Annotated in this window: 33 protein-coding genes and 4 pseudogenes; 21 read left to right on the top strand and 16 right to left on the bottom strand. The window is 67.5% G+C overall.

Annotation, left to right across the window (positions count from 1 at the left end; translation table 11 throughout):
* Nucleotides 1-699: 699 nt before the first annotated feature.
* Nucleotides 700-3087 (top strand): Helicase associated domain protein, encoded by a 2388-nt coding sequence (locus ACWEJX_RS22100; RefSeq protein WP_451609130.1) that lies wholly within the window; start codon nucleotides 700-702, stop codon nucleotides 3085-3087.
* Between the two features lie 51 nt (nucleotides 3088-3138).
* Here the strand turns inward: ACWEJX_RS22100 and ACWEJX_RS22095 are convergent, their stop codons facing one another.
* The 8 genes from ACWEJX_RS22095 to ACWEJX_RS22060 all read right to left on the bottom strand — a co-directional run bounded on the left by ACWEJX_RS22095 (nucleotide 3139) and on the right by ACWEJX_RS22060 (nucleotide 12649).
* On the bottom strand, nucleotides 3139-3726 hold the full coding sequence (locus tag ACWEJX_RS22095; RefSeq protein ID WP_451609129.1) for a DUF6262 family protein: 588 nt from the start codon (nucleotides 3724-3726) through the stop codon (nucleotides 3139-3141).
* The gene (locus ACWEJX_RS22090) at nucleotides 3723-5693 is read right to left on the bottom strand and encodes a tyrosine-type recombinase/integrase (RefSeq protein WP_451609128.1); all 1971 of its coding nucleotides are present in this window, start codon (nucleotides 5691-5693) and stop codon (nucleotides 3723-3725) included. The genes ACWEJX_RS22095 and ACWEJX_RS22090 overlap by 4 nt, the downstream gene beginning before the upstream one ends.
* Nucleotides 5694-6319: 626 nt before the next feature.
* Entirely contained in the window at nucleotides 6320-7531 is a 1212-nt protein-coding gene (locus ACWEJX_RS22085; protein ID WP_451609127.1) for a tyrosine-type recombinase/integrase, read from the bottom strand.
* Nucleotides 7532-7678: 147 nt separating this feature from the next.
* A complete protein-coding gene (locus ACWEJX_RS22080; protein ID WP_451609126.1) occupies nucleotides 7679-8380 on the bottom strand; it encodes a DUF6308 family protein in 702 nt (233 codons plus the stop codon).
* A 112-nt stretch (nucleotides 8381-8492) separates the two neighbouring features.
* On the bottom strand, nucleotides 8493-10391 hold the full coding sequence (locus ACWEJX_RS22075) for a hypothetical protein (protein WP_451609125.1): 1899 nt from the start codon (nucleotides 10389-10391) through the stop codon (nucleotides 8493-8495).
* A 136-nt stretch (nucleotides 10392-10527) separates the two neighbouring features.
* Nucleotides 10528-12021, bottom strand: a complete 1494-nt coding sequence (locus ACWEJX_RS22070) for a ThiF family adenylyltransferase (protein ID WP_451609124.1) — start codon at nucleotides 12019-12021, stop codon at nucleotides 10528-10530.
* Entirely contained in the window at nucleotides 12018-12389 is a 372-nt protein-coding gene (locus ACWEJX_RS22065; protein WP_451609123.1) for a hypothetical protein, read from the bottom strand. Before ACWEJX_RS22065 ends, ACWEJX_RS22070 begins: the two co-directional genes overlap by 4 nt.
* Complete coding sequence (locus ACWEJX_RS22060; protein WP_451609122.1) at nucleotides 12386-12649, bottom strand: hypothetical protein; 264 nt, start codon at nucleotides 12647-12649, stop codon at nucleotides 12386-12388. Before ACWEJX_RS22060 ends, ACWEJX_RS22065 begins: the two co-directional genes overlap by 4 nt.
* 325 nt (nucleotides 12650-12974) lie before the next feature.
* Between ACWEJX_RS22060 and ACWEJX_RS22055 the strand changes: the two genes are divergently transcribed.
* The 5 genes from ACWEJX_RS22055 to ACWEJX_RS22035 all read left to right on the top strand — a co-directional run bounded on the left by ACWEJX_RS22055 (nucleotide 12975) and on the right by ACWEJX_RS22035 (nucleotide 18768).
* The gene (locus ACWEJX_RS22055) at nucleotides 12975-13352 is read left to right on the top strand and encodes a hypothetical protein (protein ID WP_451609121.1); all 378 of its coding nucleotides are present in this window, start codon (nucleotides 12975-12977) and stop codon (nucleotides 13350-13352) included.
* A 58-nt stretch (nucleotides 13353-13410) separates the two neighbouring features.
* Nucleotides 13411-14547 carry an ImmA/IrrE family metallo-endopeptidase gene (locus ACWEJX_RS22050; protein WP_451609120.1) on the top strand — a complete coding sequence of 379 codons (1137 nt, stop codon included), beginning with the start codon at nucleotides 13411-13413 and terminating at the stop codon, nucleotides 14545-14547.
* A gap of 346 nt (nucleotides 14548-14893) precedes the next feature.
* On the top strand, nucleotides 14894-16864 hold the full coding sequence (locus ACWEJX_RS22045) for a Helicase associated domain protein (protein WP_451609119.1): 1971 nt from the start codon (nucleotides 14894-14896) through the stop codon (nucleotides 16862-16864).
* A 91-nt stretch (nucleotides 16865-16955) separates the two neighbouring features.
* Nucleotides 16956-17252 carry a hypothetical protein gene (locus ACWEJX_RS22040; protein ID WP_451609118.1) on the top strand — a complete coding sequence of 99 codons (297 nt, stop codon included), beginning with the start codon at nucleotides 16956-16958 and terminating at the stop codon, nucleotides 17250-17252.
* Between the two features lie 184 nt (nucleotides 17253-17436).
* On the top strand, nucleotides 17437-18768 hold the full coding sequence (locus ACWEJX_RS22035) for a hypothetical protein (RefSeq protein ID WP_451609117.1): 1332 nt from the start codon (nucleotides 17437-17439) through the stop codon (nucleotides 18766-18768).
* A gap of 71 nt (nucleotides 18769-18839) precedes the next feature.
* On the opposite strand, the gene ACWEJX_RS22030 is transcribed toward ACWEJX_RS22035, so the two are convergent.
* Nucleotides 18840-19082, bottom strand: coding sequence for a hypothetical protein (locus ACWEJX_RS22030; protein ID WP_451609116.1), 243 nt, complete (start codon nucleotides 19080-19082; stop codon nucleotides 18840-18842).
* Nucleotides 19083-20134: 1052 nt separating this feature from the next.
* Here ACWEJX_RS22030 and ACWEJX_RS22025 point away from each other — a divergent pair.
* The 3 genes from ACWEJX_RS22025 to ACWEJX_RS22015 all read left to right on the top strand — a co-directional run bounded on the left by ACWEJX_RS22025 (nucleotide 20135) and on the right by ACWEJX_RS22015 (nucleotide 31290).
* Entirely contained in the window at nucleotides 20135-23824 is a 3690-nt protein-coding gene (locus ACWEJX_RS22025) for a LamG domain-containing protein (protein WP_451609115.1), read from the top strand.
* A 263-nt stretch (nucleotides 23825-24087) separates the two neighbouring features.
* Entirely contained in the window at nucleotides 24088-30876 is a 6789-nt protein-coding gene (locus tag ACWEJX_RS22020; RefSeq protein ID WP_451609114.1) for a polymorphic toxin-type HINT domain-containing protein, read from the top strand.
* A gap of 6 nt (nucleotides 30877-30882) precedes the next feature.
* Nucleotides 30883-31290 (top strand): barstar family protein, encoded by a 408-nt coding sequence (locus ACWEJX_RS22015; protein ID WP_451609113.1) that lies wholly within the window; start codon nucleotides 30883-30885, stop codon nucleotides 31288-31290.
* A gap of 147 nt (nucleotides 31291-31437) precedes the next feature.
* Here ACWEJX_RS22015 and ACWEJX_RS22010 read toward each other — a convergent pair.
* Nucleotides 31438-31509, bottom strand: a pseudogene (locus ACWEJX_RS22010) (DNA-binding response regulator); the annotation flags it as partial.
* 812 nt (nucleotides 31510-32321) lie between these two features.
* Here ACWEJX_RS22010 and ACWEJX_RS22005 point away from each other — a divergent pair.
* Nucleotides 32322-32759, top strand: a pseudogene (locus ACWEJX_RS22005) (DUF4241 domain-containing protein); the annotation flags it as partial.
* A 263-nt stretch (nucleotides 32760-33022) separates the two neighbouring features.
* Here ACWEJX_RS22005 and ACWEJX_RS22000 read toward each other — a convergent pair.
* Both ACWEJX_RS22000 and ACWEJX_RS21995 read right to left on the bottom strand, forming a co-directional pair.
* Nucleotides 33023-34486 (bottom strand): UvrD-helicase domain-containing protein, encoded by a 1464-nt coding sequence (locus ACWEJX_RS22000; RefSeq protein ID WP_451609112.1) that lies wholly within the window; start codon nucleotides 34484-34486, stop codon nucleotides 33023-33025.
* Nucleotides 34487-34541: 55 nt separating this feature from the next.
* Entirely contained in the window at nucleotides 34542-34790 is a 249-nt protein-coding gene (locus ACWEJX_RS21995) for a hypothetical protein (RefSeq protein ID WP_451609111.1), read from the bottom strand.
* Nucleotides 34791-34866: 76 nt separating this feature from the next.
* On the opposite strand from ACWEJX_RS21995, the gene ACWEJX_RS21990 reads away from it, so the two are divergent.
* Nucleotides 34867-35493, top strand: coding sequence for a hypothetical protein (locus tag ACWEJX_RS21990; RefSeq protein ID WP_451609110.1), 627 nt, complete (start codon nucleotides 34867-34869; stop codon nucleotides 35491-35493).
* A gap of 473 nt (nucleotides 35494-35966) precedes the next feature.
* Here ACWEJX_RS21990 and ACWEJX_RS21985 read toward each other — a convergent pair whose 3' ends face one another.
* On the bottom strand, nucleotides 35967-36491 hold the full coding sequence (locus tag ACWEJX_RS21985; RefSeq protein ID WP_451609109.1) for a transcriptional regulator: 525 nt from the start codon (nucleotides 36489-36491) through the stop codon (nucleotides 35967-35969).
* 1048 nt (nucleotides 36492-37539) lie between these two features.
* On the opposite strand from ACWEJX_RS21985, the gene ACWEJX_RS21980 reads away from it, so the two are divergent.
* The 10 genes and pseudogenes from ACWEJX_RS21980 (at nucleotide 37540) to ACWEJX_RS21935 (ending at nucleotide 53037) form a co-directional block, all read left to right on the top strand.
* Nucleotides 37540-39693: an outer membrane protein assembly factor BamB family protein gene (locus tag ACWEJX_RS21980; RefSeq protein WP_451609108.1), complete on the top strand. Its 2154-nt coding sequence runs from the start codon at nucleotides 37540-37542 to the stop codon at nucleotides 39691-39693.
* 192 nt (nucleotides 39694-39885) lie between these two features.
* Nucleotides 39886-40980, top strand: a complete 1095-nt coding sequence (locus tag ACWEJX_RS21975; protein ID WP_451609107.1) for a hypothetical protein — start codon at nucleotides 39886-39888, stop codon at nucleotides 40978-40980.
* Nucleotides 40973-41770 (top strand): hypothetical protein, encoded by a 798-nt coding sequence (locus ACWEJX_RS21970; protein WP_451609106.1) that lies wholly within the window; start codon nucleotides 40973-40975, stop codon nucleotides 41768-41770. Before ACWEJX_RS21975 ends, ACWEJX_RS21970 begins: the two co-directional genes overlap by 8 nt.
* A 250-nt stretch (nucleotides 41771-42020) precedes the next feature.
* Entirely contained in the window at nucleotides 42021-42605 is a 585-nt protein-coding gene (locus ACWEJX_RS21965; protein ID WP_451609105.1) for a hypothetical protein, read from the top strand.
* Nucleotides 42606-42636: 31 nt separating this feature from the next.
* On the top strand, nucleotides 42637-43125 hold the full coding sequence (locus ACWEJX_RS21960) for a DUF4265 domain-containing protein (protein WP_451609104.1): 489 nt from the start codon (nucleotides 42637-42639) through the stop codon (nucleotides 43123-43125).
* 54 nt (nucleotides 43126-43179) lie between these two features.
* Nucleotides 43180-43386 (top strand): annotated as a pseudogene (locus ACWEJX_RS21955) (YwqG family protein); the annotation flags it as partial.
* A 56-nt stretch (nucleotides 43387-43442) separates the two neighbouring features.
* Nucleotides 43443-44057 carry a DUF1963 domain-containing protein gene (locus tag ACWEJX_RS21950; protein WP_451609103.1) on the top strand — a complete coding sequence of 205 codons (615 nt, stop codon included), beginning with the start codon at nucleotides 43443-43445 and terminating at the stop codon, nucleotides 44055-44057.
* 1069 nt (nucleotides 44058-45126) lie between these two features.
* The gene (locus ACWEJX_RS21945; protein ID WP_451609102.1) at nucleotides 45127-50373 is read left to right on the top strand and encodes an AAA family ATPase; all 5247 of its coding nucleotides are present in this window, start codon (nucleotides 45127-45129) and stop codon (nucleotides 50371-50373) included.
* A complete protein-coding gene (locus ACWEJX_RS21940; protein ID WP_451609101.1) occupies nucleotides 50370-51557 on the top strand; it encodes a hypothetical protein in 1188 nt (395 codons plus the stop codon). The genes ACWEJX_RS21945 and ACWEJX_RS21940 overlap by 4 nt, the downstream gene beginning before the upstream one ends.
* 268 nt (nucleotides 51558-51825) lie before the next feature.
* Complete coding sequence (locus ACWEJX_RS21935; protein ID WP_451609100.1) at nucleotides 51826-53037, top strand: helicase associated domain-containing protein; 1212 nt, start codon at nucleotides 51826-51828, stop codon at nucleotides 53035-53037.
* Between the two features lie 15 nt (nucleotides 53038-53052).
* On the opposite strand, the gene ACWEJX_RS21930 is transcribed toward ACWEJX_RS21935, so the two are convergent.
* The 3 genes and pseudogenes from ACWEJX_RS21930 to ACWEJX_RS21920 form a co-directional block, all read right to left on the bottom strand.
* Nucleotides 53053-53523 carry a hypothetical protein gene (locus ACWEJX_RS21930; RefSeq protein WP_451609099.1) on the bottom strand — a complete coding sequence of 157 codons (471 nt, stop codon included), beginning with the start codon at nucleotides 53521-53523 and terminating at the stop codon, nucleotides 53053-53055.
* A 136-nt stretch (nucleotides 53524-53659) separates the two neighbouring features.
* The gene (locus tag ACWEJX_RS21925) at nucleotides 53660-55030 is read right to left on the bottom strand and encodes a hypothetical protein (protein ID WP_451609098.1); all 1371 of its coding nucleotides are present in this window, start codon (nucleotides 55028-55030) and stop codon (nucleotides 53660-53662) included.
* 480 nt (nucleotides 55031-55510) lie between these two features.
* Nucleotides 55511-55614 (bottom strand): annotated as a pseudogene (locus tag ACWEJX_RS21920) (enoyl-CoA hydratase/isomerase family protein); the annotation flags it as partial.

The following is a 55614-nucleotide window of genomic DNA, read 5'->3' as shown; positions in this document are numbered from 1 at the left end:
GCTTGATCCAGGACGGTCCTGGTGTCTCCTGCATGGCTAGAACTCCCGGAGCATTCGTAGGGGGTTTTCCACCCGGTCGGCGACGTATTAAGTGGAATTCGCTTCGCGAATTCATGAAATCCGCAAGCGGATTTCTGATAATAAAGCGCTGCGCGCTTTATAGAATTCCCGCGTTGCGGGAATTGCAGATTTCCGCTTCGCTTCAATCTGGTGGAGGGTCAGTTTCCCCGCAAGCGGGGAAACTGAGGGGCGTCCGCTGCGCTTCCGCCCTTCCGGCTTCGCCGGGCAGCGGTGAGGATGCATCACGTCGCGGGCCTGTGTAGCGTTTGGGGTTCTGGCCCACTACCCCTCAGGGATGGTGATGGGCCGGTGGCCTGACGGTGTGCCGGCCCCGTCGTGGTGACGGGTTCCGCTGCGCTCCACCCGACTCCTCTCCCCCGGCGCCGCCTGCCCCCGTCGTCCCTCTGCCGTCGAGCCTGCCCTGATGTCCTCACCACAGGCTTCCTCGTACCGCGTGCGTGGGCGGTGTTCGGTCGGGTGCCGACCTTCTGGGGAGCAGGTGTGGTGGGTGATGCATCACGTGTGCTGACTGTGTAGAGTTTGGGTGTAGGCACTACTACCCCTGGCCCTGCTTCACCGCGCCGGACTTTCTTTCTTCATTGCGCGCTGTATTCCAGAAGGAGCTTGTTTCTTGTGGTCATGAAGAAAAGCGATCTGCGCGCGCACCAGATCGAGACGGTCGATGCCATCCGGCGTGGTCTCGACGTCCCTCCCGGGGGCATTCCGGCTGAGGGTTTGCGGGGGCAGGTGATCTCCGCGTGCGGTACGGGGAAGACCATCACGGCCGCGTTCGCCGCCCGCGAGATGCTCCCTCGGGGACGTGTGCTCGTGCTGGTGCCGACCCTGGAACTGCTGGCGCAGACGGTCCAGGAGTGGCACCGGGTCGGGCACAGAGGGCCGGCGGTCGCGGTGTGCTCGCTCCAGGACGACCCCGGACTGTGGAGCCTGAAAGTGCGCTCCACGACGAACCCGGTACAGCTGGCGCTGTGGCACGGAACAGGGCCCGTGACGATCTACGCCACCTACGCCAGCCTGGGAGTCCTCGCCGAGGCCTTCCAGGGCGCCTACGGCCAGAAACTTGATCCAGTAGACCTCGCGGTCGTTGATGAGGCCCACAGAACAAGTGGCTCGATGGGTAAGGCGTGGACGGACATCCATGACCAGGCGGTGATTCCGGCGTACCGGCGGCTGTATCTGACGGCGACGCCGCGGATCTGGCAGGCACGGCCCGCGGACTGGGAGGTCGAGGAGGGGGTGCGCGACCCGCTGCCGCGGGAGTTGGCGGCCTCCATGGACGACGAGACCGTCTTCGGGCCTGTCCTGTACAAGCTGTCCCTGGCGTCGGCCGTCTCGCGCGGGCTGCTCGCGCGGTACCAGATCATCGTCCTGGAGCTCCAGGACCCGGTCGTCACCCCGGAACGCCTGATGAGCGAGGACCGGCACACCGAGGAAGTCCGCGGACAGCGCCTCGGTGCCCTCCAGGCCGCGCTCCTGCACACCATGGCACAGCACAACCTCAGCACGTGCATCACCTTCCACCACCGGACGATCGAAGCTCAGGCGTACGGGGAGGGTCTGGAGCACGTGGCGGCGAAGCTGCACGCCAGCGACCCCGAGAAGTACCCATCGCAGATCTGGGCGGACTGGCTGTGTGGCGAGCACGTGCCCGAGCGCCGGCGGGAGATCCTGGCCGGGTTCGGGACCACGGCGCGGCGCGCTGTCCTGTCGAACTGCCGCGTCCTGGGCGAGGGCGTCGACATCCGGGCCGTGGACTCCGTGGCCCTGCTCGACCCCAAGGGCGCGCCGCACGACATCGTCCAGGCCATCGGCCGGGCCCTGCGTCAAAAGCCGGGGGAGGGAAAGCTTGCCTCTTTGATCGTGCCCGTATTCCTCCAGCCCGGAGAACAGCCGGAAGACATGTTCACCTCCGGATCGTACAAACCGTTGGTGAAGGTATTGGAAGGTCTGCGCGCTCACGACGAAGAGGCAATCGAGCTGCTTGCGATCCCTCAGGAGCCGCAGAAGGACATCGTGCAGCCGTCCACCTATATCGGTCCGCCGCCTGAGGAAGGCGAGGAAGAATCCCGTCTCTTGCTTCGTTTTGCCGCACCGCGTGACCCGGTCATGGTCGCTCAGTGGGTGTCCTTCAACGTGATCGACACCGAACGGCAGGACTGGGCACGCGGCTGGGCCAAACTCAAGCAGTACGTCCAGCGGGTCGGAAGCGCCCGAGTGCCCTACGGACACCGCGAGGGAGCCACACCGCTAGGGCAATGGGTGGCCGAACAGCGACGCGCGTATGCGGCCGGGGAGATGACCGGACAACGCGCAAAGCGGCTGGAACGGCTCGGCATGGTGTGGTCCGTCGCGGACGAACGGTTCCAGGAGAACCTGGAAGCCGCGAAGGTGTACTACGAGGAGCACTGGACCCTGTGCGTACCCAGAACCGCCACCGCACTCGGCCGGCCCATCGGGCAATGGCTCGCCAACCTCCGCCGCCTGGGTGCACTCGCCGACAAGCCGGAGTGGGAAGCCGCGTTGAAGGCGATCGATGCGGACTGGAACCCCACCTGGCCCGCCCAGTGGCAACGCCACTACGCCGTCGTGAGAGAGATGCTCGCCGAAGAAACCATCCTCGGCTACATCGAACCCGGCGTCACCGCCCACGGCATGGACATCGGAAAATGGCTCACCCGACAACGCCGGCCCGACACCTGGGCCACCCTCACCGACGGACAACGCCAACGCCTCCAGACCATCGGCATCCACCCCCACGCGCCCGGTCTGGAGGCATCGGTGAAGCCGTCCGCGGCGCCCCTGAACGCCTTCGAACGGGGCATTGCGGCCCTGGCCCAGTACAAGGCCCGCACCGGCTCTCTGACCGCCTCCAGAGAACACGTGGAACGGCTGGAGGACGGCACAGAGGTCCGGCTAGGCGTGTGGATCATGAACCAGAAGACCCGCAGGAAGAAGCTCACCCCCGACAGACTCGCCGCACTCGCCGCGCTCGGCATCGACTGGGTGTGACGGCGAACTAGGAGGTGTGCCGATTTCTGCCGGCGTTGCCCTGCAGCTGGGTCATGGTGGCGGAGGTGGGGCGGTGAGATACGGCGCGAGTTGGGCTTCAAGATCTGCGACGCGTTTGTCGAGGAAGCGGTTGTTCTGACGGGCGCTGGCCAGACGCTCTTGGATACGCTCGTTGTCCTGGGTGAGCTGTCGTGCTTGCTGCTTCAGGCTGGTGTTCTCGGTGACGATCCGCTGAAGTGAGCCTTCGGGAAGATCGTGTTCGAGGTCACGGATCTTGCCGAGGAGTTCTGCGATACGGGTGCGCTGAGTGAGGATTTCGCGCTGTGCCTGGCCGAGTGCCTCTTCGGCGTTGAGGGCGCGCTCTCTCCACGCAAGCTGTGTCGGCTGCGTGTGGCTGCGGCTGTTGGAATGTCCGGGGCGAGAGCTGCTTGTGCGAGCGGCCTGCTCCACAAGGGCTCTGGCCTGCTGGTTTTGGTAGAGGAAGGTGCGTGAGACTCGGGCGGTTCGGGCAAGGGCTGCGACGGTGACAGGGATGTGGTCGCGTGCCGTGGCCGCAAGGGCGGTCCGGAGGCGTTCGAGCATCTCCTGGGTGGTCTGGCGGCGGGCTTGCAGAGCCGCGTCGGTGCGGGATGTGCTCATGGCTGCCTGGTGGTGTCGTCGGGGGTCTGCAGTGCTGCGAGGTCTCGGGCGCGGAAGGCGGTGCTCCAGGTGCGGTGGAAGTAGTCCTGTGGGCGCCGCAGGTCGAGGGTGAGGGCTTCGTCGAGGATGCCGAGGGCTGCCAGGGCCTGCTCGAGTCCTTTGATGGCCTGGGCGGTGGGTTCGAAGACGGTGTGGAGGTAGTCGGCGGTGGCGTCGTCGGGGGCGTTCTCGGCGATGGAGCGCCACTGTTCGGCCTTGCGTCGCCAGTAGAGGAGGTCTGCGCCGGAGAGGACGAAGTTGTCGCAGTTCTCGCAGTCGAGTTTCCAGGGGCAGGCTCCGCCGTCGACGACAGGTTGGTAGGTGCAGAACCCTCCGTCGGCGGGGGTGCTGCGGCGGGAGAGGTCGAGGGCCAGGGCGAGTGCTGTGTCACGGTCCATGGGGGTGGTGTCGCCGGAGAGGAGTTCGCCCGGGTTGGGGGCGCCTGGTCCGGCTACCCAGATGGTGTTCAGGACGTCTTCGAGGTCACTGTTGGTGATCTTGACGTAGTGCTCGGCCATGCGTTCGGAGAGCTGGCCGAGGTAGCGGCGGATGTGGGTGAGCGTGGCGCCGGCACGCAGCAGGTTGGTGGCCAGGGTGTGGCGTGCTTGGTGGGCCACGTAGGCGCCGCCGAGGTCGAGGCCGGCGATCCAGGTCCTGAAGCGGTCATTGAAGTGTCCGTAGGAGATCGGCTGCCGGCCGTTGGGGTTGCGGATACGGGAGGGGAACAGGGCCAGGCTGGGGCGTTCGGCGGCCGTGGGGGTGTGGCCGTAGCGCTTTTCGAAGAGCTGGAGCGTCTTGGTGCGGCGGGCGTCGAGGCACTGGTAGATGGGCTCGGGGATGCGGATGCCCTCGTTGTAGTTGCCGACCTTGGTCTGGTCGTGCCACAGCATGGCCAGACCGCGGTAGCGCCCGATGCAGTCCAGGCGCAGTCCGACGACTTCGCTGCAGCGGCGGCCGGTGGCGACGATGGTCTCCCAGATGTCCCGCAGGCCACGGTCGTTGAGGTCGAGTTCCTCCAGGCGGCGCAGGTTGGCCTCGTCCATCAGCGCGCGGGCGACGTCGTCGCTGAAGGGGTTGCGGGAGCGCTGTTTGAGACCGGTGCCGCCGAAGGGGATGGCGGTCAGGAAGCCAGTGTCGATGCCGAGGCGTTCGGCGTGGCCGGCGGTGATGGCGCTGTAGAGCAGTTTGCGAGCACCGTTGAAGACGAACTGGCAGCTCAAGTCGGTGACGGTAGGGGATCGTCCGTCGACCAGGACCATGCCCAGAGACGGCAGTCCGTGGCGGGCGCGGTGGCGCTGGTCGGCGACAAACCGTTCGGCGTGCTCACGGCGCAGGACGGTGGGGTCGTGGCCGGCGTCGGGGGCGTCGGTTTGGAGGAAGACCCCCAGTTCGACGGCGGCGCGGCGCATCTGGTCGAAGGGGCCTCGGGTGCGGGGACACTGCGGGGATCGGAGCCACTCGGCGAGGTGGTCCCAGAGCAGGTCGCGCAGCCACCGCTGAGGGACGGTGGTGATGTCGAAGTGGCTCTGGGCGTTCTTGAAGCGCCGTCCGAAGTGATCGGTCTCCAGGAAGCCGGCGTCCTTGGTGTCCCAGGGGCTGTAGTAGACGCAGCGCAGAGCGTTGGCGGTCTCCCAGCAGATCTGGCGCACCATGGAGTGGACCTGTTTGCGGGTCAGACCCGGGTAGCCGTCGGCGTCGAGGTCGGTCAGAGAAGTGAATCGTCCGTGCCAGCAGTGGTTGATCAGGTTCTTGATGCCGTTGAGGTCCCAGGTCGAGCGTTGTTGGACTTGTGCGTGGGCGTTCAGGCCCCACTGGATTTCTGCGGCAAGCAGTAGGGGCAGGCCGTGCAGGTTGATCAGTCCGGGTTGGGTGACGGGGAGCACCTGTGCGCACCAGGTGCGGAAGGCGTCTTCGTCCTGGTAGGTCACCGGCAGGCGTCTGCCGTGCCGTCCCCTGCCATGGGCTGAGGTATCGACTTCGGCTCCCCCGGGGCGGCCTTGTCCCTGATAGCGGCCCTCGTGTTGACGGCACAGTCCAAGCGAGGAGGAGGCCAGCAGGGGGCACACCGCCTGACAGATGCCGTACCCCGCCAGCGGGGCTTGCGTGCGAAGCCACTTCTGGAGTGCCTTTTCTTCGGCCTGTGCGGTGCCGGCATAGTGTTGCCAGCGTGCGTAGTGCTGGCTGCACAGCCGGAGGGCGGCTGTGGTGGCTGGCCGTTCCGGGCAGATCCGGCAAGGTCCGTGGTCAGTACCCCTGGCAGCGGGGAGCGGCTCGGCGGTGCGGAGAAAGTCGGCTCTGGTCATGCCTGATGCCTGAACCTGGGCCCACAGCTGGTGATGGGATTCGCAGATGACGTGGCCTGCCTGGCGGGAGCGCCCGCAGCCGTCGATGGAGCATCGCCAGCCATAGACCGGGTGCTGAGGCGGGATCCTGATCAGCGTGTCTCGATAGAGCGGGTCGAACGCTGGGGCGTTGATGAGGGCCGTGAGCAGTTCGAGCCGGTCGCGGCCGATGCGGGTGGTGTCGGTGCGGCCGGGCAGCAGCGTCAGTGGGATCACGGCTGTGTCCCCCATACCTGCTCCAGCGCCGCGGTGAAGACCGGGTCGTGGACGTCCACGTGGCCGTAGACCTGCTCGACGGTCGCGGCCGAGGCCCAGCCGCCGGCCTCACGCGCGATCACCGCGTTGCCCCGTGCGGCGTCCAGCACTGCGGTGGCGAAGCTGTGCCGGAAGGCGTGCGGGACCACCCGGCCGACTTCCGCACGGGCTGCGGCCCGGCGCAGCATGCCACGGGCCGCTGCGGTGGTCCACGGCTGGCCGCGGGAGGGGCCGTGCAGACTGACCAGGAGCATGCCGTGCACGGGCAGGGCGGGGTACTGGGTGGTGATGTATTCGAAGTAAGTGTGGATCATCGCCGGGCTAGCCCGGCGCACCGTCCCTCCGCACACAGTGCCGTCCTGCGAAGTCCAGGGTGTTTTGGTCTTGGCCCGGGCCCGGTTGCGGTTGTCCTCGCGATGGCAGATGTGCACGTGCGGGCCCCGGCATTGACCGCACGTGACTTGCTCGCGCAGGTGCAGGTCGACCAAGCGCAGCCCGCACAGCTCACCGATCCGGAAGCCGCCGTCGGCCAGCCATGTCACCACCATCCGGTCCCGCGCGCACGACACCGCCCCCAGCAACGCTTCCCGGGCTCCCTCGGGGAGCATCTTCGGATGCCGGCGAACCTGCTGGGCCGGGGCCAGAGGGTTCGCGGGCATGCTGTGCAGGACGTGCCCGAGCATCGCCCGGCGCCGGTCCGCCCGCGTCGGCAGCCGTGTTGTCCGCAGCGCCTCCGCCAGCGGCGGGTTCACTCCCCGGATGCCCAGGTGAAGGTAGAAGCCCTTCAGACAGGCCGCGGCGGTCTTCAGCGCGCTGTGCCCGTAGGGGCGCTTGCCTTCCCGCCACGGCAGACCGAACGGCCCCGGGTAGTGCGCTCCGAGAGCTGCCATGTAGTGCCGCAGATCCTCAAGCGACACCACGCCCGTGTCCAGGCCCGCAAACCGCAGCCACCGCAGATGATCCACCAGCACATAGGCGTACGTGCGGTCCGTGCCCGCCGCGCAGGTACGCAGGAACCCGTCCGCCTCCGCCACAAGCGTGCAGTCCGTGTCCACGATCGTGTAGGACACCTGGGCGCCGGAACGGACGATCTCCTGCACCCGTAACTGACCCACCACCAGCCGAACACGCGCCACGTGCTCCCCCTCCGAACAGGGAACCACCCCCATGGCGGCGTCCTCCGGCTCTGAGTTCACACCCCTCCCCCACCCCGGCGGACCACTCCACGCGAACGTCCCACACACCCGGACGACGGTTGGTAAAGTCCGTCACCCTCACCCGCCAGAACGCCGGAAGGGCAACCTCACTGCCCCACGTCAGCGAGGACAGGCGTGCCCCTCCGCCCGGTGCCCCATCCACACCGCCACATCGCACACCCGCAGCGCACTCACCGTCTGCGGCAGCCCCGCAGTCTGCCGCAGCTCCAGCAGTCGGCGATGCAACGCAGTGCCGTCCTCGCGCAGCGCGGCATGCAGCGCAAGCCAGAACGACGGGCGCGGGCGGCCCAGAGCGCAGCGCACCACACGGTCGTAGACCGGCAACAGCCGCGGACGCTTACGAGCCAAGAGCTTCCCAGCAATCACCCAGTCAACTCCGTACTGGGCGCAGAGGAGGTGCCAGGCCTGATCCGCCGGCGAGCCCTCGGCCAAGACGTCCGCTTCGGCGTCGACCATGTCGAGGTCCCTGGGAATGGCGTGCAGCAGACCGGACAACTGCGCGCCGAGGCTGCCCTCCAAAAGGTCCAGCGCGACAGAAGCCGGAACGGTGACCGACAAGGTCTGCACCGCGACCAAGTCCTTCGCCGTGAACCGTTCGGCGATGTCCGGCCGGTCTCCCCCACCCGCCAGATGCTCGAACCGGCTACCGGTGAACGTCGCCTCACCGGGCGGCACGCCTATACGGAAGTAACGCCGTAGGTCGCCGACAACGCGCTCGGAATTCAGCAAGACACGCAACCGGTGCCCGAGCGGCGACAACGCCCCACCAGGAACACCGAACGCTGTGGTGGAAGCGGCCATGAGAACTCCGTCCTTCATCGAGATCGTGAGCGAGTGAGCGGCGCCAGAAAGGGTGTCTGTCCGAGACAGCATGCGGCGAACCGGTCGGCGGGTCACCCAGGGGCACCGACCATCAGCTGATGGAGGAACTCCGGTGCGGCTGCGGCAGGGCGTTGACGAGTGGCTTGAGGGCACTTTCCAGCAACCCAGCATGTCGGACTGGTACATCAGGCTGTACTCGCAAGACGTGCAGGATGTGGTCGCGTACGGCGGCGTTGCGCAAGCTGCCGGACTGCTTGCTGCGCAGGATGTCGAGGAGGCTGAGACCACAGGCTTCCTGCAAGGCCTCGATCATCTCCAGTTCTTCGATGTCGACGATCTCCACCGGGTCCGTGTCCGGCCTCGTGAACAGCCCCTTCCTCCGGGCGCGTTCACGGATCACGGTCAGGGTGATGGGATTGACGGGGAACCCCTCCGGCAGCACGAGCAGCGGCAGGAAGCGACGGTCCCCGGCGGCAGGAGCGCCGGTGAGAGCAGCCTCGTCGCCGCGCAGCGCGGTGATGGTCGCATCGATCTGGTCGAGTTCCTCGACAAGTTTGTCGATGTCCTCGATCTGTGATTCGCCGGGTACGGCGGTGGCGGCTTCGCGGCGCAGCTGGGTGGTGGTGACCTCGATGACGATCCAGGTGCCGGGGTAGTCGATCGCGGCGTCAGCTATGCGCTGGCCCTGGGCGGTGTAGGCGGCTTTGAGGTCGGCGTCGTCGTAGACCCGGCGCGTGGTGCCTTCGTCGTGGGTGATCGCGTGCAGGACCTCGCTGACGTACACCTCGCTGCAGTGGCGCAGGGTCTGTTTGGCCCGGGCGGCCATCTTGCGGTGGCCGGTGGGCTTGGTACGCCCCGGCGGCGGGAACTCGATGTCCCAGATCGGCAGCCACCCGAAGGCCCGGCTGATCAGGTGGCGGGGATCGAGGATCAGCAGCCGGGCCTCGGGCAAGCGGATCACGGGCCACTGTTGGAAGGGGTCGAAGGACCATTCGGTGCGCTGTTCGGGGCGTTCGCCGCGTACGGCCTCCCGCATGCCGGGCAAGTCGTTGGTGATCAGCGCCAGGACCGCCTCGACGTGCTCCGTGGGCATGGTCAGGCCGGCCAGTTCACCGAGCTCGATGACGAACCGTCCCATCGTGGTGCGCAGCCACAGGTATCCGGCGACGGCCGCCAGGTCCTCCATGCGGGCGCCGGTGCAGTCCAGGTAGGTCTGGCTGAGGTCGACGATTCCCGGCTCGCCGTGGTGTTCGGCGGGCAGCTGCAGCCAGCGCCGCGCGTAGCGAGCGAGGACTCCGGGGACGGACCAACTGCGGTGGAAGTGCTGGTTGGCGACGAGTTCGCGGCCCAATGTGCCGGGCCGGTCTGTGATGATGCTCGGGCCGGGATCAGGATGGTGGCCCATGGTCTGGGTGATGTTGAACAGAGCGCCGACGATGTCGCCGTCAGGGAGGTCGTCCGGCACCGTGTCCGGGGATATCTCCATGGCCCTGCGGGCCAGCAGCATGAGTGCCTGAGGCACAAGCAGCCTGCGGGTATCGTCCCGGAGCAGGTTCTGGACACGGCTGCGGACCGGCTCATCCAGCCACTCGCCGGCGAAGTGCGCCTCGACGGCCTGCGCAGACACACCGGGCAGCTCCAGGGCGTTGAGCACCCGGGCGCAGAACCGTATGACGCCTTCAAGGGGGAGGCGCTTCAACTGGCGCACGGCGTAGTCGGCGGGCAGCTCGAATCCGAAGATCTCATCGGGGGTGAGATACGCCGCGCCCAGATCGATGGGCGCGGGCGGCACGGCGGTGGCGGGCACCAGCAGCCCGCTGGGGCGCTTGCTCCAACGGGGCACGAGGGCCATCGCGGTGGAGCCCTGCAGCACCGGGTGCCTGGCCGAGGGGTTGGCCAGATAGCTGGTACGCAAAGACGCGGGCTCGGTGTCCGTGAACATCTTGCTCAGCGTTTCGATCTTCTGGGCAAGGCGCTCTGCGGCGTTCATCGGCACTCCCGTCGTGCGGTAACCGCTGGCCGTGAACTAGCGGCTGCCGGTGTCACGTTGTTGCGGATTTCAGTGTCTCGTGGCCGGGCGGCCAAGCGCATATGTGTGGTCCCCCGATGTTTCTGGACGGGTGTTTTCATCGGAGTCGGTGCAGGAGGTCGTCGACGGCGCGCCGGGCACGGAGCGGCCAGCGGCGTACCGCAAAGGCACGGGCGGCGCGGGCCTGTTCGGCGGCCGAGTGCTGTCCCGTGACGGTGACGGGGGTGTCGTCTCCGAGTGCCCGCAGCATGCCGTCGTAGGGGCAGCCCGTATCACAGCCGTCTTCGCGGTGGTCGAGGGTGGCGGTGGTCAGGTGATACAGGTGGGCGCCGGTGTCGGCGATCCCGCCCGGCGCGGTGGTCATGGTGACGAACTGGTTCAGCTGCGCGGCCGCGGCACTGGCGGAGAAGACGAAGACGTTCTCCTTGCGGCGCAGCGGATGCTCGGCGGGCAGGCCGGTGATGTAGGCGGGGTCGTCGAGGGAGCCGTCACGTTCGGCTTGGACGTGGGCGGGGTCGTACTGGCCCAGGCATTCCATGCAGGCGCGGCCGGGGGCGGCGATGTGTGCGCGCCATTCGGCGCCGCGCAGGCGTCCGCCGCGGGCGTCGACGGCGATGCCGCCGTCGACGACGGGGATGAGGTGGGCGTAGGCGAGGAGGTTGAGGACGGCGCGGGGCCAGGGCCGGTCGACGCACGAGAAGATCACGTCGCAGTCGGCCGCAGCGGCGAATCCGTCCGGCTCGACCGCGCTCAGCTCGTACGGCGCCGCGCGAAAGTCCATGGAGGTGGCCGCGCGGCGGGCGGTTCGGGCAGCGAGGCGGGCCTTGGACCGGTGCAAGCGCACGTCACGGATGGTGGCCTGCAGGAGCCGGTCGAGGTTGACCTCCTCGACGGTGTCGAAATCGAACAGGCTCAGGCACCGGATGCCGGTGCGGGCCAGGGCTTCGACGACGAGCATGCCGACCGACCCGCATCCCACAACACCGACGTGCAGTCGGGCCAGATCGTCCTGCGTTGCCTGTCCCCAGGCGGAGACGGTGCGCAGCTGCCGGTTCGTGGCCGGCGGTGCGGGGAGGAGACGGTCGTTGAAGGTGACCGCCAGACGGCCGCCGACCACCCGGACGCTCTCCGCCTCGGTGGGGGCGTAGCGGCGAGGGGCCTGCTGCTGCCAGACGCGGGCGCCGAATCCGGCGTCCGTGCCCGCGAAGGTCAGACCGACCAGCGGGCGGCCGGTGATCACCTGGGTCTGCGCGGCGAAGGACGCCTCGGCCTCGTGGTCGATGCCGTTCAGACGCTGCCACCCGCGGCCTTGGGGGTGGGCGTGGATGAAGCCGAGGCCGCACCCGTGCTCGACCGCGAGGGTGGCGGCGCGCAGGAAGTAGGCGCTGGTGAAGTCCACCGTGCCGTGGACGATCCGCTCGCCCTCCTGCGGCAGGACCACCTCGGTGAGCAGCGCGGTGGTGCGGCTGGCGCCGGTACTCGGCCGCCACAGCACGAAGGCGCAGTCCTCCTGCCCGTCCGCGCGGCGCAGGTGGCCGGTCAGGTGCTGGGCGACCTCGTTGGTCATGGCGACCGAGAAGCGGCTGATCATGCGGAAGGACCGTTCTCCAGCTGCGCGAACAGGGTGCGCAGGTGTCGCAGATAGCCGCGGGCCGTACGGTCCTTGGCCCAGTCGGCGGGCGGCCGGCTCCAGTGCTCCCACTCCTGCCCCAGCGGAGAAGAGTGCACCGCGCCGTGGGGGTGTCCCAGGCGAGGGGTGATGTGCGGGCCGTGCGGGGCGGACAGAGGCCAGTCGGGCACGAGTTCCAGGCCGATGCGTACCGTCGTACCGGCCTGCGGGCCGACGTCGACGAGGTAGTCGAAGACCGCGAAATTGCCGGTCTGCTCCACCGTGTAGCCGGCGCGGCGCAGGCCCGCGAGCATGCCCGCGGGCCCCGCCTCCGGCACCACCGCGGTCATGCGGTCGGGGTCGGGCCGGTGGAGACCGACACGAACGTCTCCTGCTCGTGCACGGTGATCTCCTCCTCCCCGTGGCCGGCATATGAGTGCTGGTGGCGCCCGGTGATCCGGACCAGGTAGTGCGTGGCCGCGTCGATGCCGGCCAGGGCCAGGATCGTGTTCGGCGTCGTGCGCTTCGGCACCTCGACCGGCTCGCCGTCCACCGTGACCACCACCGTCTTGTCGCGGGTCTTCTCGTGCTGGATGTCTGCCGTCGTCATGAGGTTCTCCTCTCCCCCGGGCCCGCCGTAGCGGGCCGGGATACGTGAAAGGCGGGCTCGAAGCCCGCCTACTTGCTCTTCTTCGAGCCGCGCGACGCGCGCTCGTTCACCGTCGTCGACGGGTGCCTGCGCACCGTCGACTGCTTCACGAACCGACCCGTGACCGCACTCCGGCCACGCTTCCCACCAGACCCACTCGCCTTACTGGCCTTGCCCGCCATGAGGACCTCTTCTTCCTGCGGTGTCGCCGTACGGCCAGCACCGCATCTAGGTTTCATGCACCCAGTAGGTGCATGAAACTTGTTGACCTTGCTCGAAGAGTAGCATGGAAGCGACAGGTAAACGGAAAAAGATTCTGAGGCCGCCGGTGAAGATCGTCTTCGAGGACCCCGAACTCGCCCGGGTCTGCAACAGCGCAGCCGCCAGACGGTCTGCATTCGGGGAGGACATATCGAACTCCCTGCTCCGGCGCCTCCTCCAGATAGAGGCAGCCGACCGGCTCGCCGACCTGCGCCACCTTGCCGCCGCACGCCTGCGACAAGGCCCTCCCGGCACCGACCCGCTCACCCGGCTGATCTCAGTGGGGGCCCGCGGAGACCTGATCGTCCGACCCCGGGACGACCCTCCCGCACTGCTCGATGACGGCAGCCTGGACGAGCACTCGGTACACGCCCTGGTTGTCACCGCCCTGCAGTACCCCTGAGCCGCCGCCTCCCGCCCTTCCCGCCCTTCCCGCGCCTCGACGACCGAGAGGCACTCACGTGACTCCGCCCACCGCCCCACTTCACGACTTCGCCCCGGACTCCGCGCTCCCGCCCGGCGACACCCTCAAGGAACAGCTCGAAGTCCTCGGGATCCCACAGGCCGACCTGGCCCGGCGCACCGGCCTGTCGACCAAGCACATCAACCAGATCGTCCAGGGCAGCGCTGTCCTCACGCCGGAAACCGCGCTCCTGCTCGAACGCGCAGTCGGGATTCCAGCCTCACTTTGGAACCAGCTCGAAGCCACCTGGCGCACCCATGTCAGCCGCCAGGAGAGCCGCAAGACGCTGAGCGGACAGCTCGACTGGCTCGACAACTTCTCCCTGCCCGAGCTGGTCAAACAGAGCATCCTGACCGGCAAGGAACGCACCGTCGACAACCTCGAGCGTCTGCTGGCCTTCTTCGGAGTCGGCTCCCCTGAAACCGCCGAAGAGCTGTGGCGCAGCTACCGCACCGCATTCCGCCGCTCCACCGTCCTCGAACCCGACGACTACGCCACCGCCGTCTGGATGCGCCAGGCCGAGCTCAAAGCACGCGACCTGGACTGCGCTCCCTTCAACCGCGCGGCACTCACAGAGCTCCTCCCCCGCCTGCGAGCCCTGACTGTCGAGGAACCATCTGTCTGGCTCACCGAACTACCCCACTTGTGCGCACAAGCCGGCGTCGCCATGGTCTTCATCCCCGCCCCGCCCAACACCCACGTGTCCGGAGTCACCCGCTGGCTCACCCCAGACAAGGTAGGAGTCGCCCTCAGCGACCGCTTCAAGAAAGACGACCACTTCTGGTTCACCGTCTTCCACGAGCTAGGGCACGTACTCCTGCACGGCAAGCGCCTCACCTTCATCGACGACACCCGTCGCGACCATGACGCCACACCGGAAGGAGACCGCAGCGAAGCAGAAGCCGACGCCTTCGCCGCAGAAGTCCTCGTCCCCGCACAACATGCCACCGCCTACCGGCAACTCGTACAGCGCCCCATGCCCTTCACCAGGATCGAAGCATTCGCCCGGCAGGCAGGCATCGCCCCAGGCATCGTCGTCGGACGCCTGCAACACGACGGCGCTCTGGAGTGGCGCCACGGCAACAAGTACAAGAGGACGATCAACATCTCCCTGACCGAAAACGAAGCCGAGTAATCGGCACGAACCGGCCCGCTCCTGGCCATGGCGGCCGCCTCCGGCTCTAACGACTCGGCGCCCTAAACGCGGGCGGCTCCGGCAGCGGCTTCCTCGCAGGCGAGATCGCCAGCCTGACAACTGCCGCATACGGAATCGGCCGGAGCTCCGCAAGTCGACTCACGGAGCCCCGGCCGACCCGACTCTGCCGCCCCGGCTGGAACCACCCGGGACGCCGACGCGCACTCGAGCAAGCCGCCGTACCTGCCGGCCCGCGACCACACCGCCACCGCCGAGTGCGCAACGGAGCCCTCAACTCACCCGACGTGACGGACACGTACGGCACGTGAAACCCCAACTCAGCGACATGCCATACACGACAGCACTCGGTAAAACGGACGAGGCGCACCGGACCAGTGGGTCGATGGGTAAGGCGTGGGCGGACATTCATGACCAGACGAAGATTCCGGCCTACCGGCGGCTGTACCTGACGGCGACGCCGCGGATCTGGGAGGAGCGGCTGAACCGCGAGGTCGCGGAAGGGGTGCGCGATCCGCTGCCGCGTGAGATGGCGGCCTCCATGGACGACGAGAAGGTCTTCGGGCCCGTCCTGTACAAGCTGTCGCTGGCGTCGGCCGTCTCCCGCGGGTTGCTGGCGCGGTACCAGATCATCGTCCTGGAGCTGAAAGACCCGGTCGTCACCCCGGAGCGGCTGATGGGCGAGGACCGGCACACCGAGGAGGTCCGAGGACAGCGCCTCGGAGCCCTCCAGGCCGCGCTCCTGCACACCATGGCGCAGCACAACCTCAGCACCTGCATCACCTTCCACCACCGGACGATAGAGGCACAGGCGTACGCAGAGGGCCTTCAGCGGGTGGCGGAGAAGCTGCACGCCAACGAGCCCGAGAAGTACCCCGCTCGCATCTGGGCGGACTGGCTGTGCGGCGAGCACGTCCCCGAGCGCCGGCGGGAGATCCTGGCCGGGTTCGGGACCACGGCGCGGCGGGCCGTGCTGTCGAACTGCCGCGTCCTGGGCGAGGGCGTCGACATCCGCGCCGTCGACTCCGTGGCCCTGCTGGACCCCAAGGGCGCGCCGCACGACATCGTCCAGGCCATCGGCCGTGCGCTGCGCCAGAAGCCGGGACAGGGAAAGCTCGCTTCTTTGATCGTGCCGGTATTTCTCCAGCCGGGAGAAAAGCCGGAGGACATGTTCACCTCGGGATCGTATCGGCCTTTGGTGAAAGTCCTCGAAGGATTGCGCGCTCACGATGAAGAGGCCATCGAACTTCTTGCGATTCCGCAGGAGCCGCAGAAGGACGTGGCGCAGCCGTCCGAGTACATCGGCCCGCCGCCCGAGGAAGGCGAGGAAGAATCCCGTCTTCTTCTCCGTTTTGCCGCCCCCAGGGATCCGGTGATGGTCGCGGACTGGGTCAGCTTCAACGTGATCGACACGGAGAAGCAGGACTGGGCGCGCGGCTGGGCGAAACTCAAGCAGTACACCGAGCGCGAGGGCCACGCCCGCGTGCCGTACGGGCACAAGGAGGGCGCCTACCCGCTTGGGCAGTGGGTCGCGGAGCAGCGGCGCGCGTACGGGGCGGGGCAGATGACCGGCCTTCGGGCCCGGCGGCTGGAGAAGCTCGGGATGGTCTGGAGCCTCGCGGACGCGCGGTTCCAGGAGAACCTGGAGGCCGCCCGGGTGTACTACGACGAGCACTGGACGTTGTGCGCGCCCCGGTCTGCGACGGCGCTGGACCGGCCCGTGGGGCAGTGGCTGTCCAACCTCCGGCGGCCCGGCGCGCTGGACGACCACCCGGAGTGGAAGGCCGCGCTGGAGGCCGTGGACGAGCACTGGAACCCTGAGTGGCCGGCGGACTGGCAGCGGCACTACGCCGCCGTGCGGGAGCTGGTGGCCGACGAGGACCAGGCCGACGTGATGCCCGGCGTCACAGTCCACGGGATGGATGTCGGCAAGTGGCTGGCCCGGCAGCGCCAGCACACCGTCTGGGCGGGGCTGATGGAGCGGCAGCGCGAGCTCCTGGAGGCGATCGGTGTGACGCCGCTGCCGCTGGAGCAGGAGGCGCCCGCCAAGACCCCCAAGGCGGCCGTGAGCGCCTTCGAGCGGGGTGTGGCGGCCCTGGCGCAGTACAAGGCCCGTACGGGCTCTGTGAAGGTCCCCAGGGCCCACGTAGAGCGGCTGGAGGACGGGAGCGAGGTGAAGCTCGGGGTGTTCCTCAGCAACAGCAAGAGCCGTCGGGCCAAGCTGACCGCCGACAAGCTCGCCGCGCTGGCCGGCCTCGGGCTGGAGTGGGCGGCAGCGGCAGAGGAAGGAGCGGCGTGATGGCCTCGCGCGACGATGAGCAACGGGTGCGGGAAGCCGTGCGTGTCACGTCCGCACCAGTGCCTTCGCGCAGGCGGAGCGGGTCATCTCGGTGGTGCTGGCCGATCCGCAGGTGCAGGAGGCGAGGGCGCAGGTCGAGGCGGCGGAGACGGAACTCGGCAGGGAGCTGCGCGCCCGTCTCCAGCCCTTCCAGGACCGCTACGACCAGGCCGTGTGCGAGGGCGACGCGGCCCGGCTCGCCGGGATCTGTCCGGGCAAGCACGGTCGCTGGGGACGGATCTGCGTCCTGGACGACGGCCACGAGACCTCGATGGCCGAACCACACTGGGGCCACAACAGCCAGGGGCAGCCGATCGCGTGGGTGGGCAGCGCCCCCGACGACTGGTGAGCGGCGGCGAGACCGGCCGACAGGACCCCGGGCGCGCGCCGTGCGGCTCGGGGTCCTTCGTTGCCCCGGCCCGGTGGCATCGCACTGGAGTACGTGTAGGGCCTGGGATCTTGGGGCTCTCCCCTTACGTGTGGCCGCTCTGCCTGGGCGCCAGTATGGTCGCTCGGCACAGAGAGGGCTGCTGATGAGCAAGAGGGTTGTGGAGCTGCCGGACATCCCCGGAGCCGGCGAGGAGCTTGAGGACTACGTCGCTGCGTTGTTTCAAGCGTCGGGTCACTTCGTGGAGAAGCAGCTCGTGGAGTCCGATCCGGCTGACCTGCTGGAGCTCGACATCTTCGTCACCGACTACACGCCGGAGAAGGCCGTGCAGCGCCTGATCGAGGTCAAGGGCGGGAAGTGGGGCTTTACTGACCTCTTCAAGGTGGTCGGATGGATGCGATACCTGGACCTCCAACATGGAGCGTTCTTCATCACCCGCTGGGAAGGGCGCGAGTCCGCTCCACGCAAGATGGAACCCCTGGGTCTGGACGTCGTCTGCTTCGATGACTTCACCACCGCTCCCCGGCTGTTCGAGGAGCGAAGGTTTGGATCCTTCGAGGATCCGCAGCTCATCGACCTGTGGCGGCACTCGTACGGCGTTGAACGCAAGTTCATCAAGGTCATCCATAACCGGGCGCGAGCCGAGGCCGGCGGTGCCGTAGCAGCGAAGACCTACCACCGTCAGATCAACAACGGCACCTTCTTCGCCAGGGCACCGGAGGAGTCGTTGGCGATGCTGTACGAGGCGTACGGAGACCACCCGAAACTGACCCTCGGTTACGCCCGAGAGATCGACGGAGGAGACTTCGACCCTCACTCGGCATCGACGAGTAGCCCGAGTTTCCAGGCGACGCTCCGGGAGGGCAAGCACCCTGAGCTCCAGGCGTGCATGTACCTCGAGCACCGCGCTCGCCTCGCTATCCTCAAGGCCGCCGTGGACTACGCACTCGCCCACCCCGACGGTCCTCCGGAGTTCAGCATGTCGGAGGACGGAAGGACCTTCTTCTTCCAGGGGCTGACGTACCACGCTCTGCCTGGGACTTTCCATGAGGGCATGCAGTGGCTACGCGAGCAGCCGAACTTCCGGCGTTACGCGACGTTCTGGCAGCAGTTCCTGTGGGGGTGGGGAGGGTTTTACCTGGAGGACCGGAAGGAGAAGGAGTTCGAGTGGATGGGCAAGTACTCCGGTATCCCGGCTGCTGAAATCCCGACGGCTCTCGAAGCCTTCGACCGCTTCTTCCCGATCCCGAACGGATGGTTCACCACCCCGGGCTGGACGGACATGCACGTGCTGAAAATGGTCCCCTGGATCTTCCAGGGTGTCGGTGCCCAACATCGCCGCGGCCAGTACGGCATTGGCGACCAACCCAGCATTCTTGCGTTGAACCCGAGCTCTCCGTACACCCTCAATGACCTCGCGGAACGCATCGGCTGCGCCGTCGACTTCCTGCTTCTGACCGACAAGCAGCTCAGGTAAGCATCGAGGCGAACTCCAGTCCGAGGAGCGAGGGACCGACCCCGGGAACGGTCGGTCCCTCGCTCTCTGTATCAGTCGCCGGCCTTCTTCGCGCGGGCGGTCAGCGCGTCACGCAGGATCCCGTCGGACGCGCGTGCCATGCGCAGCAGTTCACGGATGACCTCTGCCTTGTCCCATCGGACGCCGGTCTGGACTCTCAGATCCAGGAGCCATTGGTCGATCTCGTGGGACTCGCTCGGGTCGAAGCGGACTGTCGTCGGGATGGCGCCTTCCGCCTTCGGCGCTGGCCGGGGAGCGGTGTCGTACGTCGTCATGCCCAGCCCAACGAGGCAGCCGGGCGATAGGACGTGCGGCACCGTTCCGGGCGGCGTGGTCGCGCCTGGTGTCAGCCGTGTCCGCGAGGTACGAGGCGGAGGTGGGCCGGTGGGCTGGGCGGGGCTTCGGGCTGCGGGGCGCGGGTCCAGCCGTGGGCGTGCATGGTCTCGGTCTCCCAGTCCTCATCGGCACCCTCCCCGTCATCGCCCGCCGCGGCACCGCCCACGGCGGTGGCCTGGGCGCCTACCGGTTGGAGTCCGCTGCCGCGTGAACTGCGGCCGCCAGACAACCCCGACTCGTTCAAGAGCCGAGCGTGTCTGCCAGCACGAACGCACCCCGCCCGGACCGCGATAACCAGGAGCTGCGCCTGGTCGTTCTCCTCCTGGCCCTGGCAGTAGGGCTTTTGGGTGACGTCAGTAGTGGTCTACATGGTCCACCCCTGGCTCGGAGGCCGCTCATTGCCAGTGCCTGAGCATGCGGGCGTGAGGCCACCGGCGCTGGTCAGAGCGCCCAAGACAGCTGCGTCCACCGCCAGCGGCTCGGCCGCCGACGACGTATCCAGTCCGACGCGTGATCAAGGAAGGTGCGACGTACGCGCTGAGCGCCGTCAGCCAAGGTGACGTAGCACGCGTGATTTGTATCGCATGCGGCCTCTAGCGATTGATTGGCAGGCCTGGTGACCTGACGCCGGCTACGGCACCTGGTCACCTGGCGCCCATTTTGCGGTAATTCGCACACTGGAGCGGTAAATGTACACAAGACCGGAGTAAATCATTCCGCCACCTATGAGGGGGCGTGAACTGTCCGGCGTGACGATCCGTGATCGCGGCAGGCACACCGCCCCCTGCCGTCGCCTTGGGTGTCCCAACAGTTTGCCCAGATCAGGTCTGCGTTTAGCTCTCTTACTAAGATCTAGAACGCTTGACTCCGCATCGCGTGATGGCGTTAGGTAACTCACCGACTGTGAACTTTGCGCAACGCAGGGGTGGGGATTGTGAAGAGACAGCAGGTGCTTCGGCGTGCCCGAAGTACCGTGGTCGCCCTTTCGGCTATGGCCGTCGGGCTCGTGGTGCCGGTTCCGGCAGCCCAAGCGGCCGCGGCGGCCATGGATTCGCCCGTGCTGGACGAGGCGCACCAGGCGCTCGAAGACGCCAAGGCTTCCGGCCAGCGCGTCGAGGTCCAGGGCGAGCGTGGCGAGCGGACCAGCGTGTTCGCAAATCCCGACGGATTCACCTTCACGCTGGAACAGCACTCGGTGCCGATCCGTGTCGCCAAGCCCGGCGGCGGCTGGCAGACCCCAGACGCCACGCTTGAGAAGCGTGCCGACGGCACCGTCGGCCCGAAGGCCGCCTCGGCCGACATGACCTTCTCCAGCGGCGCGGACAACACTCCGCTCGTCAAGATCGCCGATCAGGGGCGGTCGATGGAGCTGGACTGGAAGGGCGACCTTCCCGCGCCAGAACTCGACGGAGCCAACGCGGTCTACCGCAACGTCCTGCCGGACGTCGACCTGAAGGTCACGGCCACCGTTGAGAGCTTCCAGCAGGTCCTCGTGGTCAAGACGCCCGAGGCGGCCGCGAACCCGGCGCTGAAGGAGCTCACGTTCGACCTGAAGACGGACGGCCTCGCCATCCGCAAGGGCACCGCCGGCAACCTCGCGGCCGTCGACGGCAACGGCAACACCGTCTTCCGCTCCCCGCCGGCCCGGATGTGGGACTCGGCCGGCAAGCCAGCAGCTGAGCCCGCCGCCGCTTCCACCGCCGACTCCGGCACCGCTCCGCAGCTCGTTCGGACCGCCCTCACCGCGGACGACGTCCAGCCGACGCCCGGCGACCCGTCCGAGCAGGCAGCCTCCGGCACGGGCCTGGCACCCGGGCAGGGCGACAACGTCTCCCGCATGGACGTCAACGTCACCCACGACTCGCTGTCGGTCGTCCCGGACGCGGACATGCTGACCAACACCGCGTCGGACGACTACCCCCTCTTCATCGACCCCACCGTCACCTGGGGCGAATCCGAGCGCACACTCCTCCGGTCCGACGGCTACGAGTCGTACGGCTGGGGCAACGGCAGCGACGGCCAGGGCCAGGGCGCGGGCAAGTGCGGCTCGTGGAACGGGTACTACTGCGGCCCGGGCTACGTCCAGAAGCTGTACTTCGAGTTCGCGCCGGACAGCCTGCGCGGCAAGAAGGTCCTGGATGCGACGTTCGCGCTGACGGAGCCTTGGGCGTTCCAGTGCGACCCGCGCTGGGTCGACCTGGTCCGGACGGACAACATCTCGTCCGCAACCACCTGGGCGAGCCGGCCCAAGGAACTGGACTGGATGGTCGACCGATGGGTATCCGCTGGCCGCGGCTCGCTGTGCGACCCGAACTCCCCGGACGCGCCGATCGAGTTCAACGACAACCCTGACGAGACGAACGAGAACCTCACGCCGACGGTACAGAGCTTCGCCGCGGGCCAGTTCTCCCGCCTGACCCTTGAGGTCCGCGCCCACGACGAGACGGACACCTCGGCCTGGAAGCGCTTCAAGAACGATGCCGTCCTCCGCGTCAGCTACGTCGCCTACCCGGCCACGCCGACGGCCGTCGGCATCGTGAGCGGCTCTTCGTCGGTGTGCAGCACCGATCCGAGCAAGCCCTCCATCATCGATGACCCGACACCTGCGCTGACCTCAACGCCCCAGACCGCGTCGGGGGGCGAGGCAGGCGCCAAACTGCACGCGTGGTTCCGCATCGAGACGCTGAGCGCCGACGGTACGACCTGGTCGGGCTCGGGAATTAGTAGCCCCACGGGGACGAACTTCGTGGGGGACAACATCAAGCAGACGGTGTCCTGGCCCACGGCATTCCCTGCGGAGGAGGACGGAAGGAAGCGACGCTTCGCGTCCTTGACTCAGGCGTTCTACGACAATGGCACCTACTCGCAGTCTTCGGGTTACAGCAACTGGTGCTACTTCACGGTCGATCGGGAAGGCCCCAAGCCACCGACGATCCAGTTCGACGGCCCGTACAAGCCGTGTCTGGACGCCAACAACTGCCCGCAGGCAGGGGCCCCGGGTGTTCCCGGCAGCTTCACCTTCGCCCCCGGCGGAACCGACACCACCAATAAGTACTACGAGTACTACCTGACAAAAGTCACTGATAACCGATACGTATCGGCCTGGACCAAGCTTGCTGACGGAGTGACGAAGGCCACGATCACGCCAGCGGCAGCCGGCACATACAAGCTGACGGTGCACGCGGTCGACACGCTCAACCGCGTGGGCGCTGACAGTGCCGTCGAGTTCAAGGTCGCTACCGGAGCGGACCCGGTCGGCCGTTGGAACTTCACCGAGAGCACGGGTGCCGCGCTCGACGGCGCCCCCACCGGTGGTGCCTCCGACGCCACTTTGGCCGGTGACGCTGTCCGCACCGAGCGCGGCCGCCGGGGTCTCATCACTCATGACCAGAACGGTCCGCTGACCTCCCCGGTGGTGGACAAGGGCCTCAGCCTCAGCGGCGCCGGCTACGCGGCCACCGACGGCCCGGTCCTGCAGACCAGTTCCTCGTACACGGTTTCCGCTTGGGTGCGTCTGGAGGATGGCGCCGCGTACCACACGGTGCTCGGCCAGGACAGCAGCCTGACCGGCGCCAGCTGGTACAGCGCCTTCTACCTCAGCTACCGGCCGGACTCCAAGACCTGGGAGCTACGCACGTCCCCGCAGGAGGGAACGAGCGGCGACATCAGCAACCAGATCGTCCGCGCGAAGCGGCCCGCCGTCATCGGCGCGTGGACCCACCTGGCTGCCGTCTACGATGCTGCTGCCGGGCAGATCAAGCTGTACGTCAACGGCGAGTTCCAGGGCAGCCATGCTGTCGCGCCGTCGTGGTCGTCCAGCGGCAGGTTCCAGATCGGTCGCGTCTCCTACCACGGCGCGTACGTCGATCAGTGGAAGGGCCAGATCGACGAGGTGGCCGCGTGGCAGCGTGCCTTGTTCGACTCTGAGATCGCCGACGAGGCCCGGGCGACGTTGCCCGGTGGCTTCCAGGCGGCCGAGCTGGTGGCCGACTGGTCCGGTGCGGGTGCCTCGGGCACAACGGTCACTGACAGCGCCTCTGGCTACGGCCGGTCGCTGGTCCTGTCCGGAGCGACCGCGTCCGGTCAGGAGCTCGTCTTCGACGGCGTCGACGACACGGCAACGACGGGCACGACGGGACTGCCGCAAGTCGACGACACCGCCTCCTTCACCGTGTCGACGAAGGTCAACCTGGACCAGGACGAGATCAACGCCAAGACTGTCGGCTACGTTGGCCAGGTCCTCGGCCAGTGGACCGCGACCGGCGCCGGCTGGGGGCTGTGGTACGAGATCACCGATACCAAGACAGTGACTATCGAAGACCCCAAGACGCAAGAGCTCGTCGACGTGCTTCGGCCGGTGGGCTACTGGTTCTTCGGTGTCCGTGATGCGAGCCGCACGCACCTGGTCCGCTCCGACCAAGAGGCGGTACTGGGTACGAATGTCCGCCTGACCGGTGTCTACGACGCCCAGGACGGCACCGTCTCGCTCCGGCTGGGTACCACCCTCAACGGTGTGCCGAAGGAGTACACGGACAAGCTCGGCACCAGTCAGTTCGCGCTCGGCGCTCAGCCGGACGGGACGGCGTCGAAGTACAACTTGCCGGCCCGCATCAGCGATGTGCGGGTCTGGGTGGGTGCCATGAACAACGCGACCCAGATCGAGACGGTGATCGGCTCCTGATTCGGCACTGACCGGACACGGAGTGGGGCGGCACCGCTTCCGCGGTGCCGCCCTCGCTTCGTCTCCGGGCCCGGTGACAAGGTCCCCGGGCTCGGTGACGGAGCGGCGCACCAGCGCCGTCACGCACATCTACAAGGGTGGGGATACCTGTGAAACTCGGTTGGAACATTCAGGGCGCACGGCGAAGGGAGGACCGCCGAAGGCGCCGCCGCGCGCTGGTGGTCCTGCCGCTCGCCTTGGCCCTCTCACTGCCGATCGGCATCATGCCGGTCGCAGCAGCAGACGGACCGGGAGGTCTGGGGCGTCCGGACCTGCCCGCGCAGCGTGTCACCAAGGTGAAGCCGTTCAGCGGTCCGGCGACGAACAAGGCCCGCGAACAAGTGGCGAAGGACCTGCGGGCCAACGCCTCCCAGGCGAAGCGCGCCCGCACGGAACAGCAGCGCGCTGTCTGGCCCAGGGCCGGCACCGCGAACCTGGACCTGGCCACGGGCAAGGCGCGGGCCGCCGCTCCGGGAGGCCTCCCGGTCAGCGTTCTTCCTTCGACTGCCAAAACCGGGCTGCCGGCAGGTACGGCCACCACGATCTCGGTGCTGGACCACGCGGTCGCGAACAAGCTCGGCATCACGGGTGTCGTTCTGACGGCGGAGGCGGAGAACGCGGGCAAGGCCCGGATCAGCGTCGGCTACGGGGCGTTCGCCTCCTCGGCCGGCGGCGACTGGTCAGGCCGACTCCAGCTCGTACAGCTGCCCAGCTGTGCGCTGGTGACTCCGCAGAAGCCCGAGTGCCGGAAGCAGACCCCGCTCGGGTCGCACAACAACGCTAAGAAGCAGACGGTCACCGCTGACGTCGCCGTCGCCAAGACCGACGCCGGGGCGGCCACCCAGCTCGGCACCAGTAGCTCCGGAGCGACCGTTCTCGCGCTGACCAGCTCAGGCAGCGGACAGTCCTCGAAGGGCACCGGAGACTACAGCGCGACCCCGCTGGCTGCGTCGTCCTCCTGGTCCGCCGGCGGCAACTCAGGTTCATTCACCTGGTCGTACGGCTTCACGATGCCGCCGGCCGCAGCCGGCCCGACTCCCTCGCTCGGACTCTCCTACGACTCGGGGAGCATCGACGGCCGCACCGCCACCACCAACAACCAGAGCACTTCGGTCGGTGAGGGCTTTGCCCTGACCGAGTCCTACATCGAGCGCTCCTACGGCAGCTGCGACAAGGACGGGCAGACCGACGTCTTCGACCTCTGCTGGAAGTACGACAACGCCCGCATCGTCCTGAACGGCAAGTCTTCCCGGCTGGTGAAGGTCTCCGACACCACATGGCGCCTGGAGAACGACGACGACTCCAAGGTGACCCGTTCCACCGGAACCGACAACAACGACGACAACGGCGAGTACTGGACGGTCATCACCGGCGACGGGACGAAGTATGTCTTCGGACTGAGCAAGCTCCCCGGCGCCACGACCGAGCGCACGAACTCCACGTGGAACGTTCCGGTGTTCGGTGACGACTCGGGCGAACCCGGATACGACAAGGGCAGCACCTTCGCCGACCGCTCATTGCTCCAGGCGTGGCGGTGGAACCTCGACTACGTCGAGGACACGAGCGGCAACGCGGCCACGTACTGGTACACCAAGGAAACCAACTACTACAAGAAGAACAAGGCCACCACGGCCAGCGCCGTGTACGCCCGTGGCGGCTACCTGAAGGAGATCAAGTACGGCCAGCGCAAGGACGCGAACGGGAGCCTGTTCACCGACAACGCCGATGCGAAGGTCACCTTCACCTACGCCGAGCGGTGCACGGCCGCGGACTGCAGCTCACTGACGAGCACGACGTCGCAGAACTGGCCCGATGTCCCGTTCGACGCGATCTGCGCCAAGGACTCCACGGACTGCCTGTCGACGTCACCGAGCTTCTTCAGCCGCAAGCGCCTGACCGACGTTGACACCTTCTCGTGGAACGCCACGACGTCCGTCTACGACCCGGTCGACTCCTGGGACTTCACGCAGGAATACCTGGACGGCGGCGACATCGGTGACACCTCCGACCAGACGCTCACGCTGAAGTCGATCAAGCGGACCGCCAAGGCGGGCACGACCGCCATCACAACGGACCCGATCTCGTTCACCTACCAGATGCGTCCGAACCGCGTGGACGGCACGGACGACATCCTGCCGCTGACCCGCCCGCGTATCTCCACCGTCACGACCGAGACCGGCGCTATCACCACCGTCTCGCTCTCCGCCCCGGAGTGCGTCCGCAGCGAGGTGCTCCCGGCGCCGCAGGACTCCAACACCCGCAACTGCTATCCGCAGTTCTGGAACATCAACGGATCCCCGGACGCCTCGGTCGACTGGTTCCACAAGTACCGCGTCCTCGGCGTCGTCACCACCGATCCGGCCGGCCAGAACGACGGCGTCGAGAACGAGTACGCCTACAGCGGCGCCGCCTGGCACTACAGCGACGACCCGATGACTCCGAAGGCGGAGCGGACCTGGTCCGACTGGCGTGGCTACGGTCAGGTCACCGTCTACAAGGGCTCGCGTAACGCTGCTGTCCGTTCCAAGACGGTCTCCCTGTACATGCAGGGCATGGACGGTGACCCGAACAAGGACAGCACCACCAAGTCCGTTTCCCTCGCCCCGCTGAGCCAGCCGTCCATCGGCCTCGCCACCGTCGCCGACAGCGACCAGTACAGCGGCACACTGCGCGAGCAGGTCACCTACGACGGCACGACCGCGATCTCGGCCACCTCCAACCAGCCGTGGTCCCAGGAGACCGCCCGCCAGACAGGCGTACCCGACGCCGGCGACCACGTGGCCCGTTTCGTCCGCACGAAGAAGAACTACTCGTTCACGTACCTCACCGCCACCGGGACCTGGCGGTCCAGCGGCACGGAAACCCTCACCTTCGACGACGGGCGTCCGGTGAAGGTCGTCGACTACGGCGATCGCGGCAAGGCAGGTGACGAGACCTGCACCCAGACCTGGTACGCCGACAACGACACCCTCGGCCTCAAGAACCTCGCCTCGCGTGTCCGCACCGTCGCTCTGGGATGCACATTCGCCGAGACGGACCTGAAGCTGCAGGCCGCCGACGGCACGCGCGGCAACGTCCTGTCGGACACAGCCATGGCGTACGACGACCTCGCGTGGTCGGACACGATGGTCCCGACCAAGGGGCTCGCCACCTGGACAGGGCGCGCCGAGACCTACGGCACCCCGATCAAGTGGCAGAAGATCGCCTCTACCGCGTACGACACGCTGGGCCGGCCGACGGCCGTCACCAATGCCGACGAGAAGTCGACGACCACGACGTACACGCCTGCGGACTCAGGGCCGCTGACCAGGACGACCGTCACCAACGCCAAGACGCAGAAGGTCTTCAACTACCTTGACCCGAGGCGCGGGCTCAGCCTGCGCACGTACGACGCCAACCTGAAGAAGACGGAGCTCGCCTACGACGCCCTGGGGCGCCTGACCGACGTCTGGCTTCCCAACCGCATCCGGGGCAGTGACGCGCCCAACAGCAGCTACCAGTACTCGCTGAGCAACACCAAGCAGTCCTGGGTGTCGACGGCCACGCTCAAGGCCGACGGCACGACGTACAACACCAGCTACGCGATCTACGACGCGCTGCTGCGTCCGCTCCAGACGCAGTCGCCGACCCCGCAGGGCGGACGGCTGCTGACGGACACCCGCTACGACAGCAGGGGCCTCGCATACGAGACGCACGCCGACATCTTCGACAGCGCCAACTTGCCGAACGGCACGTACACACGCGTCGCGTACGGTGCGGCACCCACGCAGACCGAGATCGTCTTCGACGGCGCGGAGCGGGCGACGTCGAGCACGCTGCTCGTCGGTGGTGTCGAGAAGTGGACGACCACCACCACGTACACCGGCGACTCCACCGCGACCACCGCGGTCGACGGCGGTTCGGCCACCCGGACGATCGTCGACGCGCTCGGCCGGACCACGGAGACGCGCGAGTACGCGGGCACCAAGCCCGACGACGCGGCGTACGGAGCGACGCTCGGTACTGCGTACACCTCGACGAAGTTCGAGTACACGCTGGACGGCAAGCAGACGAAGATCACCGGCCCTGACAACGCCGTGTGGTCCTACGCCTACGACCAGTACGGCCGCCAGAAGACCGCGACCGACCCGGACAAGGGCACGACGGCGTCGGAGTACGACGCCCTGGACCGTGTCACGAAGTCGACCAACGGCGGGAAGTCCGTCCTGTCCGCGTACGACGAGATCGGCCGCCCCACCTTCACCTGGTCGGGCAGCGCCACGGACGCCACGCTCCTGACGGAACGCACCTACGACACACCCCTGAAGGGCCTGCCGGCCTCGTCGACCCGCTATGTCGGCGGCAAGGGCCAGTTGAACTCGAAGGCGTACACGAAGAGTGTCACGGCCTACGACGACCTCGACCGACCGACGACCACCGAACTGTCCCTGCCGGCCACGGACGCACTGTACGCGTCTATTCCGAACGGGAAGCTGACCTACAACACCACCTACCGCCTCGACGGAACCGTGGGCAGTGTGAGCGAGCCCGCGCTGGGCGGGCTCGGCTCCGAGATCATCGAGTACGGCTACGGCTCGCTCGGACAGCTCACGTCCGTCAAGGGCCTCACCGGCTACCTGCAGAACGCCGACTACACGGCCCTCGGCCAGCTCCAGCAGATGACCCTGGGCATGGGAGGCACCGGCGACCGCAACGTCTACATCACCAACTACTACGAGGCGGGAACCGGCCGACTCACCCGCAGCAACGTCACGGACCAGACGCATCCGTACATGCCGCAGGACCTCAACTACACCTACGACCAGGCCGGCAACGTCACCTCGATCGCCGACCCGGCAACCCTCGGCGGCACCGGCAAGGCCGAGACCCAGTGCTTCGCCTACGACAGCTACCGCCGTCTGACCGAGGCGTGGACCCCCGCGTCGAAGTGCACGGAGCCGCGTGCTGCGAACACGCTCGGCGGACCGGCACCGTACTGGGCCTCGTACACCTACAACCAGGGCGGCCAGCGACAGCAGGAGACGCAGCACGCGGCGGGTGGGGACACCACGACCACGTACTGCTACACGCCGGCCAACCAGCCGCACGCCCTGCGCTACACCACGACCCGCACGACCCCGGACTGCGCCGCTGCTGCCGACCCGACGAAGGACAAGGTCTACGACTACGACACCGCGGGCAACACCACCAAGCGACCGGGCTCGACGGGGTCGCAGGCCCTGACGTGGTCGGAGGAGGGCCGACTCGCCCAGCTCACGGAAGGCACCGACAAGTCCACGGACTACATCTACGACGCCGACGGCACGCTGCTGATCCGCAACACCAAGGACGGGGAACGGGTCCTGTACGCAGGCGCCACCGAGCTCCACCTGCCTACGGGCAAGTCCGCCTGGGCGCAGCGCACCTACACGGCGGGTGAGGTCCCGATCGCGGTCCGCACCAACCAGTCCGGCACCCCCCAGTTCCAGTTCCCCGCCGGCGACCACCACGGCACACAGAGCCTCGCCGTCACCTCGGACGCCACCCAGAAGATCACCAAGCGCTACATGACGCCCTTCGGGGCCGAACGTGGCGGGTCCATCGGCACCTGGCCGACAGACAAGGGCTTCCTCAACAAAACCGCCGACAAGACAACGGGCCTCACACACATCGGTGCCCGCGAATACGACCCGTCGCTCGGCCAGTTCATCAGCGTCGACCCGGCACTCGTCCTCGGCCAGCACCAGTCCCTTAACGGCTACGCCTACGCCAACAACAACCCGGTAACGTCCAGCGACTCCACGGGTATGTGGCTCGACGACGGAACGGGGCATTCCGAACCCGGTGGCCCCCTGGGCGGACACCAAAACAACACGCCGGGGAAGCCACGAGGATCCGGAGGCGGCGGCGCCAAGCCGAACGCAAACGATCAAGCTGCCTCCAATAACCCGGTTAACAAAACCGAGAATTTCATCACGGAGACCGCTAAGGAATTCCTTGGCACCGGAGATGATTACGCAAAATGGCGGCAGGTATATCAGCGCAACATCAGCCACTTCCCAGGGGATGACCCGACTGCGGATGACCTGATGGCCGCGGCTGCCAACTCCTGCATCGGCCCCAACGCCTTTTCCTGTCCCAAGGGAATGCAGGCCAGGATGTGGGACCTTCAAAGGTACCGCGACTGGATCGTAATCCCGCAGGATTTCGGCGGATACGAGGGATCCCCGAAGGTTCCGGCATCGCGAGAGATGCCGCTGTCGCGCGGGGGCTGTACGCAGTGCTTCCTCGCCGGCACAGACGTAAAGATGGCGGATGGCACCACCAAGGACATCGACAAAATCAACGTCGGTGACATGGTATTGGCAACCGACCCTCAAACCGGGGAGACTGGAGCCCGCAGGGTATCCCGCCTTATCATCACCGAGGATGACAAGCGATTCAATGAACTGACCATAGCCACGCCTACCGGCCCAGAGAAACTGACGGCCACATACGAGCACCCCTTCTGGTCGGTCTCCGAGAACCGCTGGGTCGACGCCAGCGAACTCAAGCCGGGCATGACACTGCGCACGGACCACGGGGCCGAAGTAGCGATTATCGCGAACCGCCCCTACACGCAACACGCACGCACGTACAACCTGACAGTCGAAGACCTCCACACCTACTATGTGCTGGCCGGCGAGACTCCGGTCCTCGTCCACAACAGCAACTGTCCCCGAATTGCTCCGGGGTCTCTCCCTGAAGCGGAAGAAACTGCTCTTGACCGCACATTGGAACATATTGACGCAGAAACAGTCCCTACTGGTCCGACTGCGAGGAGATGGGGCATCCCATTCCGGAATCGAGATGGGGACCTGCCCGGTGGGCAGGGGGATGACTCTCCCTACCGCGAGTATCGTGTGGAGCCGCCTTCCGGCACTCGAGGGGCCGGCCCCCTTCGAGTGGTTCGCAATGAGGAGACGGGTGAAACGTACTACACGTGGACGCACTATGGTGATTCCGGGGATCCGGCATTCGTTCAGATTCGGTGATCGACCATGAGAGGCTTCAAATCTGGGCTTACGTGGGTTCGTGGCGATGAAATCCATTCTATTGCACATAGTATCGCCGAGCAGGGTTACCGCGTGTATTCACTCGCTACCGGTGGCGGTTCCGGTCGCGTGGCATTCTTCGATGCCGTTCGCGCGGTACTTCCGCTGGATCCTCCGGTAGTAAGCTCGCGTAGCTTGGACGCGCTATCAGATTCTCTCTGGGGTGGGATCTACTCAACCGGTGACCAGAAAATCGCGATAATTTGGGAAGACTCATCGCGCTTCTTCCATGATTCTCCCGAGGAATTTGAGGATGCATGCTCGGTTCTGGCTGAAGTTGCCGAGTCTCTAGGCGATAGGGCGTTTACAGTCGGACAGCCAAAGGAGGTTCGCATCTTCGTTTCAAGAGATTAGTACTTGGGTGGACCAGATCCAGGCGGAGGGCTGCTTCCCACAGCTCCGCCTCTCCGTGCAATGAATGTGGAGTCCGGTCGGAGTCCTTCCGGCCGGGCCCCACGGGGGGGGAGAGAGCGGCGGCACGCCTCATCGGCTTCGCTCGTGTCAGAGCCAGCCCTGTTGGCGGGCCGCGCGGACCGCTTCCATGCGGTTGCGGGTGCCCGTCTTGCCCATGGCCGGACATGCGCCAGTGCGACAACGGCGTCCTGATCACTGCTCCGCCCGCCGAGGGCGACGGAAGGCCGGCAGCCTGGCAGCTGCGCCTGCGCCTGCGCACCGAGGACAACGGCCGAGGGCTAAATGACCTGGGCGCAGCCCTCGCCACAGGGCGCCGCCATGGCATCTGTGCAGATGCGGGCCCAGGCTTCGAGACCTTGCTGGTCTTCCTCCCCCACCACCCCGCTGAAGGCGTCGGCACTCTCGCCCGAGTCCGCACCGGGGATGGCCCGGAGGATGACGTCACTTTCGAGCGCCGCGTGGAAAGGCCGATGGGCCTGTGGGCTACGGCTGGAGAGAGCCTGCGTCGCATTGTCCCAGTGCTCGGCCCCGACGCGCCGCCAGCGTACGAACCCGATGCCTGACCGTACCGATGCCGACCGCTCCTCGGCTTCGGTACGACGACAGGGTCACGTTCCTCAGCCTGCCGCAGCACACGGGCCCGAACCGGTTGCCCCAGAAAGGCGTGGTGATGTCGGAAGTTCAGTCGCTTGGGTCGCTTCGGTCGTTGTGACAGTGCAGATTCAGAGTGGGAGAGCTATCCCGAGTGCCTGCATCGCGCTGGAGGGAGGGCCGCCTTCCCATCGAGTGGCCACACATGGCCACGTCGCGGCCACGGCCGAAGGCGACCGCGATGACACCTCACACTGGCGGCATGAGCCGCAACGACGCCCTCCGAGCCGCACGACTGCGGCGCGGCTGGCGCACCGGACGAGGCGCGGGTCCGCTTCAGCTACCAGTGCGAGTGGCGGGACGCCGAGGTCACGACCACGGAACCCACGGCCGTCCGCCTGCTCGTCAGCGAGACACCCGCAGCGACCTGGGAGATAGCCCTCGGCCCGGACGACGATCCCCGGCTGTTCATCGAGCAGCAGATAGCCGGCTTCGACACCGACGGTGCCACCGGCTGCTTCGCCGACGCCGGGTCCTGGGATCCGCTCATCGCGCTCTTCGAGCGGGGGCTGATCCGAGGGGAGTCGTACCTGGACGGGTACGAGGACATCGACGACGGTTCCATGTTCATGCAGCGCACCTGCGACGAGGCTTCCGGCGGCGAGCTCGTGTCCTTCGCGACGACCGGGGACGGTACCTACCCGGTGTGGGTCGGCCGTTCCGAGGCCGGTGAGGTAGTCGGCGTCGTGGTGCTGGTGGAGGGGATGCCCGAGCTGCTCCCAGAGCGGGACGGAACCCCCACCGATGCGGCTGCGTAGGCAGCAGCTCTTCGATCGAGCGGTGCCCCCACCACCAAGAGCTGCCCTGGATGAACGATCCGCCAGTCGACTCATCCGAACGTCGTTCACGGAAGTGCGGACAGAACTAAATTCAACGAGCCTCATCAGCGTCCTTCGCCTGAACTGCGTGCGAGCGGTGAAGCGCCGACTGCCGTCTCCCGCGTACGCCTCTACACGACCAATCGCGTCGGTTAGCCCCATGAGGGGTCGCGCGGCGACGGCCAGCTAATCGGTGAGGCTGCTCAGCGTCTCCCATCCGGGTGGTCGTTGATCCAGCCCAAACCACCGATGTCGAGGTGGTGGCGTGCGCGCGTAACGGTCACGTAGGCGAGGCGGGCTTCGCTTGGGTCGATCGGACCGGGGATCGGCCTTCCCTGGACGTCTTGCTCGTCGGTGTCCTTGGGTGGGGGGAAGTCGTCGGCGATCTTCACTCGGGCCCATTCTCGGCCTTTTGCTTTGTGTGCTGTGGAGACGGTGACCTGGGCGTGCGTCTCGTGGGTGAGGCGGTTGACCGCGTGGAGGATGGTGTCGGTGCCGTGGGTGTCGACGAGGCCGACGAGGGGTTGCAGATCGCGTCCGGATGGGTCGTGTGCGGCGTAGTCCTGGACAGCTCCCCAAGTGGGGAAGAGAACTAGCTCGGGGTGGCTGGTGGGGCGTCCTTCTTGGAGTTGGCGGGCGGCGAGGGCGAGGGAGCGGAGGCTGTCTCCTCCTCCGACGAGGGCGACGCGGACGCCGGCTGAGAGGAGGGTCATGACGTGTTTCATGGCGCCGACGTTGGTGCGGCACAGGATCGCGTCGGGTGTGGTGAGGGGGCCGAGGTCGGTGGGTGTGGTGTCGCTGCCGGTGAGTCGCAGGGGTGCTTGGGCGATCGTGAGCCAGCGGTTGGCTTCTGCCGCGAGGGCGGGGCCGAATCGAAAGGAGTGAGAAAGGGTGAGGTGGGTTCCTTCGAAGTCGGTCATGACGTCTTTGGCACCGCGCCAGTGGTAGATGGCTTGGGCGGAGTCGCCGACCATGACGAGTTGGGCGTGGTCGCGCTGGCTCTTGAAGATGTGCTCGACGACGGGGTTGGTGTCCTGGGCTTCGTCGAGGAGGAGGTAGTCGGCGTGGATCTTGGGGTTGGTGAGTGACCAGATTTTGAGGAAGTGGTCGGGGTCGAAGCGGACGGCGCCGTCGTCGGGGTTTTGCAGGTCGGTCCATGCCCTTTGGGCGTAGGGGAGGACGAGGGCGGCGAGTTCGTGGTGGTGGTCGGGGCTGTCGAGGCCACGTAGAGGTGGGACGTGGCGGCGGGTGAGGATGGTATCGGCGCTGTGGCAGAAGCGGGTCACAGTGCGCAGGACGGTGTTGGACAGAGTGGTGGGCATGAGGGTGTGGTCGGCGATGCGGGCGGGTTTGGTGATGCCGAGGTCTTGTCCGATTTTCCAGGCGGGGCGTCGGGGTGCGCCGAGGCGGCGTGTGTAGCGGTGGCCGAGGGCCGCGTAGGCGAGGGCGTGGGCGGTTTTGCAGGTGACGGTGGCGGGGAAGCGGGTGGCGGCTTCCTGGGCGATGGCGCGGTTGTAGGCGAGGTAGCGGCCGCGGCGTTTGGTGCTGTGGGCGAGCAGGGCGAGGGTGGAGGTCTTTCCGGTGCCGGCGCCTGCCTGGAGGGCCATGTGGTGGCCTGCTGTGAAGTGGTCTGCTGCTTGGGATTGTTCGTCGGTGGGGGTGAACAACGGTGCGTGCTCCGGGAGTGGGCATGGACGGGGCGGCAGGAAGTAGCGAGCGGCGTCAGGCGCGCTGGTGGGCGTCTGCTGGGAGTCGGGTGGCCAAGTGCGCATGGTGGAGGAGCGGGTCGAACGCCTCCCAGTCGGCGAGGGCCAGGTCGGGTGCTCCGGTGGTTGCCGAGTGGGTGGGGCAGCGTTGCGTGCGCCAGCGGACCTGTTCGCTGTAGGGCAGGTGGCTGAGGTCGTATACGGCGATGTCGGATGCGGGCAGGGTGAGTTGTCGGGTGCCGCGGTGATGGGGTGTGGCGGGCATGAGGGTCCAGCGTCCTGGGATTGTTCCGGGGGCGAGGACGGGGTTGGTGCAGCGGGTGCGGCGTACGGTCCGCGCGATGCACCGGATCTCTTGGACTGGCGTTCCAGCACTCCAGGGCGGTGACATCGCCGTAGTCGCGCATCTGGTGCTCGGCGTTGCGGGTGCGGACCCACTGTGCGAACTGTGCGACGAATCCTTCGAAGGTGAGTGCCGGGTCCTTATCCCCCGATCTTCTGCAGGTGTCGAGTTTCTGTGCGTGGGTGTAGCGGGGCAGGGTGGAGAAGAACATGGAGGTCGCCGCGCGGTTGAGGTTCTCGATGCTGCCTTTGAGGTGGGGGGTGTAGGGCGGCAGGACGTCGACCTGGACGGCGAACGCGCCGAGGGCTTCTTTGACGGCGTTGGAGAGGAAGTCTTTGCCGCGGTCGATGCGGATGCGGGTGGGCAGGCCGCCGGCGGGTCCGTGGGTTTCGTCGGTGAGGATGCAGGCGCGCAGGGCTGCCAGGATCGATCCGCGGTGCGGGTAGTGCGGGGTGACGGCCCAGCCCATGATCATGCCGGTGTGGCAGTCGCAGAACCAGGTGACCCAGGGTTTGACCAGGCGTCCGTCGGCGTAGACGACGACGGACGCCTGTTTGTGGTCGCCTTCCCATTCCTCGTTGCGGGCGGTCGGCGGCCTGCGCAGATGCGGGTCGTATCCGCGTGAGGCGGGCAGTCCGGCTTTGAGGCCGGCGATGTCACCGGGGCTGAGGTCGCGCCTGATCGCCCGGTGCAGTGTCGACAGGCTTACCGGCTCTGCTCCGATGGCTGCGGCGTCCTTCGCGAGTTCATCGTGGACGCGTTTGACGTTGCCGCGGTAGTAGGCGAGGAGAACGCGGATGTGCTCGGTGACTTCGAAGCGTTCCCGGGTGGCGCGGAGTGGCTGCCCGGCTCGTGCGCGGGCGAGGTTGCGCCATACGGTGCGGACGTGGACGCCGAGTGTGTGGGCAGACAGGGTGACGTGAGCGGTGGTGAGTGTGCCTTGTTCGGCGAGCTGTAGCAGGGCGCGGACGGCGGGCCCCATGAGTTCCTTGCGCTCGCGCTCGGTGCGGTCAGCTTCCTCGGGCGCTGCAGAGTCTGCGGGCACCGGACGGGCCTTTCTTCATGTTCGGGCATGTGGCTCTTCGATGGGTTTTGCGGTCAGGCCCAAAATCCGAGGCGGGTGACGTGCTCGTACTGGCGCCAGTCGGAGTCGAGATCGGAGATGACGTGCTCCCACTGGTGGGTCATCTCGCGCATGTCGCCGCGCGACCAGGCCGCAACGATGGGGTCCCATCGGTAGATGTTCTTGCGCCGCCACCTGGCCACTCGCTGATGCTTGGCGTCGACATCGCTCTGGTCGATGGGGTGGATCTCCACACGGGTTCCACCGTCGCTGTTGAGGCGGCGTGTCAGGCTGGGTGCCATGTTGCGGCGCCGCAGCTGCCGGAAAGCTTCGTCAAGCCGCCGTTGCTGTTCGGCGCTGGGGACGCGCTCTTCGGACAGCCATGCGGTGATCTTCCGCGGGTCCAGGAGGATTCCGCTCTGCTGCATGACGGTGTACCCGGCGCGGGAACGGGTCAGGTACAGCAGGTGGCTGCGGTGGCGGTGCCTGGGGCTGAGGTGTGGTTGGGCGATGCCGGCGATGTCATCGAGGGTGGCGGTGAGGGCGAGGGCTGCGGGCACCCCGTGGGCTCCGAGTCGTCCGAATCCCATTGTTCGGTCTCCTGCAAGTCGTGCGCGTTCAAGTGCGGTGGTCGGAAAGGGTGCGGCAAGGGGCCGGCTGGGGTAGGCCACGCGTCGGCCTGGGAGGTGCGGACCTGGGGGTGGAGGGGCGCCGCACAAAGGGGTTCGGTGTGCCGCAACATAGGCCGTGGGCACCAGCGTCGGTTCTGCTTCCAGTCGTTACGGAAGCCCGGGTAGGCGAATCACCCTTGCGGGGCAGAAACTCCACGAACGTCCCACTTCACCATGTTCGATGAGCCCTGCACATTCGATGCATTCGACTGGTGGTGCCGTACTTGGATCGCGACTCCCACGACATCGCGTTCACGGGGCGGGAGATCCCGCGCCTGGCCGCGCGCTACTGCGGCGCGCTGGCGCGGCAAGGAGAATTCGCAGGCGGGGCGATGTCCTTGGCTGCCTCCGCGCTCGCCCGCGTCATGCGTGCGATGGCGGTCTCCCGGACAGCCCTTTCTCATGCTTCCTGTGCTCTTGGCACCGGAGGTTGCGCCGCCGGCTGCTCGCCGCGTCGGCGGCGGGTCACCCTAGCGGTAGGGTCTGACAACGCCCTTCCCTCCGATGCTCCCAACTCGTCCGCATCACCGTAGAGTTGGCTGAATTCCGCTGTGCCGTCGGCTGTTGTTGCGTTGCAGCGGTGGTGCTGTCCTGGTGTCGTCGCCGAGGGTTTGTGGCAGGGCACGAGCCTGATTCCCGGCTGTGTCAACGGTCCGGTCGGTGCCCTCATGCCGGCCTGCCCCTTCACAGGGCCTTGCTTGTGCGCCGGGAGCGTTGGCTCGCACACAGTGTGAGCCGTGCCAGCCGCGCGCGTAACCCGCTTGACCGACACCTCGTTGTCGGGTTGAGGCGCCCTTGGCGGCCCCGCTTCCTCAAGGCCCCCTGATCAGGACGGGGGAGCCAGAGCCGTAATTCGCCTGGCAGCAACCCATCGCTTCCGGTGGGCATACGGGCTGCCGCGAGTTCACGGGGGCTGCGCTGCGATGAAGGACGGCACATGAATCCCCATCACGACGCGACGAAGAAGGCCAGAGAGCTGACGCGGCAGAACGCCATGCCGTACGCGGTGAACCTGGCGCACGTCCTGCGCGAGATGAACATGGCCAGGGCAGCTCCATCTGCCGGCCCGTACGCGACGGGTGGCGGCGGCACGGTACTCGAGCACCGCGTCGGAGCGCTGATGCTGTCCCATCTCCTGACGGGCATGCCGGTGCCTGCCCTTGGCGATCACATCACGCCCACGCACGTACGCTTCCAGGGCAACGACATCAGCAGGGTCGACGACATCCTGGTCCGCGGGCGCAGCGCCGTGGGGACGGAGCATGTTCTGTTCGTGGGGGTGCGTCGACAGCCTCGGCTGGTGTCGAGCGAGGCGAAGTCGGTACAGCTCGTTGGGGCCTTTTTGGATGTCGTCGTCCGCGACTGGCCGTTGCTGCGGAGCGGGCGCCGCCAGCTGGCACTGGCTGTCGTGTCGGCTTGCCAGCCCGCCCACCAGCTGGGAGAACTCGCGGTCGTTGCTGCGGCTGCGGCAAGTCCTGCGGAGTTTCGGCGGCGTATGGCCGAAGGCGGTTACGCGACCAGGGCGATGCGTGGCCGTCTGGTTCAGCTCGACGCGCTGGTGGCCGCGGCTCTGGGCGGGGAGTGGAGCGAGGGAACCGGGCTGCGGCCTGTGGAGCTGACGTGGCGCCTGCTGAGCAGGCTGTCTGTGATGGAGCTGCGCCTGGAGGGAGCCGACCTATCCGACAGGACGACCGCGGTGGGACACCTGCGTCCGCTGACACCTCTGGGGCTCGCTTGGCAGGCCGATGCTTTGTTCTCCCGTCTTGTGGAGTTGGTGGGCGTCTTTGCGCCCAGCGGCTCGGAGCTCGATCTGCCCACGCTCACTGCGTACCTTGACGGCCTTTCCTGCTTCGTCCCACCAGCGGGCCGTGCGACAGCCAGCGGCGCGGCCACCGTGCCCGGTGCACCGAAACGGGTCAGTGCGCTTAAGCCAAGGAAGCGTGCAGGTGTCAGAAGCCAGCAGGACACCGTGCTGTGGAGCAGGTCGGCAGTGAGTAACCGTGCTGTTCAGCCCGTGCTCGCTGGTGAGCTGCTCGTCGTGCGGGACGGCTACTGGCTGCTGGGGTTCGACAGGGCCACGGGCAATCCGACACGCCCACTGCAGACGGCCTACAGCGACCGGCCGGTGACCGCCGCCGGTAAGGTCTTCGTCACAGACCGGGCGCGTCAGATCGTTCCGGTGGACCTGCGTGCCGAAAGGAGGAGGAGCGGGAGGCCGCTGCCGGCCCGCATGTCGGGTGGTGCGGCCGTTGTCGAGCGCGGCACTTTGTTCGCTGCAGCGTCCGATGCGTACGTCCACGCGATCGATCTGGCCTCTCAGGTGCTGCTGTGGAAGCTGCCGGTCAGTGGAGTTCCGGCCGCGGCGCCTCGGGTGCACGCGGGGAAAGTGTTCCTGCAGACCGGTAGCGGCGGTTGCGTCGGCGATGCTCCGGGAGACAGCAGCCTGTGGGTGTTTGGGACCGACGGCATCCTGCAGTGGGTCCATGCGGAACGGGATGGTGACGTCCTCTGCTGGCCCGCCAGCGACGAACGTGTCTACCTTGTCAGCCGGGACCGGCGACCCGGAATCCACAGAGTCACCACCCTGGACTTAAACAGCGGGCAGGTGCACTGGCAGCACGCCTTCGACAGCGTTCTTGTCGGCAAGCCGGTGTTGGCAGGCGGTCTTCTTTACCTCACGACCGCTGATGCTTGCGTGATTGCGCTGGACGCCCGCACGGGTCAGGAACGGTGGCGCACCGGCGGAGGCGCGAGTGCAGCGGCAGCCGCTCACGTCACTGACGCTGTCGTCTATCTCGGGCTCCAGCAGCCCGGATGTCTCGTGGCTCTCGACGCCGCTACGGGTGCGGAGCTGCTCCGGAGGAGGACCTCCGGCTCCTTCACTTCGCGACTGTTCAGCGCCCATGGCGTTGTCTACGGCGGGCATCGCGGTGGAGTCCTACACGGATGGGACACACGCTCGCACAGAGAAGTCTGGCGTGCTGAGGTGATGTGGGACGAAGCCCGGCAAGGTGCCCCGCTCATCGTCGACGACAGAGCCTATGTGACGGGCAGCAACGGCAAACTCCACGCACTGTCCCTGCGCTGCTGAACGGTTTCTCGTGCCAGCCAAGGGACGTCGCCTGTTGCAGCGTTTGGCACCGGGAGACACACAGCCGTGCATGGACCTCGCTGCCGACTGTCTAGGGGGGTGTTCGCGAGTGCGTCTGACCAGCGGTGCAAGCAGGCGTTCAAAGATCGTTTCCCACCCTGCCGGTGATCGTTTCCCACATACACTGCCGGGATGCCGCAGAGGAGCCCGGTCCGGGTCGATGAAGGTGCGCTGCTGGACCGGCTCGGTCCTGATGCCATGAGGTTCGACCTGACCGGCGCCTCGTTGATCGTCGGTGCCACGGAGATCCAGATCATCGCCGACGCCAATGACGACCCGGCGTCCAGCGGCGTCTGGAGCCGGGACCAGTTCCGTCTGGTCGGCGAGGTACCCGCAGACATCAACGAGGCGCTGACCGGCTACCGGGACGTCTGGAGCTTCGACGAACTCCGGCAGCGGCCGGTGAGCATCGCCATCAGGGTCGGTATCGGTTGCTTGCTGCTCGGACGAGCCGAGTTCCGCCACTGGGGGCCCGGCCGCTACGAGTTCGAGTTCATCGAGCCGCTGACCAGCAGGCTACTGGAGGTGGTCCGGCCCTCCGTTCCCGATCCCGTACTGCCCACACCGACGTGGGTGGATCTCGTGGCGGCGCGTCCGCAGGAGGCGTTGACGCTGTTCGTCGAGTCGTGGTTCGCCCGGTCCCGACAACCGAGCATCAACACGTCGGCGGAGGCCGTGCCGGCCGCGCTGGCTGCTTTCTACCGCCTGGCCGAAGAGCGGCCGGGAATCCTGGGTTCGCACAACTATGTGCACGAACCGGAGCCCGACCGGTGTGGCCGGGGCGAGGAGCACTTCTCGTTCGCCTGCGAGGTTCAGGGATGCTGGTCGTGGTGCTGCCCACGCCGTCCGGACGCGGAGAACGGAGAGCACACCGTCCTGCTCGTCCGGGACGACGAGGCACTGCCGGAGCAGGAGCCTCTGAGCAGGTTCCTGCTCCAGTTCGTTCTGCACGAGGCGACCTTCAGTGCTCCTTACTTGGCACAGGCGGTCGCCTCTGCCGACGACATCGTCCTCCTGCTCCGCTCCGTGCTGCGGGACGTTCCGCTGCGGCCCTTCATGGCACCACTCGATCCGACGACCTTCCTCGCCGGCCCCGGCATCGTGGTCGCGCTCTCGGACGGCCCGGAAGAGGGCGGCGAAGCCGCCGTCAGCATCGGCGCCCTCCACCGCAGCGCCCTGCACCCTCTCGGGCAGTTCGACGTTCCCTGGATCAGATTCGATGGCTGATGCCTTCCCGCCCCCGGAGGAGTGGGATGCTGCGGCAGCGGACCGCTTCCGGGACGAGTGCTTCGAGCCCGGTCTGCGGCGCATCTTCCGGTCCGTGGTGACCGATCGGATACCTACCGACGAGCGGCCGCCGCACAGTGCTCTGCTCTTCGGGCCGGAGTTCGGGCCCTTCGCCTCAGACCGCGAGTTCGCAAGCGACTTCTACAACGACATCCATCACCAGGGCATCAGCAATGCGTACACCGCGCAGGCGGTGCCCATGGTGGCCGCCCTCGCCTCCGACGAGCGCGTTCCGGCTGATGAGCGAGCCAGCCTGACGACTCTCCTCTTCCACATCGCCGCCGAGATCGACCGCCTCACGGCGGACTGCTGGCCCCGGCAGCACCCGCAGAGTGATCCAGCCGCAGCTGCCCGGGCACGCGCAGCCGTCCGGCGGACGCTTCCAGAGCTGGCGGCCCGTTGGGATACCGCGTCCCTGGGTGTCCGCCTCGCTCTGGCCGCCCTCTGCGCCAGCTTCCCCGAGGAGCCGGCGTCATTCCCCTTGCTGGAACGAACGGGAGCATTGGCAGAGGACCTGCACGACAGCCGGCCGCTCTCCGGCTTCCTCCGCTTCGCACTGCTCACTGGCACCGCCCCGGAAGAGGCACTGCACACCCGGGTCGACGAGCTGACCGCCTCCTACCGGAGACCCACCCCACGCGAACTACCTGCTCGGCAACGGGCAGTGCACCTGCTCGACCAGATGCTGGCCTGGCTCCGGTGTAAAGTGCTTCCCAACCTCGCCGAATGACCGCGCCGGTCACCAGACGCCTCGAACGGCACGTGGAAACGACGAAGTCTCAACGTGCTCACGCATCACGGTCATGAGCCGCTGACCGTATTCTGCTGCCCTGGGACCACGAAGGAGACGTATGAGGCCCTCTCCCGGCGTAGGCGTTCACCCTGACCTTCCCGGCACTCTCGTTCACTTCACGGGACGCCCACGAAGCAGCGATGACCATCCCCCGGCTCATGCGAATGGGACCGCCGAGGATCGACTGGTGGGCATCCTCCGCGAGGGAAAGATTCGCGGGAGTGTGCCGTACCGCCAGAGCCAGGCTGTGGTCTGCCTGGGCGAGCCCTCCGATGCCGCTCGTCGGGTCCTGCTTCGCGACGGCATTGGCCCGCGCGGGCCGTACGGGCCGTGGGCGCTTCTACTCGACCGCGAGGCTCTCATAGCCGCTGGTGCCCGGCCAGTGCTCTATCTCTCGGACGAGGAGTTGCTCGCGACTGATGGAATGCCAGCCCGATTCCGCGGCCGGCGAGTGCGCTACGAACCCGGCTCCGCGGATTGGCTGCACGAGCGCGAATGGCGGCTTACGTTCAACGACGACGAAACTCCCGACTTCGTACTCACAGCCGATGCCGTCGTGGGCGTCATCGTCGGCGAACAGGGTTGGATGCCTCCGAGCAACTTCGATGAGCAACCCCTTCCGCACGAGCTCTTCAACTATCCAGAGGCTCTCGATTCGAAGCCACGATGGTGGTGGGACGGCGAGGAGCTCGTGGCCGACGGAACATTCGCACTTCGCGAGCGGTATGAGTACGAGAAGTGGTTCCTCCTCGACTTCATGGGCCTCATCTGAACGCTGATCGTCCCCTGAGGATGATGGTGTTGTGACGAGCATCAGTGGCGACCATGTGAAGGTCCACTTCCGGATGGATGTGGACGAGGACGGCTGGCCGCCGGCGAGCGTCGAAAGTCTGTGGGCGGTGGACCTCGGTGACGGCACGGTGCGTTTGGACAACACTCCCTGGTTTGTACGTGGAGTCGCCAGCGACGACATCGTCCGGGTGAAGATCGACGATGAGGGCGTCCGCTGGGCTGGAGAGACGGTCCGATCCTCAGAGAACTGCACGATCCGGCTGATCGTGTTGAAGGACGGCGGCTCGGCTGCTGCCCGGCAGAGCGTTCTGGAGATCTTCCACAAGCTCGGCACGACAGGCGAGGGCATCGAGCGGTACCGGATGGTGGCGCTGGATGTCCCGCCGGAGGCGGACCTGCCGCGGATCCGCAAGCTCCTGGAACACGGTGCAACGGAAGGCTGGTGGCACTGGGAGGAAGGGTGTGTCACCGCTGCTTGGAGGTCCACGGCCACGGACTGAGCGGCTGCGCGTGCTGCTGGAGGGCCGCCGAGGTCTCTGTCAGTGGCGCCGTGCATGATCGGGCGCATGACACATGGTTCCCGGGATGCCCTTCGCTCCCTTGCCTTGCAGCATCTGTCGCCCGGGGATGCCGAGAAGTGGATTGGTCTGCTTCGCCCTGGCGTGCGTCTTGAGGTAGCGACTGGCTCTGACGACGTGGCGGGTCGACTCGGTGGCCTTCCAGCCTTGCCGGCCGCCTCTGAGTGGCCGATGTGGGAGGGGCATGGTCCGCTCTCCTTCGTCGCCTCGATCGATTGCGCGGGCCTGCCGACGGCGCAGTGGACATCGATCTACCCGAGGCTGGAACGCTGCTGTTCTTCTACTTCGACGGCCAGCTGGACGACGGCGAAGCTCTCGTTCTCGCTGAGGACAGGGAGAGCTGGGCGGGCGCCCGTGTGCTCTATGTGGCAGCTGGTGAGGAGGTCGAGGAACGTGCGACGCCTGACGAAGTCGAGTCGTACCCGGTGGTGCCGCTGGCCGCGAGGCTGGAGATGACAGCGGCCGAGCCCTGGCATCCCCGGATTCGGAACGCCTTCGCTGCGGGTGCCCCGCTCGGGAACCGGTACGACCACCCCGTCTGCTCGCAGGAGTTCCTCGAGGCACTGTGGGAGTTCGACGACGAGGTGGGGCATCAGATCGGCGGCCACGCTCACTCCGTGCAGAACCCGGTCGAGATCGAGATCGCGGAGGCGGTCCTGGGCGGCAAGGTGCCCTGGAACGACCCTCGGCTGTCCGAGGAGGCGGGCAACTGGGTGCTGCTGGCCCAGTTCGACAGCGAGGACGCCGCGGACATGATGTGGGGCGACGCCGGAGCCCTGTACTGGCTGATCCGCCCGGAGGATCTGGCCGCGCGGCGCTTCGACCGGGCGATGTTCACCTGGCAGTGCAGCTGATGACCGCGACACCTCCCGCTTGGGGAGTCCAGCACACGCTGAGCCTGCCGAGTGAGGGCGCTGCCCTCGCTGCCGCGGCCGAGCTGTCCGGGATGGGACACCGGCTGACGGCAGTGCGCGTCCACGATCACTTCCGCTTCGTTCCGTCGAGCTTCTGGTACGGCCGTCCATCGATGGACCCGGAGCTGGAAGGGTGGTGGCAGGTCTTCTCGCTGGCCGTCTACAGCGGGTACGAGCGCATGGCTCTCGAGCCGTTCCTCCGGAGTGAGCGGACTCGGATGGCCTGTGTGGCCCGTACCCACGGCGGTTTCCAGCAGGGGTACAGCGAGGGACATGCCGTCACTGCCGAAAGAGTCTTCCAACGGGACGGCCTGGTCCATGAGCAGGCCGGCGCCGACGTCGCCCTTCCGAGTCCTCTGCCCAAGGATCCCGTGCGACCTCCGGCCGGTCCGCCGTGGAAATGCAGTGAGGTCGGTGAGTCCACAGCCATGGTCCAGGGAGTCGACGCTGTCCCTGAGTTCCTGCTTTTCTCCGTATCTCTTAGCGGTGGCGATGTTCGGGGAGTGGCACGGCTGCGGTCGGCGGGGACGACATCGGCAGTGCGGGCGAGGAAGCGGTCGGCTTCGGCCGCCACATAGGTGCCCTGGCACTGTTCGAGGAGTTCAGTGACGGCAGTGGAGAGGGTGGGGTCGGTCCAGTAGGTGTCGAAGCGGCGGGTGGGACAACGCTTGAGGGTGCTGCGCCGCCGTCGCGGCCAGGAGCAGCGGACTACGAACGGGCAGGCGCGTGTTGCCCGGTCTAACCGGTCGGCCGAGGCGGCCCCTCGCGGGTCACGAGCCTGCGGATGGTGAAGGCACTGCGCTGGGCAGGTGACGCGGCCTGTTCGAGGGCTTCATTTTAGGCGCAGACTGTGCACTCAGCACAGGACTGCGGCTGTGGAGGGTGTACCTGAGACAAGGAGAGTGCTGGGCAGCCGCGGCACGTCCGAGTTCCGCTGAGGTTAGGGTTTGCTCAAGCTCGCACCCTGGGGCCGATACTGGGCTGATTCCGCGGTATGTCGGGAGTATGCATGGACCTGCGGCCGACACATCTTGGCTACGCCTACCAGGATCTGCTCACCGCGCTGCGCCTGGTGGATCTTGCGGTCGGACGCGCGCGGTCGGTGCTTGTCGACACGAAGATGTTCGCCGGGGACCGATTCGACGACATCACCTGCGACTGGGCCGACGGCGGCCGCGAGCGGCTGCAGATCAAGCACACCGATCACGACCGCGCGTTGTCATTGAAGAGTTTCACCGAGGACAGACGAGGGCTGCGTCTGGATCTACTGTTGTCTTCCGTCGGCAGCGGCCTGGCATCGCACCCCGGTACCTCGCACCGTGTGGTGGTACGTGACACCGACCCGGATGACCCTGAGCTGTCGCGGGTGCTACAGCCCTTGCGGGCAGGTGACGACCCTGGGCCGGCCCTACGCGGGCTCAACGGCAGGCGGTCGCGGTTCGACTCCGCCGCTCTGCGTGAGCATGAGCCGTGGCGGTCGATGCTCGCGGCTGTCGATGACGACCTGCTCAGCAGTGCCTGTGCCTCGCTGGTCGTCGACACGGGGGTGGCGGCGTGTTCGCTGAACATCCGCGAGCCGGGGCCTGCGGAGGCTGCGCTGCTGCATCGCGTCAGCGAGGAGCTCGGCGCCGGGCGGCCGCCGAACCGGCACCGTGCGCCTGAGGACGTGGCTCTGGCCCTCATCGAGGCGGCCAAAGCCGCACGCAGCCGCAACGGGGCCGTGACGGCCAAGGATCTCCTCCCCCGGCTTGGGCTGGAGGTCGACTTCGGAGCGGCCCAGGAGGGGCACCCTGTGGACCGTGCCACTGAGGTGCCCCGGCCAGCGGTTCTCTCGAGTCTGGCAACTGCCGCGAGGACTGCGGCGGGGCAGAGCGGCGCCCTTGTGGTGACAGGTGGTCCCGGCATCGGCAAGTCGTGGCTGTGCGAGCAGCTCGGCGACGTGCTGCAGGACAACTGGGTCGTTGCGCGGCATCACTGCTGGCTCGGGAGCGATGACGAACGCCGTGAGCAGCGTGTGCTGACCGATGTGGTGATCGGCAGCCTCCTGAAGCAGCTGGAGAGGGCTGTCCCGGAGGCTATGGCACAGGTCAGACCACGCTACGCGGCCACGGCCGAGACACTCACGGCAGCCGTCGCCGCAGTGCGGGATCTGGCTCCCGATCGGCCGGTCGCATTGATCGTGGACGGGATCGACCATGTCAGCCGGGTCGTCGGAAACATTTCTGGCAGCGCGTTTCATCGGCAGTCTGACCCGGCCGCGTCTTTGGTGGAAGAACTTGCTGCACTTGCTTTGCCTCCCGGTGTTGTCCTCGTCCTGGCCAGTCAGCCGGGTCCTCATCTCCAGGCTCTGGACGAGCGTGCGGAACGCCTGGTCGTTCCGCCTCTGGATCGTGGGGAGCTGCATGCGCTGGCGGATCGGATGGGTGTCTTGTCGGCCCTGGCGCAATCCACCTCACGGCAGGCATCTGCTGAACTTGCCGATGCTGCGGTCTGCCTGATCGAGGAGCGTTCACGGGGCAATGCCCTCTACGCCACGTACCTGTGCCGGCATGCGGTGGGCCCGGCGGCCGTTGCAGCATCGCTGCCGGCTCGGGACATCGCTGGGGACCCTCTGGAGCGGTTGCGCGCGGTCCCGTCCTCGGCACACGACCTCGACGACTACTACAACTACCTACTGGAGGGTCTCACCAGCGAGCAACGGCACGCCGTCAGCATGCTCGCTATCTGCGACTTCGCCGTAACCGCGCAGGAGCTGGGAGAGATCTTCCCCATGCCCGGACTCATGCTCGGCACCGCGCTGAACAGCGTTGCACCGATTGTCGCGCAGCAGCCGGGCATCGGCGGGCTGAAGATCCACCACGAGAGTTTCAGCCGTTTCATCCGCAAGATCGACAGCAATCAGGGATGGGTCGATCTTGTCCGGTCGCAGGCTGCCGCGTGGCTCACCCAACGTGGATTCTTCACCGACCCGCGGGCGTTCCGGCACCTGCCCGAACTTCTGTCCGCGTTGGGCCGGGACGATGAACTGGCCGTGCTCATCGGGCCCGATTTCCTCTCCCGGGCTATCGCCGGCCTGCAGCCCCCTCAGGCCATCGTCCACACGCTGGCTGTCGCCGCGCGGCGAGCGGCGGCTCGGAGTGACTGGCCCACGTTGGTGCGCTGTGTAGAACTCAGCCGGGCCCGGGCAACCTATGAGGAAGAGGGCCTGCCGGGCTCCCTCGTGCCGTACGCAGATGTCCTGGTGGCGCTGCGCGGCGCCGATCAGGTCGCAGCGAGCCTTATGTACGAGGGCGAGCCCACCATGATGGCTCGGTGGGGACTGCAGCTGTGCGCGTCTGTCGATCGTGCTGGTGTGGCTGCACCGTGGGAGGCGTACCTGGCTGCCTGGGACAAGGAACGTGACGATCGCGTCGACTACGGCTCTGACAGCGACGATGCGGTTTTTCTTGCGGAGCTGCGCGGGACGATTCGGCAGCCGCGCCAGAGGACTGACGGTGACGCCGCGCCACGCCCGGTCGCGCAGCGAGTGGCGGATTTCCTTGACCAGAAGCACCTGCCTGCTGTGGAGCAGGTACTGGGTGTGCTGCTGGACTGCTTGGGGCCCGAGGCGCTGATGGCGAGCGTGGAGCTCATCGAACGTACCGACCGGCGTATGGCTGTTCTGCTGTGTCTGGCCGACTGCCGTAGCGGTGCTTCAGGCGAATGGCCTTCGGCTCGTATGCTGGCCACAGCGGCGTGGGCAAGCGGGCCTTGCGACCCGCGGCCTCTGCTCCGGCATGGCGTAGCGGTGGTGGACCTGGTGGGGGACGTCTTCTCCGGCGGTGTCGCCAAGGTCCTCGAGGAGGCCACGCGTGAGGTGCTGACCGACCACGCCGGTGATCTGCCGGCACCGGTGAGCAGATGGCTGTCGCTGCTTGCGGTGGCCCACGCGTCCGACTCGCAGGCTGCCTCCCGTCTGCTCCCGCTGTTGGAAGGTGTCGGTTTCTACCGGGCCTGGCTGCGTTTCACCGTAGCGACCCTGGGGCTGCGCCACGACGTCGACGCGGGCAGAATCCCGGCCGAGACGGCTTCCTTGACCGCGCGCGTGGCGCTCGAACAGCTGGCCCAGCACAATCAGCCGTTCACGGGCCGGCCCAAGGCAAGCGATCTCGGCGCTATCCACACACTGGTGCGGCAGGTTCTGCACGATGCCGTGGCGATGCTTCGGGATCAGGACGTGGCGCTGGGCATCACGTCCTTGCAGGCCATCAGCCGCGGAACCACCACCTCCCTCATGGGCATGGCAGGAAGCGGTCCTCTCATCACGACGGAGCTGGTCTCTCTGCTCGCTGGCAGCGTCGGTCAGGCTGGCGCCGGCGTCGTGCATGAGCTCATGGACACCCTGCGCGCAGCCCAGGCAGAACGCCGTGCGCAGTATGCGGAGGAAGCGGACTTCGAGCTGGAGATGGCCCGCGTGAGTCTCGCCTGCGGCGACCCGCTAGAGGCGCAGGAGTGCTGGGACCGTGCCGCCCGGTTCATGGGCGCCTACGGCGGCCACAAGGACTCCACCATCAGCGAGCTGCTCGATCCGCTCCCCCAGCTCCTCCAGGCCGCACCTGCCCAGGCCCGCGAGAGACTCGCACGCACGCAGCCTCTCGCCTACCTCGTGGCCCGGTGCACCGATGGGCGGGGCACCAGCGGAATCCCTCACACATGGTGGGGGTTGCTCGCCCGCCTGGACCCCCAGGCCGCTGCACAGACGGGGGCCGGCTCGCTGCTGGCCGAGCCAGGGCTGACCGACGCCTGGGTGGAAGAGGCTCATCATCAATTGCTTGCCGCGCAGGCCGACACGGCCGACCCCGTGGTCCTGGCCGCGCTGCGGATCGCAGCCGGCCCCGACGGCCGGAGTCTCGACGCCGACATCGCTCTTCTCGGCCGGCTCGCGGACCTGCCCCGCGACGATGGGGCACGGACGCAACGTCTCCTGCCGGTGCTGGCCAACGCGATCACTTCCACCTACGACGACCAGACACTGATCTATGCCTCCAGCGGTGCCGGAGACGCGCCCACCACCGGGCTGTCCGCAGCAGCGCAGCGATGCGGTGGCGAAGGCAGCCCGCTGTGGTCGCCGAAGCCCGTGCCTGTCAAACGGTCACGTGATTGGCCGGGACCCAAAGGACGCTACGCCACGGGCAACTACCTGAACGCACAGCAGCTCGCCGCCCTTCCGGAAGGCGCTGCTGGTGTCCTGGCTGCAGTCCGTGACTACAACGACAAACCCTACGACGCTCCCCCGGGGCCCCGGTGGTCACAAGACGGCCTGGCCAACGCGGTCGGGTGGAGGGTGTTGGAGGTCATCGACCGGCACGGCATCGACGCGGCTGCCCGACTGCTGCACCGGATCGCCGAGGAGATGAGCCCGACCAAACCGCGTGAGCTCCTGGCCGACATCGCCACTGGACTGTGTCTGCGCCAAGAGGCTGCTCCCGACACTCTCGGCCCGCTCGCCGCGAAGGCCGGCGTGCTCGCCTTCACCACGATGCGGGGAGGAGGAGGCTGGCGCGCCTTCGCCGGCAAGGAGCGGCTGGATCTGTGGCAGCAGGCTTACTCGGCAGACGCCGTCGTCTCGGTCGGCCTGCTCGCTGACCAGGTGGCACGCGCCGTTGCCGACGCCTCGTACAGTCAAACGATCGGTGTCAGCCAGGCCCTGGTCTCCGCCTTCGCCGCACAAGCCCCGCTTGACCAGATGCCGGGCGCCGATGCGCTCGCCTGCTGGGACGCGGCCTACGACGTCATCGCTCATCGTCTGCCTGGCGACGCCCGCCTCGGCGACGGCGCCTACCAGCCGAACCCGCAGCCCGCCACACAGCACGAAATCGACACCGCACTGTGCACTCTTGCCGTAGCCACCATTGCGCTGCCCGAACGCGGCGACAAACGCCGCGCACTACTCGCAGCGACGGTGCTGCTGGCGAGCCGTCCCAGCCAAGCCCAGACCGCACTGGCGTACGTGCTCTCCTTCTCCCTTGGTGCCGGTCCGGTCACCTGGCTCCTGTCCGTCCTGCGTGACCATCTGCCCCAGGACCGCCTGGATGCAGTACTCCTCGCCCGACTCGTGGCCTTGTGCAGCAGTGACATGCTCTCCGTCCGAGCAGAAGCCGCCGCGATCCTTACGCGCGCCGGACACGAACCTCCCTCACCCCCCGCCACGGCAGCCCATCCGACACTCGCAACCGCCATAGCCGCCGCTGTCTCTCGCACCGAGGGCAACTCATGACAGACTCCGCAGACTCCCAAGCGGCAGCGACCGAGATCGTCGATGAGTATCTGGAAGCCCGCCTCGTCTCCGCGGGCAGTCCTGCGGGGCTGCGAGAGACCGTCATCGACCTCGTTGCCGAGGCGCTCCCCCAGCACGTGACAACACTGATGGTCCAACAACTGGACTCGCTTACCCATCCGAGCAGAACACAGTGGCCCGACGCCTACCTCGCTGACGAAAGCGCCACCGAAGACGCACTGCAGCAAGCCGCGGCAGGGCTGCGTGCGGCACTCGCTGGGGCCGGACACATGATCGGCAACGCACAGACCTTCGAACGCAACGCTGCCGCACGACTGCGCGACGATCCACGAGCGGCACTGCGAGCGGAGCTGGCCCGTGTGCCACGGCCCGTCACCCGCCCGAAGGCCCTGCAATGGTCGCTTGATCCTGCCCCCTGGTTCAGCGACAGCCCGCGCGAGTCTGCCGCCTGGCCACCCCCAGGACTCCGTTCAGTCGCAGACCAGCGGCATCTACCAAACGGCGCGATGGCGCTCCCCCGTGTGAACGGCGGCCCTTACGAGGGATGGGTACAGATAGGGCTCGTCGAAAGCCAGCGCACTCCCGCACGCCGGTACCCGGACCAGCCCGCCCGCCAGATACAGATCGCCGTCGGGCTGGAAGCCTCCGGCAGCGACGCGCCGGGCGACTCGCTACCCCTCTCCCAGGCTCCCTGGCAGCTGTGGACCCGCCCACTACGACATCTGGACCCCGCTGCTGCGGGGGCGGCAGCGGAACACATCGGCACCATCGACCAACCCCTCGTGGCCCTGACCAATGCCAGCAGCACCCCCCTTGTCGACGCGCCCCTCCCTTCACATGGCCTGGGCCTACCTCACTACGTGTTGGCGCCAACTGCCCGCGTCGTGGCCCTTCTCGGCCTCCAACCCACGACAGGAATCCATGGCTTCAGCCTCAGCAACGCAGCAGGAGAAGCACTCATCGGCCGTCAATGGCGGGGCCACCTCGTCCACGACGGGAACTACAAGCCCCTACTGCCGGCGGTCGAGGGGGCAGATCTACTGATCCGCCCCGACCTGTTCACCCGGCTCCACGACACCATAGGTGCTGCTCGCTGCCGCGTTGGCATCAGCGTCATTCACATGCCGGCGGAAGAAGACGACCACACCACCGACAAGACCTGAAGCGCCCGTTGACCATTCAGTTGGCAAGGGGTTGCCCTCGCGCACGTCCCGGCCTCTCCAGTCATGCCAGAGTCGAGTCACAGGAAGCACCGGCGCGGCGTCATGGGGCGATGTCATCTCACGTCAGTGCCAACTCTCACAAAGTGCCACTCAGCCACCTGTCATCCTCGCAGCTCAGACCGCCTACAACAGAGTCCAGTCGCTGGCGCATAGATGACAGTCCTCTCGTGGCACTGAGACGGCATCTCACACCCGAGCGTTCGGCGGGTTGGCGAAGCTGCTGGAGGCCCTCAGGGCGCACGACGCCCGGGTGGTCGAGCAGCTCGCCGAACAGCAGGCCCCCAGCGCCTACAAGCCTGCCTCGAAGGCCGCGCAGGGCCAGGAGAGCCGGGGCGAGGGGAACGGGTCCGGCAGGCCGTCGGCGCCCGCGCGAAAGCTGCTGAAGTTCAGCACGCCGCGCGACCCGGCGCAGCTGGCCGCCTTCATCAACCTGCGGGTACTCAACCCGGAGCACGAGCACTGGCGGCGCGGTGTGGAGGCCGCCGTCATCTTCGCGCGCGAGCACGGCGACCTGAAGGTGCCCTTCACCTATCGCGTGCCGGAGGGCGAGGAGGCGGAGGGGGTCGGTTGGCCGGCCTCGCTCGCCAACTTCCCCCTGGGGCAGTGGATCGCCGACAACCGGCGCTTCTACGCCCGCGGCGACATGGACGAGGACCGCGTCACGCAGCTGGAGAAGCTGGGCATGGTGTGGTCGCACTTCGACGTCGCGTGGGAGGAGGGCCTGTCCGCCGCGCGAGGGTGGGCCGAGACGAACGGGCACCTCCTGGCCCCGCTCGATGCCACGCATCAGGGCTACAGGGTGGGTACCTGGTTGAAGAACGCGCGGGCCGCCGCCCGGCGTGCCCAGGAGCTCGAACAGCGCCAGGCCGAAGGTCTGCCGGTGGAGTCGTGGGCCGGCGCCCTGTCGGCGGAGCGGCGCGAGCAGCTGGAGGACATCGACCCGTCCTGGTGCCCGGCCTGGCCGGTCGAATGGCAGCGCGCCTTCCACCTCGTCCGGCTCCACCTCGAAGAGGCCGGCAGCACACTGCCGACCGAGCCCGGCGAGGTGATGCACCAGGGCGAGGACCTCGGACGGTGGGTGCGGGCGCAGCGGCTCGGCTGGGACAAGCTCACGACCGTGCAGCAGTGGATGTGCGAGCAGGTCCTCGGCATCACACCCGCGACCGAGGAAGAGAAGCCGCCCCCGCGCCGTACGCAGGCCGACAAGTGGGCGCTGAACTACGAGGCCGCCCGCCAGTTCTTCGAGCGCGAGGGGCACCTGCGGGTGCCACGCAAGCACGTCGAACGGATCGTCGGCGAGGACCAGGAAGAGCGGGAGCTCCGGCTCGGAGCGTGGGTCGGGAACCAGCGCTCCCGGGCGGCGACGCTGTCGCCGGAGCGGGTGGAGCTGCTGTCCGCGATCGGGATGCGGTGGTCCTGATGGTGGGCGTCGTCGTCACCGCGGCCGGCGCGCTCGCGGCCGGCTATCTGCTCGGGCGGCTGCGCCCGTGGCGACGCCAGCGACTGGGCGGCCGATCAGGTCCGCCACGCCGGGGCGTGGGCCCGAGGCGGCGCTGGCCGTCAGGCCATCGTCGTCCTGGTCCACGCCGTCACCGCGCCGCGCACCAGCTGGCGTGCGGCGAAGTCGGTTGGTGAGCACGGCGCGGTGGATGACACGGTCGGCGCTCGTGTGCTGCCAGCCTTGCTGGAGTCCGTGAAAGGAACGGGGAGGACCCTCCATCGGGTCGACCACGGTGGTGGTCTCGGTCTCGACAAGGCCGAGCAGGGCGCCGAGGAGTTCGGGAACATCTTGTTTGATCAGGCCGTCGGGGCGTACTTCGGGGTCGACGACGTGTTCTTGCCCCCGCGTAGCGAGCGCCCTGAGCATCTGGTCGATTGAGATCGGGGTGACGTTCTCCAGCCCCATAGCGTGCTCCCCTGCCCGCAGTGGATCCAGGCTCCCACCGAAGTCCGCTCCTGGGGGCGGACTTCGGTGGGATCTGCGGACTCCGGCAACGGGCTATGTGCCCGGCCCTGACAGCGGCCTGACCGGCAGCAGGGGGTCACCGCCCGAGGGCGTCCGATCGTGGACCACCCCGGTGGATCATGAGGAGGACCTCGCGTTCGGCATCCGCCGGGCCCGCTTTGAACGGCAGGAGCGCCGGGGCATCGGTGGAGGAGTGCCAGGGTGCCCTGTGGGGCTTGGACCAGCCGGTCTGCTGGGTCCAGGTGCTGTGGTGCAGATCATCGTCCTTCTGAGCGACGAGGGCGTGGAGCTTTCCGTCGTGGGAGGCCAGGGCGGCGCCGCGGCACGAGACGAGCGTGACCTTCTTGCCGTCTGCGTCTTGGGGCCCGGCATCGGTGAGATCGGTCCAGGCGGTGCCGTCGAAGACAAGATGGCGAAGCGGCAGCTCGGAGTCGTCGGGGATTTCGATCCGCACGAGGAGGTGAAGCTGACCGTCGTGGACGGCCAGGGCCGCGTTGCCCGACCATCCTTGCGCCTTGCTGATCGCATCGCTGTAGTAAGGGTCGGCGCGCGCAACCTCGTGAGGGTAGTAAGGGAGGGGGATGTTGGTGCCGTCGGCCCGCGTGGCGGGCCTCCACATGCCTTCAGCGTCGCGGACCAGGTGACTGACCGGCCAACCATGGGCGTCGACGAAGACCAGGTGCACGGCCCCGTTGAACACGGCCAGGCCCGGCGCGAGCGGCGTACTCGACCCCGCTTCAGGCGGAGTCCTGATGGGTTCGGGCAGCGTCCATGTCGGCGCGTCGCCGCCGGTGTTCAGGGACGTCTCCCACAGTGAGTGCGACAGATCCCCGGATCCCGACCCGTCGGTGGGGATGAAGACCATGCGCAGAGTGCCGTTGTCGTTGACGAGCGCCGGCGCCTCCCCGCAGAAAATGACGTTCTCGCCGTCACGGGAGAAACCGCGCGCCGCACGACGGATCTGTTCCGCCGCGGTGACGGCTTCCTGGTGCTGCAGCTTCTGCTCGTCGGTGGCGTCCGCGGGCAGCGGCTCCTCGGCCTTGTCCAGGGTCGCGCGCTGCTGGGGAGAAAGCTCCCAGAGCGCGCGGGTGTCGGTCTTCCACTCGCCAGCCGCCCCCAGGGCCCGCTGAGCCGCTTCGACGGATTCCACGTACTGCTGCCGCTTCTGCTCGTCGGTGGCGTCCTCGGACAGCGGCTCGCTGGCCTTGTCCAGCGCCTCGATGAAGGGCTGCAGGGATTGGGGGGTGAACGAGGTCCACAACAGCAGCTCGAGATCCTCATCAAATTCACCGCCGCGGTGCAGGCAGTACCACGTGCCGTCCACCTCGGCCAGCGCGGGAGCAGCGGCGCTGAAGTGGCGGTCGAACCGCGTCGGACTGCCCCAGTATTCCTCCGCGACATAGACCGCCCACTTCAGTCCCCGTTCGCCTTGCGAGCTGCCAGACACGTGCCTCTCCTCGCCTGATGCCGTGCCCACACCCCGGCGGCCCACGACCCCAACCATCAGCACGGAAGGTATCGGCCAGTAACTCACAGTGGAGCATCGTTGATCATTCAGTCCGGAAGTCATGCATCCATGACCGGAAACCGCCGCCTAACCGGGTTCGGTGGCTGCCGCGCGGTTGATCCGGGCCATGAGTTCGCGGTTGGCCCCGCGGGCGGCTGCAAGGTCGTCGTCCCGTTCCTGGAGCTTCAACGGTTCTGGCACAGGTTCCGTGCAGTGGACACGGTGAGTAACAATCGCGCGTGTTCGGGCCCCAGCCCGGCCAGGGGGCCTGTCCAGCCGCTGTGCAGCGCACGTCGGCAGTGGCGGGGCTGCGCTGCCGGGCCGTGTGGGGGCGGCCACCTATGAAACCGGGTGTCCGCCCAACGTGTCGTACCGGCAGCGCGCGCCACCCACGACGGCCGGTTCCTACAGCCTTTCAGGCATGCGGGTGTTGAGCCGGTACTCGTCGCGCCAGAAGTCCGGCGTGGTGGTGCCGCCGGCGCGGGCGTCGTCGTGGATGGCGCGGATGTCGCCGCCGGCGCACA

The sequence above is a fragment of the Streptomyces sp. NPDC004788 genome (assembly GCF_053601115.1).
The sequence above is the reverse complement of the archived record's forward strand: the minus strand, read 5'-3'. Positions and strand labels throughout refer to the sequence as shown.

Excerpts from the sequence above, each read along its gene's own strand:
- ACWEJX_RS22100 (WP_451609130.1), top strand. The coding sequence starts at position 700 with ATGAAGAAAAGCGATCTGCGCGCGCACCAGATCGAGACGGTCGATGCC.
- ACWEJX_RS22020 (WP_451609114.1), top strand. The coding sequence starts at position 24,088 with ATGCCGGTCGCAGCAGCAGACGGACCGGGAGGTCTGGGGCGTCCGGAC.
- ACWEJX_RS22080 (WP_451609126.1), bottom strand. The coding sequence starts at position 8,380 with ATGGCCGCTTCCACCACAGCGTTCGGTGTTCCTGGTGGGGCGTTGTCG.
- ACWEJX_RS22095 (WP_451609129.1), bottom strand. The coding sequence starts at position 3,726 with ATGAGCACATCCCGCACCGACGCGGCTCTGCAAGCCCGCCGCCAGACC.
- ACWEJX_RS22030 (WP_451609116.1), bottom strand. The coding sequence starts at position 19,082 with ATGACGACGTACGACACCGCTCCCCGGCCAGCGCCGAAGGCGGAAGGC.
- ACWEJX_RS22070 (WP_451609124.1), bottom strand. The coding sequence starts at position 12,021 with ATGATCAGCCGCTTCTCGGTCGCCATGACCAACGAGGTCGCCCAGCAC.
- ACWEJX_RS21940 (WP_451609101.1), top strand. The coding sequence starts at position 50,370 with ATGACAGACTCCGCAGACTCCCAAGCGGCAGCGACCGAGATCGTCGAT.
- ACWEJX_RS22035 (WP_451609117.1), top strand. The coding sequence starts at position 17,437 with ATGAGCAAGAGGGTTGTGGAGCTGCCGGACATCCCCGGAGCCGGCGAG.
- ACWEJX_RS22045 (WP_451609119.1), top strand. The coding sequence starts at position 14,894 with ATGCCATACACGACAGCACTCGGTAAAACGGACGAGGCGCACCGGACC.
- ACWEJX_RS21970 (WP_451609106.1), top strand. The coding sequence starts at position 40,973 with ATGGCTGATGCCTTCCCGCCCCCGGAGGAGTGGGATGCTGCGGCAGCG.
- ACWEJX_RS22015 (WP_451609113.1), top strand. The coding sequence starts at position 30,883 with ATGAGAGGCTTCAAATCTGGGCTTACGTGGGTTCGTGGCGATGAAATC.
- ACWEJX_RS21995 (WP_451609111.1), bottom strand. The coding sequence starts at position 34,790 with ATGCCCGCCACACCCCATCACCGCGGCACCCGACAACTCACCCTGCCC.
- ACWEJX_RS21990 (WP_451609110.1), top strand. The coding sequence starts at position 34,867 with ATGCACCGGATCTCTTGGACTGGCGTTCCAGCACTCCAGGGCGGTGAC.
- ACWEJX_RS22060 (WP_451609122.1), bottom strand. The coding sequence starts at position 12,649 with ATGACGACGGCAGACATCCAGCACGAGAAGACCCGCGACAAGACGGTG.
- ACWEJX_RS22075 (WP_451609125.1), bottom strand. The coding sequence starts at position 10,391 with ATGAACGCCGCAGAGCGCCTTGCCCAGAAGATCGAAACGCTGAGCAAG.
- ACWEJX_RS22025 (WP_451609115.1), top strand. The coding sequence starts at position 20,135 with ATGGCCGTCGGGCTCGTGGTGCCGGTTCCGGCAGCCCAAGCGGCCGCG.
- ACWEJX_RS21930 (WP_451609099.1), bottom strand. The coding sequence starts at position 53,523 with ATGGGGCTGGAGAACGTCACCCCGATCTCAATCGACCAGATGCTCAGG.
- ACWEJX_RS22065 (WP_451609123.1), bottom strand. The coding sequence starts at position 12,389 with ATGACCGCGGTGGTGCCGGAGGCGGGGCCCGCGGGCATGCTCGCGGGC.
- ACWEJX_RS22085 (WP_451609127.1), bottom strand. The coding sequence starts at position 7,531 with ATGGGGGTGGTTCCCTGTTCGGAGGGGGAGCACGTGGCGCGTGTTCGG.
- ACWEJX_RS22055 (WP_451609121.1), top strand. The coding sequence starts at position 12,975 with ATGGAAGCGACAGGTAAACGGAAAAAGATTCTGAGGCCGCCGGTGAAG.
- ACWEJX_RS21980 (WP_451609108.1), top strand. The coding sequence starts at position 37,540 with ATGAATCCCCATCACGACGCGACGAAGAAGGCCAGAGAGCTGACGCGG.
- ACWEJX_RS21975 (WP_451609107.1), top strand. The coding sequence starts at position 39,886 with ATGCCGCAGAGGAGCCCGGTCCGGGTCGATGAAGGTGCGCTGCTGGAC.
- ACWEJX_RS21945 (WP_451609102.1), top strand. The coding sequence starts at position 45,127 with ATGGACCTGCGGCCGACACATCTTGGCTACGCCTACCAGGATCTGCTC.